The following is a 54,961-nucleotide window of genomic DNA, read 5'->3' as shown; positions in this document are numbered from 1 at the left end:
GTGGAGGCCCGCGTCCATTCGAAACCGCACGATCCCCCCGCCATCGCTCAGCAGCGTGAAGCGATCGCCGGCCACCGTCAGCGACGAAAACCCGCCAAACGCGCCGTCGCGGCTCCATAGCTCGACGCCGCCGAGATAGGTCAGCGCGCCGACTTGCCGCTTGTCGGGTGCATTCGGATCGAGCGGGATCGGGACCGCGCGGATGTTGGGATCATCGCCGAGCAGCGGCAGCCGTTCGGGCCCGCTCCAGCCCATCGCCAGCGCCAGCACGATCATCAGGGCAAGGCGCTTGAGCCGCATCGCGCCTCCCATAGCGATCCCCGCCCGCGACGCGAGCGTCAACGCGCCTAATTCGCTGAACGGCGGATAACGGCCGCATTCAGGCTCGGCTCAACGCGAATCGGGCATAACCCCTTCATCGGCGGACGTTCGGGCAATCCCGCCCCCTCGCCCATCGACCGTTTTTAGAGACGGCAGAAGGAGACGGATCATGTTGAAGAAACTGAGTATCGTCGGCGCCGCGCTCGCGATGACCGCCACCGCGATCATTCCCGCCGCGCCCGCCATGGCGCAGAGCCGCGCCTACGGCCAGGCCTATCGCGACGACTACAATCGCGGCGGCTACGACAACCGCTATTACAACAATCGCACCTATCGCGGTCGCGACCAGCGCTATCGCGCCTACCAGAAGTGCAACGACGGCGATGGCGGCACGATCGTCGGCGCGATCGCCGGCGGGCTGCTCGGCAACCTCGTCGCGGGCCGCGGCGACAAGACGCTTGGCACGATCATCGGCGGCGCCGGCGGCGCGCTCGCGGGCCGCGCGATCGATCGGTCGGACCGGCCGAATTACTGCCGCCGCTGACGGTCGCAGGCTCGGCCACGTCCGAGCCGGTGGGCGCCAGCCCAGCGACCGGCGACGGACGGCGGGTCCGGCCAAGCCCGAACTCGGCCGACGGCGGCGGCTTTGCCGGCGCTAGATAATAAGAGTTTCTCCCGGGTCGCGTATCGGGAGAGATGGTCCCTCGCGTAGCGTTTGAGGGCGGAAGGCCGGTCCCCGCAAGGGGGCCGGCCTTCTTGTGTCGGATCGCCGCGCGGCTACGCCCGCGCGCAAGTGATCCGACCGGACGGCGGACGGCTGGAAGCCGATCCGGCCGACGGCTCTGCCGGCGGCGCTATCGTCATGCCCGGCAGGTACGATTTTTTGGGGGTAGCTGCTGCACCCCGCCTGACCTAGGCCTGCGCGCCATGAACGTCCGGGTAACCCATGGCTATGGCGCGCTCACCGAAAGGGAAAAGCAGACGCTTCGCCTGATCGTGCGCGGGCACGACGCGAAGTCGATCGCGCGCAGCCTCGGCCTTTCGGTCCATACCATCAACGAACGGCTGCGCGACGCCCGGCGCAAGATGGCGGTGTCGAGCAGCCGCGAGGCGGCACGGCTGCTGCTCGATACCGAAGGCGGCGACCTCCATTCGCCGGACCCCAATTCTGTTGGAGACACGAAAATCGGGGAAGCCGCGGCGCGGCGCGACGTGGAACAGGCAGCGGCACCGACAGACGGCGCAGGGCGGACTCGCCGCCTTGCCTGGATCACGACTGGAGTTGCCCTGATGACGATCATGCTTGGATTTCTCGCACTCACGATGCTGCCGCAGCTGGAGGCCACGCCCCCGCAAAGCTCCTCCGCCGCCGACGAAGCGACGGACGCTGCCGTCGTCGAGACGGCACGACAATGGCTCGTCCTGCTCGACCAGGGGCGCTGGGACGACAGCTATGCGCTGACCGGCGAAGCGTTCCGCAAGCTGAATACCCGGCAGATCTGGGCCGCGGCGTCGGAAAAGGTCCGCGCACCGCTCGGCGCGATGGTCTCGCGCGTGCTGATCAGCGAAGAGAACCTGCCGGCCCCGCCGTCGAGCTATGAGGTGGTCAAGTTCCGCACCAGCTTCGCCAACAAGAAGGATGCGGTGGAGACGGTGACGCTCGACCGCGAAGGCAATCAATGGCGCGTTGTGGGCGTCACCGTCGGGTGACCGGACTGCGGGCGGTCTAGGGAGATACCTATCGTGCCTTTGTCTGCCGCATTTCCACCAGCGCTACGGCTGCAACGATCGGGAACCTGTCTTAACGATCAAATGGCCGCCCGCTCCGAAGATCGACACGACAGGCACCATCATGCCGAAGAGCAAATACAAATCGTCGGTTGGGACCAATCGATCCCTACCCGATGAAACCGATCAGCGACCCGATGATCCAGAGCGGCTTGTAGCGGATGCCGGGCGCGCGGATGATGGTAACGATGCCCCAAACATCGATACCGATCGCGAGCAAGGCGAAGCCCAGCACCGTGATCCGGGAAATGTCCATGCCATGCTCCGAGATGAGTTCGACGTTGGCGAACATTTGATACGGCCGGATCGAGCTACGCTCGTCCGCCGGCCGTGCCGGGGCGCTGCTCGCTTTGGCGAGCATCGGCGGCGGCGTAGCGCCGCCTGCGCCCATCAGTACATATGCTGCCCCCCATTGATCGACAGCGTCGACCCGGTCACGAACCCCGCATCCTCCGCCACCAGGAACGCGACGCCCCGCGCAATTTCCGACGCTTGGCCGAGCCGCCCGACCGGGACCCTTGCCACGATCTTCGCCAGCACGTCGGCCGGGACCGCCGCGACCATATCGGTGTCGATATAGCCCGGCGCAATCGCGTTCACGGTGATGCCGAACCGCGCGCCTTCCTGCGCCAGTGCCTTGGTGAAGCCGTGGATGCCCGATTTGGCGGCGGCGTAATTGACCTGGCCGTATTGCCCGGCCTGGCCGTTGACCGACCCGATATTGACGATCCGGCCCCAGCCGCGGTCCTTCATCCCCGCGAACACTGCCTTGGCCATCGTGAAGCACCCGCCGAGGTTGGTGTCGATCACTTCGTTCCAGGCTTGCTTGTCCATCTTGAGCAGGGTGCCGTCGCGGGTGATGCCGGCATTGTTGACCAGCACGTCGACCGGGCCGATTTCGGCCTCGACCTTGCGCACGCCCTCCTGCGCGGCGTCGTAATCGCCGACGTCCCATTTGAACGCGCGGATCCCGGTGCGGTCGGTGAACGCCTTGGCGCGCTCGTCATTGCCGGCGTAATTGGCGGCGACGGTCATCCCCATGTCCTTGAGCGCAAGGCTGATCGCCTCGCCGATGCCGCGGGTGCCGCCGGTCACGATCGCTACGCGAGCCATATCTCTCTCCTGGTTGCGCCCCGATTCGCGGGGTCGTTGCGGCGCAGGCTATTGAGCGTCCGTCCACCCGGCAAGTTCGCGCGACAGGATCGTGCGCAACATCGCGGTGCCGACGCCGCTGTCGTTGAGGCAAGGAAGGTAGCCAAAGTCGGTGCCGCCCGCCGACAGGAAGGTCTCGCGACCGCGGATCGCAAGTTCCTCGAGTGTTTCGAGGCAATCCGCGGAGAAGCCCGGCGCGACGATCGCTACCTTTTTGATCCCTTGCGCCGGAAGCGCCGCGAGCGTCGTGTCGGTGGCGGGATCGAGCCACCTGGCGCGGCCGAAGCGCGACTGAAATGTAACGATCGTATCTTTTCCTAGCGCCGAACCGAGCAGCCGCGCGGTCTTCTGGCAGTGGCAATGATAGGGATCGCCGAGCGTGAGCGTTCGCGCCGGCATGCCGTGAAAGCTCGCGATCAGCGCATCGGGGACGAAATCCAGGCTTGCCAGCGAAGTCCGGACGGAGGCGGCTAGCGCGTCGATATAAGCGGGCTCATCGTGATACGGCGGCAACGTCCGCACCGCCGGCTGCCAGCGCATGTTCGCGAGCGTGGCGAACGCCTTGTCGTTGGCGGTGGCGGTCGTCGCGGCGCAATATTGCGGATAGAGCGGCGCGATCAGGATGCGGTCGCACCCGGCATGCTTCATCGCCGCCAGCCGATCGCCGATCGCGGGATTGCCGTAGCGCATCGCCCAATCGACCCGCACGCCGTCGCCGAACGCGTCCTTCAGCGCCGCCGCCTGCCGGGCGGTGATCGCGGCTAGCGGCGAGCCCTGGTCAGTCCAGACCTGGCCATAGGCATGCGCCGATTTTTTCGGGCGCGTGTTGAGGATGATCCCGCGCAGGATCGGTTGCCAGAGCAGCGACGGAATCTCGATCACGCGCTTGTCGGACAGGAACTCGCCTAGGTAGCGCTTGACCGCACGCGGGGACGCGTCGTCGGGCGTACCGAGATTGACCAGCAGCACACCGATTCTGCGCGGCGGGATCGGGGGATGGTCCGGGGGGAGCGGCATCATGTTTCGCCGTGCTCCTGCGCAGGCACGGGCCCAGGGTTCCGAGCGGAACGCCTGTTGCCCTGGGCTCCTGCCTGCGCAGGAGCACGGCAGTGGAGGCGAGGCGGCATTCTCACGCGTCCCCCACTCTGAGCGGCAGCGTCCGGATCCGGAACCCGGTCGCCGATTGCAGCGCGTTGGCGATCGCGGGCGCGACCGGCGGCACCGCGAGCTCGGACACCCCGCCTGGATCGGCCTCGCTCGGGATCAGCTCGACCGTAATGTCTGGCATATCGGCCAGCCGCGGCAGATCGAGCCCGCCGAACCCCAACGTCTCGACCAGATTACCCTTGAACTTGGTCGACGCACCCAATGCCATTGCCATGCCGAACACCAGCCCGCCCTCGATATTCTGCCGCACCACGTCGGGATTGATCGTCCGCCCGCAATCGACCGCCGCGACGATCCGGTCGACGCCGATCGACTGGTCCTCGTCGATATGCGCCTCCGCGAACACCGCGATGTGGCTGCCGCGAAAGCTGTGGCAAGCGATGCCCTGACCGCTGCCCGGCACGCCGCCTTCCCAGCCGCCGAGGCCGGCGACCGTCGTGAGGCACCGCGCCAGCCGCGCATTGCCGCCGAGCATGCCGATGCGGAACGACATCGCCTCGGTCCCCGCGACATGCGCTAGCTCGTCGATGAAGCACTCGGTAAAGAAGCAAGTGTAGCTGTGCGATCCCGACCGCCAATGCCCGGTCGGGACGCCGACGTCCGCCTCGTGATGGTCCACCGCATAGGACGGGATCTGGTAGAGCGGCGCCGCCCCCGCGACCGCATAGCCGTCGCCGCTGCCCGACAAGGCGAGCGCCGCCGATGCGGCGCGGTCGTCGGCGAGCAAGCGATGCGCGAGCTCGCGGCCCGTCGCGGGCGCGGCGATCTTGGCGAGCCATCCGGTGATCCGCCCCTGATTGTCGAGCCGCCCGGCCATGCGCGCGGCGGCGGGCGCGCGGAACTTGTCCTGCTGGCAATCCTCGCCGCGCGACCACATCACCTGGATCGGGCGCTTGAGCAGTTGCGCCAGCACCGCCGCCTGCACCGCCGCGTCATGCTCGAGGTTGATCCCGAACCCGCCACCGATCGGCATCGGGTGGATCACCACCGAGTCTGCCGGGACGCCGGTCGCCGACGCCACGGCATCGCGCGCAAGGCCGGGCGCTTGCGTCGCCGTCCACACCTCGCAGACGCCGTCGGACCATGCGGCGGTCGCGGCGCGCGTCTCCACCGATGCGTGGAGCGCAACGTCGGCGCGATACTCGGCGGTGACCACGGTGGCGCCCTTGAACGCCGCGCCGACATCGCCCGCCGACGCCATGCGCGCGCCGGGTGCTTTGAGCGCCGAGTCGAGCGCGCGGTCGATCGTCGTGGTCGAGAGGGGCGGCCCCGGCACGCGAAAGCGCGGGCTAAGCGTATCGATCGCGCGGTCGGCCGCCCACCAATTGTTGGCGATGGCGGCGATCCAATGCTCCTGCTGGACGATCTGGGTCACGCCACGGATCCGGTTCGCGGCATTGGTGTCGCAGCCGATCAGCACGCTGTCCGGCGTCGGCCCCTGCCGGATCGCGGCGAATGCCATGTCGGGCAGCCGAACGTCGGCGGCAAAGTTCACCGCTCCGTCGACCTTGGCGGGACTGTCGAGCCGCGGCAGCGACTGGCCCGAGAGCCGCCCGATCTCGCCGCCGCGCCACGGGATCGGGTTGGGTATGCCGCCCCCGATCGCTTCGGCCGCCAGCTCGCCGAAGCGCAGCCGGTCCTTGCCGTGCACGACGAAGCCATCGGCGGTCCCGCATGCTTGCCAATCGGTGCCCCAGCGCCGCGCTGCCGCTTTCTGCAGCAGCACCCGCGCCGCGGCGCCCGCATCGCGCAAATCGCTCTCGAACTGACGCACCGACGTCGACCCGACGGTCAACATCATCGCGCGCTCGGTGACGTGGCGCGCGCGCAACCCCTCGGGGACGCGCTCGAACGCGCCTTCGAACAATTCGGTCGCGCCCATCGGGTTGGCGTAGAGCGGATTGAGCGGCGCGGCCTCCACCGCGACGGTGCGCCAGTCGGCGCCGAGCTCGTCCGCGACGATCTGCGGCAGCGTCGTCCACACGCCCTGCCCATGCTCGGCCTGCGGCACCGCGATCGCGACGTGCCCGTCCTCGCCGATCTTGAGCCAGGCGTTGAAGATATGCTCGCCCTTCGCCGCGGTCAGGTTCGCCGCGTAACGCCGCGGCCACGCCGCCCAGGCGACGATCAGACCGACCCCGACACCGCCGCCAATCAGGAGGTTGCGGCGGGCGAGGAGGGGTTGGGAGGGCTGGTCGGGGGCGGCCATGATCTGGCTCTATCGCGCGTAAACGAGATCGCAAAGCGCCGGGGAACTTTCGGCGCTATCGCGGTGCCACGAACATGGTAGACTGATGTTACGGAGAAGAGATGATGAAGCATCTAGTATTCTGTTTCGACGGCACGTGGAATAAGATCGATGTCAGCTATTCGACCAACGTCGCCCGCATAGCGCAGTCGGTCAGTCACTTCACGCCCGAGCAGATACCGCAACCGATTTATTACGAGGAGGGAGTCGGTACGGCGTGGTACGAGCGCTGGTCGGGCGGGATCTTGGGTTTGGGACTGACCAAGAACATCACCGACGCCTATCACTCGCTGGTGCTCAACTACGAGCCGGGCGACAAGATTTACGTCTTCGGGTTTTCACGGGGGGCGTTCACCGCGCGATCGTTTGTCGGGCTGATCCGCAATTGCGGGATCATGTCGCGGCGGTCGCTGCCGCAGATCGCCGATGCAGTCCATCTCTACCAGTCGCGAGACGAAACGTCGCAGCCGGGATCGGAGAAGACGCGCCAGTTCCGGCTGCAGCATTGCCCCAATCTGTGCCTGCCGCTCGACCGCGAATGGCGTACCGCGGTGGGCGCGGTCGATGGGCTGGATCAGGCGATCGACCTGCGCATCGAATATCTTGGGGTATGGGATACGGTCGGGGCGCTGGGGGTTCCGGGACGGTTGAAAGCGCTCCTGTTTCTCAACCGCAAACTTCAGTTTCACGACACGCAGCTCAGTTCGTTCGTGAAGCGCGCGCGCCATGCGGTCTCCGCCGACGAACAGCGCCGCACCTTCGAGCCGACGTTGTGGAGCAATCTCGACGACCTCAATGCCGGGCTGACCGACGGATCGCGCTATGAACAGATGATCTTTCCCGGCGTGCATAGCGGCGTCGGTGGCGGCGGCCCGATCCGGGGGCTGTCGGACGGCGCACTTGAATGGATTTATCGCGGGGCCGAGAAAGAGGGCCTCGCATTCGATCGCGACCTACAATCGCCGATCTACTTAATGCACGCGGACCCCCGTGCCCAATTGTTTAATCAGATCGGCAAATATGGCTGGACGCTAGGCGACCGCTTGATGGGCACCGGCCTGCGGCCACGCAATTTCGGCGCGCTCGACCGCCGCAACCTGCATGATTCGCTAGTGTTGCGCTATCAGGCCCCCGGCGCCGATCTACCGGAAAAGACCGAATACCGGCCATTGTCGCTCGAAGGAATGTGGAATGTGTTGGATCATGCCCGCCCCGCTGGAAGTGAAGCGCAGATCGTAGAAACCAAGGCGCTGAGCGATCCGCGTACTATCCACGCGCCGCTGTCGGTGCGAAAGTATGTCGTCAAGCCGCGCGACACGCTCGGCACGATTGCCGCAGCCGAGATGGGCGATGCGCGCGACTACGCCATTTTATTCCTGCATAATTTGCACGCCGGGATCCTGTTCGATCCCAACCAAATCTATGTCGGCCAGACGATCGAGATACCCGTCTATCCGCCGCACGCGCCTTCGCTGCCGGCCGACGCTCCATCACCCGAGCCGCTGGCGCCGGCGATCGGAATCGAAGCGAAATAAACCGTCGCGCGACAGGTAAAGCCTAAGCCATCACCCGATACTTGGCCCGCAAGCCCACCTTGTCGATCTTCTCGGTCCCCAGCCGGGGCAGCGGGTCAGCAGCGATCCAAATCCTCGCCGGCACCTTGAACGCGGCCATATGCGCGCGGAGGAAGTCCTGGAGTTCGCCTTCGCTCAACGCCGCGCCGTCGTGGAAATGCACCACCGCGCCCGGCACTTCGCCGAGCCGTTCGTCGGCCAATCCGAACACCGCAGCCTCCGCCACCAGCGGATGCTCGTAGATCGCCGCCTCGACTTCCTGGCAGCTGATATTCTCGCCGCCGCGGATGATGATGTCCTTCTTGCGGTCGACGATGAAGAGGTAGCCGTCCGCATCGAGATAGCCGATGTCGCCGGTCAGGAAATATCCGTCCTTGCTGAACGCCGCCGCGGTCGCTTCGGGCCGGTGCCAATATTCGCGGAAGTTGCAGATCGAGCGGATCGCGATTTCGCCGCGTTCCCCCTGCGCGACCTTGTCGCCGGCATCGTCGAGGATCGCGAGATCGACCAGCGGCGCCGACGCACGGCCCGTCGAATTGGGCTTGGCCAGATAATTGTCGCGCCAGTTGCCGCACCCGACGCCGTTGGTCTCGGTCAGTCCATAGCCGATCAACGGCGCCCCGCCGCCCATTTCCTCGTTGATCCGTCGCACATGATCGACCGGGCGCGGCGCGCCGCCCGCGGCGAAATCGGTGACGCTCGACAGATCGTATTTGGCGCGGTCGGGATGCGTCAGGATCTCGAAGCTCATCAACGGCACGCCGACGAAATAGCTGATCTTCTCCGCCTCGATCAGCCGCATCGCGTCCGCCGCATCCCATTTGGGCATCAGCACCAGCTTGCGCCCCATCGCGAACGACTGGAGCATCACCGGCACTTCGGCGGTAACGTGGAACAGCGGCACGTTGAGCAAGGTCGAGGGCTGGCCCTGCGGCGGCTTGCCGTCCTCGGTCGCGAGCCCGAGCATCACCAACGCTTGCGTGAGATAATTGAGCACGCCCTGGAGCACCGCCCGATGATCGCTGAGCGCGCCCTTCGACTGTCCGGTCGATCCGCTGGTGAACAGGATCGTCGCGAGATCGTCGGGGCCGAGCTCCGGCAGTTCGCCCGCAGCGTCCGACGCGATCGGTGCGAGAGCCTCCCCCAGCGGCTTGATGTCCTCGATCACTACGATCTTCGCAGCCAGGCCGGGTACTTCCGCGAGCCGCTTCCCGCGCGCCGGATCGGCGAACACGACGCTGCACTCGACTTCAGTCAGCGCGACGGCGAACTCCTCCGCCTGCCACCAGCCGTTGAGCAGCACCGCCACGCCGCCCGCCATCAGCACGCCCATGTAGAGCGCGATCCAGGACGGCGAGTTGCGCATCGCGATCCCGATGCGGGCGCCGCGCTGCGTGCCCCCTGCGACCAGCGCCTGGGCCACTCGACGCGCCCCGGCATGGACCTGCGCAAACGTCAGCCGTTCCTCGCCCGCGACGAGGAACGTCGTCTCGGCATGCACATCGCAATAATGTGCAAAATAATGTGCGAGGCTGGGCGGTGCGGCGGCAATCATCGGATAGCTGCGCCCACGCACCTCGACCTGTGCCAGCGCCATCGGGCCGCCAACTCCGGTCAGCTTGCCGATTCCGTCGTCCATTCGCTCGTCGAGCACGCTCGGCATCATTCTCTCCGCTTGGTCTTATCGTTTCGCACCCTTATGGAAGCGCCAAAGCCCGGGGAAAAGCCTTTGATCCTGCACGCCCTCACGTCGATCGATTTCAACGACCTGCACCTCAATCCGGTGCTGTGGCCCATCCACGCGTTCGGGCGCGACCTGTTCGACATCAAATGGTATTCGATCGCCTACATCGCCGGGATCGTCGTCGGGTGGATGTACTTGTTGCGGCTGCTCCGCGCGCCGGGTGCACCGATGGGCAAGCGCCACGTCGAGGACCTGGTATTCTATGCGACGATCGGGATCATCGTCGGCGGGCGCGTCGGCTACGTGCTATTCTACGACCCCAAGCTGTTCCTCTCGCTCGGTTTCTTCACGCTGTGGAAGGGCGGGATGTCGTTCCACGGCGGGGTGATCGGCACCACGCTGGGCATCATCCTGTTCGCGCGGCGCCACAAGCTCGATTGGCTGCGGATTCACGATTACGTCGCGTGCTGCGCGCCGTTCGGGCTGTTCTTCGGGCGGATCGCCAATTTCGTGAACGGCGAATTATGGGGCAAGCCGACCGGCACCGCCTGGGGTATCGTGTTCCACGGCACCGGCAACGATGTCGCGCGCCACCCGAGCCAGCTCTACGAAGCAGGGCTCGAAGGCATCGTGCTGTTCGCGATCCTGTGGTTCGCGTTCTGGCGGACCAAGGCGCGCTACGCACCGGGCAAGCTGGTCGGGCTGTTCATCACCTTCTATGGGCTGTTCCGCTTCATCGTCGAATTCTTTCGCGAACCCGACAGCCAGTTCGTCGGCACGATCTTCGACAATCGCTATCTCCACGTGGGGCAATGGTTGTGCGTGCCGATGATTGCGGGCGGGCTGTATCTGGTGATGACCGCCGACAAGCGCCGCCAGCGCGTAACGCCGATCGCGGGCGACGACGCGGTCGCGTAAGATGACCGACGGCTCGCTGCCCGAGCGGCTGGCGCGCGCGATTACGATGGCGGGGCCGATCCCGCTGTCGCAGTACATCGCCGCCGCCAACGCCGAATATTACGGCACGCGCGATCCGTTAGGGTCGGCGGGCGACTTCACCACCGCGCCCGAGATCAGCCAGATGTTCGGCGAACTGATCGGGTTGTGGGCGGCGGACCTGTGGCAGCGCGCGGGGCAACCCGAGGTCGCGTGGGTCGAGCTTGGCCCCGGCCGCGGCACGCTCACCGCCGATGCGTTGCGTGCAATGTCGAGTGTCGGCCTCCAGCCGCCGGTCCATTTCGTCGAGACCAGCGCCCCGCTTCGCGCGCGACAAAAGGCGGCGGTGCCCGAAGCGGCGTGGCACGATGACATCGCGACGCTCCCCGAGGACCGGCCGCTGATCGTGGTCACCAACGAATTCTTCGACGCGCTGCCGATCCGGCAACTGGTCAAGGCCGGCGACGGCTGGCGTGAGCGGCTGGTGGCGTGCCAGGATCTGTTGTTCCTGCCGATCGCGGGCAAGCTGGTGCCCGACACCGTCATCCCCGAACATTTGCGCGAGGCGCCGCCCGGCGCAGTGATCGAGACGTCACCCGCCAGTGTCGCGATCGCGCGCGGCGTGGCGCAGCGGTTGGCCGCGCAGGGCGGCGCGGCGCTGGTGGTCGATTACGGTTACGAAGGCCCGGCGATCGGCGACACGCTGCAAGCGGTGAGCGCGCATCGCTACGCCAACCCGTATGAGAAGCCGGGCGCCCGCGATCTCACCGCGCATGTCGACTTCGCGACCTTAGGCGCGGCTGCGTCGATGGAGGGCGTGCGCGTCGCGGGATCGGTCGGGCAGGGCGATTTCCTGACCGCGCTCGGCATCGAGCCGCGTGCCGAGGCACTGGCCAAGGCATCGCCGGATCGAGCGGAGGCGCTGGCGGCGGATCGCGCACGGCTGACCGACCCGCAAGAGATGGGCACGCTGTTCAAGGCGATGGCGTGGACCGGGCCCGAGTGGCCCGAGCCGGCGGGGTTCGCATGATCATCATGACCGCGCTCACTCTCTCAAACGCTTCCCCGGCGACGGCCGGGGCCCAGTTGCGGCCGGCTCGATGCTGGGCCCCGGCCTTCGCCGGGGAGGCGTGTATTTCATGATCGCCTACCGCGACGCCACCCCCGCCGACGGCGCCGAGCTCGCGCACGTTGCGCGGCGGTGCTTCACCGAGACATTCGGCACACTCTACCGCCAGTCGGATCTCGCTACCTTCCTCGAAGACGCGTTCGGCGCGAACGGGCTGCCGTCGCACCTCGGCGACCCGGCCTATGCCGTCCGCCTCGCTACCGAAGACGGTGCGATCATCGGCTTCTGCAAGATCGGACCCGTCGCCTTTCCCGGCGACTGGCCCGCGGACTCGATCGAGCTCCATCAGCTCTACATCCTCGGGCCGTGGCAGGGCGAAGGCGTCGCACCGGTGCTGATGGACTGGGCAGTGAACGCAGCGCGGGCACGTCGCGCAAGCGAAGTGGTCCTGTCGGTCTATGTCGACAACATTCGCGCGCAGCGATTCTACCAGCGCTACGGCTTCGCCGAGATCGGTCGCTACACCTTCATGGTCGGCGATCACCCCGACGACGACCGCCTGATGCGGCTGCAATTATGAGCGCGGTCGAGGTCAATCGCGCCCGCGCGCTGAACGATGTGCCGCACGGCTTTCTCGGCCGCCGCGGTGGCGTGTCGACCGGGGTCATGGCGGGACTGGACCTGGGGCGGCGCGGGCGAGTCGAGATCGGCCCCCAACTCGCCGAAAACCGCCGCCGGGCGATCGAAGCCGTGCTGCCCGGCGCGACGCTCGTCACGCTCTATCAAATCCATTCCGCCGATTGCGTCAGCGTCGCCGAGCCTTGGGCCGACGCGCTGCGCCCGCATGCCGACGCGGTGGTGACCGACCAGCCGGGACTCGCGCTTGGCATCCTCACCGCCGATTGCGCGCCGGTGCTGCTCGCCGACCGCGAAGCCGGCGTGGTCGGCGCGGCGCATGCGGGGTGGAAGGGGGCGCTCGGCGGCGTGACCGATGCGACGCTGGTCGCGATGGAGACTTTGGGCGCTCGCCGCGATCGCATCGCCGCCGCGATCGGCCCGTGCATCGCGCGCGCCAGCTACGAGGTCGACGCCGCGTTCGAACGCCGCTTCATCGGCGACGACGCCGCCAACGAGCGCTTCTTCGCGCTCGGCCGCGCCGGCCACGCGCAGTTCGACCTCGAAGCCTATGTCGCGCACCGGCTGGCGAGCGCGGGGGTACGCACGGTCGAGGCGATGGGGCTCGATACCTATGCGCTCGACGATCGTTTCTACAGCTATCGCCGGGCGACCCACCGCGGCGAGCCCGACTACGGGCGGCAGATCAGCATCATCGGGATCAGCGCGACCTGATCTGATCGGGGGCGGTCAGCGTCGCGAGGACCAGCCCGTTACCATCTGGGTCCTTGAGCATGGCGGCGCGACCCCACGGTTGATCGCCCAGCCCCGACAGCTCGATGCCCGCCGCGCTCAGACGCGCATGCTCGGCATCGACATCATCGACATGGATCATCAGCCCCTGCTGCCCGCCCGGGCTCAACGCGTCGAACCACGTCGTCAACGCGATCGTCGCGCCACCGCTAGCGGGCTGGACCTGAACCCAGCGCATCGTCGGCCCCATCGGCTCGTCTTCGAGCAAGGTGAAGCCCAACGTATCGACATAGAAACGGATTGCACGATCCACATCGCTGACCGGCACCGAGACCACTGCAATCGGCATCGCTTTGTTCCTTCCGCTTGATGGTATCAAATGGAACCAACCGGCGTTAGGGAACCTCTTCCCCGCACCAGCTGAGTATCACCGATGGCCGACAAGAACGAGACCGAAGCCGACCTGACCGCGGTCGCGGCGCCTGCGCCCAAGAAAACCGAGCCGACCTCGATCGGCGGGCGCCAGCTTAAGCCCTCGACGCTGATGATGGGGCACGGCTACGATCCGATGCTGTCCGAAGGATCGTTGAAGCCGCCGATCTTCCTGACCTCGACCTTCGTCTTTCCCAACGCGGCGGCGGGCAAGCGCCATTTCGAGGGCGTGACGGGCAAGCGCCCGGGCGGTGCGGAAGGCCTCGTCTATTCGCGCTTCAACGGTCCCAACCAGGAAATCCTCGAGGATCGCCTCGCCATCTGGGAAGAGGCCGAGGACGCGCTCGCTTTCTCGAGCGGCATGTCGGCGATCGCCACTTTGTTCCTGTCGATGGTCAAGCCCGGCGACACGATCGTCCATTCGGGTCCGCTTTATGCCGCGACCGAGACGCTGATCGCGCGAATCCTGGGCCGTTTCGGCGTGCATTGGCTCGATTTTCCGGCAGGCGCGACTCGTGAAGAGATCGACTCGGTGATGTCGAAGGCCGCAACCGGCAACGTCGCGTTGATCTATCTCGAATCGCCGGCCAACCCGACCAACGCGCTGGTCGATGTCGAGGCGGTGCGCGCGAGCCGCGACGCGATCTTCAAGGGCGCCAAGCCGCCGATCGCGATCGACAACACTTTTCTCGGGCCGCTGTGGGCGCAACCGCTCAAGCAGGGCGCCGACATCGTCGTCTACTCGCTGACCAAATATGCCGGTGGCCATAGCGACCTCGTCGCCGGGGGCGTGCTCGGGTCGAAGGAGCACATCAACACGATCCGGCTGATGCGCAACACGATCGGCACGATCTGCGATCCCAACACCGCGTGGATGCTGCTGCGCAGCCTCGAAACGCTCGAGCTGCGGATGAGCCGCGCGGGCGAAAATGCGGTCAAGGTCTGCGAATTCCTGCGCGACCACCCGAAGGTCGAGCGAGTCGGCTATCTCGGCTTCCTCAAGGACGGCAAGGACAAGCGCCAGGCGGACATCTATGAACGGCATTGCACCGGCGCCGGATCGACCTTCTCGCTTTACTTGAAGGGCGGCGAGAAGGAGGCGTTTGCGTTCCTCGACGCGCTCAAGATCGCCAAGCTCGCGGTCAGCCTCGGCGGCACCGAAACGCTCGCCTCGCACCCGGCCGGCATGACCCATCTGTCGGTCGCCGACGCGCGCAAGCAAGCGCTTGGCATCACCGACAATCTGGTGCGGATCTCGATCGGGGTCGAGGATGCCGACGACCTCATCGCCGATTTCGCGGCGGCGCTCGACGCGATTTGACCGCCGCGACGCTCGATGACCTCGCGGCCGGGCTGTGGCTGCCAAGCTATCGGCCGGGCGCGGTCGGCGAGTGGACGATCGCCACCACGATGGTGGCGAGCGCGCCCGGTTATTGGGGCGACCGCTTCGCGCTGTTCGACACCGCGTTGCTTTCGCGCCGATCGCCCGGCGACTCGGCGACGTGGATGTCGATCGTGCCGATGGAAATCGAAAGCCAGCGGATCGGCATCGCGGTCGCCTTTGGCCATACTGTCGTGCTGGGGCTCGGCATGGGATGGTGCGTGGGAAACGTCGCGCTGCGCGACGAAGTCGACCGAGTGACCGTGGTCGAACACGATCCGGCGGTGATCGCGCTGATCGGCGGGCTCGGCATTTTCGAGCAGCTACCCGAGCAAGCCCGGGCAAAGATCACTTTGGTCGAGGACGACGCGCTAACGTGGCGGCCCGACTCCCGGGTCGACAGCGTCCAGGCCGACATCTGGGCGAAGCTGGTCGAGCCGCAGAAATGGGACGACGTCCACAGCATCCAGGGCAATATCGGTGCCGAATCGCTCTATTTCTGGGGGCAGGAACTCGAACTGTGGCGGCTGGTCTGCCGCGAAGCCGGGCACGACCCCGAGCGGCTCGACCGCGCCACGCTCGACCGCATCGTCGCGTCCACGGGGTTGCCGCTGGTCGTGCCCGACGATGCCGATTTCCCCGACAAAATCGTCGCCGCCGCGCGATGCTGGGCACCGCGCGATCGCGACTGGTGGCGCTGACGGTTGATGGGGGGTCGTCGCTCTCGCCCCGAAATCGGAACGGAGGCGGTATGTTGTGCGTTCCCCGCGGGTCTAAACAGTCAGGACCCACCGCCATGCGCCAGTATCTCGTGTTCGCCGCCCTCGGTCTGATCGCCGCCGCGCCCGCCGTCGCCCAAACCACCGGCCCCGGCACCGCGCCGAGCACCGCCGCGGCCAATCGCCGGGCGGCCGACGCGATCGACGCGCGCGACTCGGCGCGCGCAGACGCCAATGCGGCGGTCGCCGCCGACGCGCAGAGCCAATATTCGCGCGATCTCGCCGCTTATGATTCGGCGGTCCGCGCGCGGCACGCGGCGACAATGCGGGACCGGATGCACTACAATCATCAGCGCCGCGCCTATGCCATGGCGATGGAGGCGTGGCGCGCGCAGGTCGCGGCCTGCCGCCGCGGCCATCGTCGCGCATGCAACGCGCCCTCGCCCAATCCCGCAGCGTTCTGGTGAGGAGTTCGTAGCGCGCCCGGCGGTCAGCCGTCGCCGACGCGCTCGATATCGGCGCCGACCGCCTGTAGCTTTTCCTCGAGCCGCTCGTAGCCACGGTCGAGGTGATAGACTCGGCTGACCTGAGTCTCACCCTCGGCGACCAGCCCGGCGATGACCAGGCTCATCGACGCGCGCAGGTCGGTCGCCATCACCGGCGCGCCGACCATGTGATCGACCCCGCGCACCACGGCAGTCCGTCCGCGCACCTGGATGTCGGCGCCCATCCGCGCGAGCTCGGGCACGTGCATGTAGCGGTTTTCGAAGATCGTTTCGGTCAAGACGCTCGCGCCTCCCGCCTTGCACAGCATCGCCATGAACTGCGCCTGCATGTCGGTAGCGAAGCCCGGGAACGGCGCGGTCGATAGCGTCAGCGGCTTGAGCTTGCCGTCCGACGAGACATGGAGCGACTGGCCCTTTTCCTCGACGCTTACGCCGGCATCGACCAAGGCAGCGACGGTCGCGCGCATGTCCTCGGCCTTGATCCCCGCCAGCTCGACCTTGCCTCCGGCGATGCCCACCGCGCAGGCATAACTCCCCGCCTCGATCCGGTCCGGCATCACGCGATAGGTCGCGCCGTGGAGGCGATCGCGCCCTTCGATCTCCAAGGTCTCGGTGCCGACCCCCGAAATCGATGCGTCCATCGCGATCAGCAGGTTGCAAAGGTCGACGATCTCGGGCTCGCGCGCGGCATTCTCGATCACCGTCCCGCCACTGGCCAACACCGCCGCCATCACCGCATTCTCGGTCGCGCCGACCGACACGATCGGGAAGGCGACGCGGCCGCCCGGCAGCCGCCCGCCCGGCGCGGTCGCCTTTACGTACCCCGCCGCGACCTCGATCTGCGCGCCCATCGCCTCGAGCGCCTTCAGGTGCAGATCGATCGGCCGGTTGCCGATCGAGCAGCCGCCGGGCAGCGACACCGTCGCTTCGCCGGCGCGCGCAACCAGCGGCCCGAGCACCAGGATCGACGCTCGCATCTTGCGGACGATGTCGTACGGCGCCTCGGTCGAGGTCAGTCGCCCCGCGCGCATCGTCATCACGCGCCCGAAATCCTCGGGCCGCGACCCCTCGATCTGAGTCGATGCGCCGAGCTGGTTGAGCAGATGCCCGAAGCTGTCGACATCGGCGAGCCGCGGCAGGTTGCGAAGCGTCACCGGCTCTTCGGTCAGCAGCGCGCACGGCATCAATGTCAGCGCGGAATTCTTGGCGCCGGAAATCGGAAGCTTGCCGGCCAGCCGGTTGCCGCCGCGAATGAGGATGCGGTCCATGCGCGAGCTTCTATCGCCCCAGCGGCACCGCGCAAGCAGCGGTATTTGCAAAATGCTCGCAACGGCCCTTGATCGACTTTAATGCACGGGCCCGCACGCACTGCTTTGTGACAGTTAGGGCCGGGGGAGTTTGCGTCGGGTGTCAGGGAGTTGCTTTGCCGAACGTTTGGGTGATCTCGTCACGATCACCCCGGCAGAACATACCGCACTCGCGCGGCTGGAGGAGCGCGAGCGCAAGGTGCGCCGCGGCGCCACGCTGCAGCGCGCGAACGACCGCGTCGGCGAACTGTTTATCCTGCGCAAGGGGACGATGATGTCGTCGGTGCTGCTCGACGACGGCAGCCGGCAGATCCTGCGTTTCCAGTTTCCCGGCGACATGATGGGGCTGACCAGCCTGGTCTATCGTGAGGCGCCCGAGACGATCACCGCGCTCAGCGACAGCGTCGTTTGCCCGTTCGAGCGATCGGCGCTGAGCGAGATCCTCTCCGCGCATCCGCGGCTCGCTGCATTGATGATGGTCTATGGCCAGATCGAACGCGCCGCGCTGACCGACCGGCTCGCGGCGATCGGGCGCACGTCGGCCAAGGCGCGAGTCGCCGCGATCCTGATCGACATGCGCAACCGTTTGAGGATGCTCGACAAGCATATCGGCAACAGCTTCATGCTCGGGCTGACGCAGGAAGAGATCGGCGACGCCACCGGGCTGACCGCGGTCCACGTAAACCGCATGCTGCGCCAGATCGAGGAAGAAGGGCTGATCGCGCGCGAGAACGGCCGAGTAACGTTTCTCGACGAAGGCGGTCTGATGCGCGCCGCGAACTATGCCGACCGGTATGAGGGGCTAGACCTGAGCTGGCTGCCGGCAGCACGCTAAGCCTCATAGCGTCGCCGGCGAATGCCAGGGCCGCAGCGTTTGATCCAGCACTTGCCAAGTAACGTAGCGGCCCCGGCCTTCGCCGGGGCGACGAGATGCTATTTCAATGTCGGGCTGTCGAGATTGACCGAGGCCGCCGGGATCACCTCCAAATTCGGATATTTCTTCCGCAGATCGTCGAGGAACAGCTTGGCGTCGCCGACGACGATGATGCTTGCGCCGGTCGGATCGAGCAGCCGTTGTGCCACTCGCTGCACGGTCGCGGCGTCGACTCCGTCGATCTTGGGCGTGAACGCCTTCAATTCGCTGAGCGGCACGTTCTCGATCACGTAACCGCCGATCATGCTGGCGATCCCGCCAGTCGTCTCGGTCTCGCGACCGAAATCGCCAATCAGCACGGCCTTGCGCGATGCGAGCTCGGCCGCCGGCACCGGCGCCGCGCCCATCCCGCGCATCGTGTCGATGATCAGCCCGACGACTTCGGGCGCCGACGGGTTCTTGGTCTGCGTGTTGGCCGAGACGTAGCCGGGCTGGCGCCGCGCCGCGATGCCGCTGCCGGCGCCATAAGCGAGCCCGCGCTTGATGCGGATCTCCTGATTGAGCCGGGACGAGAAGCCGACGCCCAACGTCGCATTGGCGACGCTTGCGGCATAGAAATCGGGGTCGCTACGCGCGATGCCGGGCCGCGCGACCACTACGCCCGCTTGCCCCGCATTGGGCATGTCAACGACGATGATCCGCGGCGTAGTCGCCGCCGGCGGTAGCGTCGTAGGCGGGACGAGCGGAAGCGGGCCGGCATCGCGCCACGTGCCGAAGCTCCGCTCGGCCAGCGCCTTGGCGGCGGCCGGCGTGATGTCGCCGACCATGATCAAGGTCGAGCTTTCGGGTCGCCAGGTCGCCGCATAGGCGGACTGGACGTCGGAGCGGGTGATCGCCTTGAGCGAGGTCGGGGTTCCCGCCAGGGCATGGCCGTAGGGCCCGTCGCCCATCACCACGCGCGCAGCGGCGAGGCTGGCAATCCGTGCGGGATTCTTGAGCTGGACTTGCACCGAGTCGATCGTCTGCGCGCGGTCGCGTTCCAATTCGTCGGCGGCGAAGACCGGGTTACGGGTGACATCGGCGAGCACCGCCAGTGCGGGGGCAATCTGGTCGGACTTCACCTCGAGTGCGACCTCCGCCGAATCCCAGCCCGCGCCGGACGAAATCGATCCGCCGAGCCGCTCCACTTCGTTCGCGATCTGAGTCGCCGACCGGGTGCGCGTCCCCTTGGTCATCAGGTCCGCGGTCAGATTGTTGAGTCCGGCACGGCCGCTGGGATCCGCCGCGCCGCCGCCATTGGCGACGATCGACGCCGTGACCAGCGGCAGATCGTGCTTTTCGACGACGATGATCGTCATGCCGTTGGCCAACTTCATCGTGATCGGCGTGGGAAGCGCCGCGACCACCGGCTTGCCGGGATCGGGCACCGGCACGCGCTCGGCGTCGCTCGCCGGCGCGATCACCTCGACATCGGCGGGAGCCTTGAGCTCGGCGACGCTGACGGTGCTCGCGACCGCGATCTTGTCGCCCTTCGCCCCCGACTTGGGTGCCATTTCGGCGGGCATGTAACGGATCGCCGCCGAGCGACTGTCGGTCAGGTAGCGCCGCGCGACGCGCTGGATGTCGGCGGGCGTCACGCGCGCGATCGCCGCGAGTTGCTCGTCGGCCGCCGCGGGATCGCCGTCGATGATCACCGACCGTGCGATGGTCGATGCCTTGCCGTCGGCGGTCTCGCGGCTTTCGATCGTCGCGGTCAGGATCTGGTTGCGCGCGCGCGCCAGTTCGGCGGACGTGACCAAGCCGTCGCGGACGCGCGCGACTTCGGCGCGGAGCGCGGCCTCGCCGGCAGCGACTTGTTTGCCCGCCGCCATGGTCGCGACGACGACGAAATTGCCCGCGCCCTGCTTGGTGTCGACAAAGGTGTTCGCCGATTGCGCGAGCTGGTCGCGATAGACCAAGTCTTGGTAGAGACGCGAGCTGTCGCCGCGCGACAGGATCGCGTCGAGCACGGTTAGCGCGGGGATATCCGCGTTGTTGTCGGACGGGATCGGATAGCTGATCAGCACGGCGGGCAGCGGCGTATTGGGTTCGTAGACCGTGTAGCTTGCCGCGTGAGTCCGCTCGGGCTCGGTCGCCGTCACGCGCGGGATCGGACGATCTGGGCGCTTGATCCCGGCGAAGTACTGGTCGACCCACGCGTTCAGCTGCGCCGGATCGAAATTGCCTGCCACCACCAACACGGCATTGTCGGGACGGTAATAGGTCGCATGGAACGCGCGGACATCGTCGATCGTCGCGGCTTCGAGATTCTCAAGGCTGCCGATGCCGGGCCGAGCGTACGGGTGAACGCGGTAGCTGATTTCGGGATAGTAGATCGAATAGAGTTTGCCGTACGGTGTCGCCAGCGTGCGCAGCCGCAGCTCCTCCTTCACGACGTCGCGTTCCGACGCATAGCTGACCGGCTCGACCACCAGGCTCGCCATGCGGTCGGCCTCTGCGAACAATAGCCGCTGGAGGTGGTTGGCCGGGACCACTTCGTAATAATTGGTGTAATCGTCGTTGGTCGATGCGTTGTTGTAGCCGCCGACATCCTCGGTCAGGCGGTCGAAATTCTCCGACTTCAGGTTGCGCGTCGCCTTGAACATCAAATGCTCGAACATGTGCGCGAAGCCCGACTTGCCCTTCGGATCGTCCTTCGACCCGACGTTGTACCAGACCTGCACCGACACATTCGCGGTTTTGGTGTCGCGGATCGCGTAGACGCGCAGGCCGTTGGCGAGCGTGCGCATGGTGTAGGCGAGCGGCTTGACCGTCGCGGCTCGATCAGGCGCTGCCTTTTTGGGTGCGGCGCCGGCGGTCGCGGGAATGAGGGCAACGCCAAGCAACAGGGCGGCACGGGTGAGGCGCATGGAATTCTCCGGGGACGCGAGGGCGGTTGGACGTGTTCTGTCGCGGTAAAACGGTGCGAGTCAATCGGAACGCGGCAATGTAAGCTGGCGACCCCGTTTGCGGCCGTTAGCCCCGTGGCAGCTTGGCGCCCGGTTGCGGAAGTACGACACAGGTTCGAACTTCCTTGAAGCAGCCGATCCGCGGTTTGTCAGATCCAAGGGACGTGTTTCAGGCCCTGATCATCGGGCGGCGCTCGCCACTCCGATCAACTCTGCCGTGAGGGCTTCGGGGCAGTCGAGCATGACATCGTGGCCGCAGCCGATCTCGCTCGTCGTCCAGCCGCGCGCCTTTGCGCGGTCATACGATGCGGCGAACGGTGTGCCCTCCCAATCCGACGCATAGATGAAATGGTTCTGCGAAATTTGGGAAGGCCCGCCATCCAGTTGGACTGGCTGCTGGAAGGTGGCCAGCGGCTGGGGGGTACACTGCCGGTCCACCCAATCGCGATCCAGCGCATTGACATTGAAGACCTCGGCCGGAATCGGCGGTACGCGCCAGCCCTCCCCATGTTCCTTCGCGAGGCTGACTTGTAGCTCCCGGTGCTCGGTGGGGAGAAGGTCATGGAGACATTCGCCATCTTCCAGCAGGAAGGCGTCCAGATAGACCAAAGCAGCGATCCGATCGGGCAGCACGTCAGCGACGCCGCTGATGACGCAACCGCCATAGGAATGGCCGCAGAGGATTACCGAATCTAGCTCCTCCCAACGGATCAGGTTGGCGACATCGTCCACGTGCCGCCGGAGGTCGATGTCGGGCGACAGCGCGTGGCTTCGTTCCCCCACGCCGGAGAGCGTCGGTGTAAACACCTGATGTCCTTGGTCGAGGAGCGCCCGCCTTACCCGTGCCCAGCACCAACTGCCGTGCCAGGCGCCGTGCACCAGGACAAAAGTCGCCATGCTCTATTCCCCCGTTCGTGATGTCGATAACACTGGGTGAGGGGCTGGGCAAATCGAGATGGCACAAGGCGTCCAATGCCGCTCATATCGGGAGAACGTCCGCTTTCGACCCGATCACGGACGCCCACTCAGCCGACCTGCTTCACCCAACAGCGTGTCAGCATCGCCGGGCGGAATCCGAGTTAAAAATAGAGCGACTTGGCCTCTTCCGCCGCCACCGCGCCGAGGAAGATGCCGGTGCAGCCGCCCGCGCGCAATTCTCGATCGAAATGCGCAATCATCGTCGAGGCGATGCCGCGCCGCCGCGCCGATGGCAGGGGTGAACAGATCCTCGATCATCCTCGTCCCGTTGGGCGCGGCGATCATTGCGCCGTAGGCGACCGCCGCGCCGTCAAGCAGCGCGAGGTGGAAGCGGTAGACGGGTGCCTTAGCGCGATAATTCGCGACCATGTCGTCGACGAACACATCGTCGAGATCAAGCCTGCCCGTGCGCTTGCCCTCCGCGACATCGGCGCGGACGAGACCGGTCAGCGCCGCTCATCCGGCGTCGTCGATTATCTCGACCAGATCGACCGGCGCGCCGCCGCTCGGCTTTAGACGGTCGCACGTCATCTGCACGACTACCGCCCGCTCCTCGAACCCGAGATAGGCCAACCGCGCGAGGAAGCGACCCGGCGTGAAAGCGTCGGTATGGACGACGCGCCATTCGCTGTGCGCGAGGTGCTCGTCCATCGCCGCCAGCACCGCGTCGATATCGGCATCCGTCGTCGCCGTGACATCGTCCGCGTGGTTGGCGTCCCACAGATCGGGCTTGGCGGGATCGACGACGATCGCGCAATGCGGTGTTTCAATGACGCGATGCCCGAGCCGCCGCTGCCAGCGATAGGCCTCCGCTATCAGGCGCTGCTCACCCACGCTTCTTGTTGCGATTGGCGTACAGCACCGCCGCCGCCACTGCGGCCGAGCCGACCCCCGCGCCGATCACGGCGATGCCCCAATTGCTCAGCTTGCCGGGCTCGGGTTTGTTCGCCACGGCTTCCTTGCGCTCCTTGGCAGCGCGCGCAGCGGCCATGATCTCATTCTCTTCGGGGCCGAATTCCTTGACCTCGCCGCCCTCTGTCTCATCGGTCACGCGTCACTCTCCTTGGACCCTCACGTAGCGCGACCGGAATCGCGCCGCAAATGCGTTGAGCTCACCCGCCGCGATCGCGGCGCGCAAGTCGGCCATCAACGCTTGGTAGAAATAAAGGTTGTGCTCGGTCATCAACATCGCGCCCAAAATCTCACCCGCACGGACGAGGTGGTGGAGGTATGCGCGCTCCCATGTCGCGCAAACGGGGCAGCCGCAGTCCGGATCGAGCGGGCCGCTGTCCTCGGCGAACCTGGCGTTGCGGATGTTGATCGGCCCGGTCCGCGTGAACGCCTGGCCCGTCCGGCCGGAGCGTGTCGGCAGCACGCAGTCGAACATGTCGACGCCGCGCTCGACCGCGCCGACGATGTCGTCGGGCTTGCCGACTCCCATCAAATAGCGAGGCTTATCCGCTGGTAATTGGGCTGGCGCGAAGTCGAGGCAGCCGAACATCGCCGCTTGCCCCTCGCCCACGGCGAGCCCGCCGATCGCGTAGCCGTCAAAGCCGATCCCGGTGAGCGCCGCCGCGCTTTCGCCGCGCAAAGCTTCGTCGAGCGCGCCCTGCTGGATGCCGAACTGCGCGGCGGTTTCGGCATGCTGCCCGCCGCCGAGGAACCCATCGCGCGAGCGCTTCGCCCAGCGCATCGACCGCGCCATCGCCGACGCCTGGACCTCCCTGGTCGAAGTCGTCGGAACCAGTTCGTCGAACGCCATGACGATGTCCGAACCGAGCAGCCGCTGAATCTCCATCGAGCGTTCGGGACTCATCAAATGCCGCGTGCCGTCGAGATGGCTCTTGAACTCGACTCCCTGCTCGTCGCGCTTGGTCAGCTCGCTCAGGCTCATCACCTGATACCCGCCGCTGTCGGTCAGGATCGGCCGATCCCACCCCATGAAAGCGTGCACCCCCCCTAACCGGGCGACTCGCTCGGCGGTCGGTCGGAGCATCAAGTGATAGGTATTGCCGAGGATGATGTCCGCGCCCGACGCGCGCACGTCCGCCGGCTTCATCGCCTTGACCGTGGCGGCAGTCCCGACCGGCATGAACGCCGGCGTACGGATCGTCCCCCGCCGCATCGCAATCTCGCCTGCGCGTGCTTTGCCGTCGGTGGCGTGGATGGTGAATTCGAAACGCGGGTTCATCGCGCGGCGTGTAGCGGGCGCGCCGATCTCTTGTCGACCTCAGGTCAGGTACGCGACGATCTCTGCCGGCGCCGCGAAGGTCACGTCGGGCTTCATCGCGGTCAGGATGTCGGGGTTGGCATAGCCCCACAGCACGGCGCCGCACCCGAGCCCGACCGCGCGCGCCGCGTCGATGTCGCGAGTCTCGTCGCCGATCGCGAGGATGTCGGCGGGGGCGAGACCGCTCGCCTTCACCGCGCGGCGTAACTTGGCGACCTTGCCGAACAGGCCCGAGCCGCAGAAAAACGCCTCGAACCGCGCCGCATCGGCGCCGAGTACCGCGCGGACATTGTCCTCGCCGTTCGACGAGCACAGCATCATTCGCACGCCCGCGTCGGACAACGTCGCGAGCATAGCGCGCACCCCATCGAAGGTCCGGATGTCGCTCGCATTGTCGCGAAATCGCGCGCGGACGTAGCGGGCAATCAGCGGCAGCTTCCATCCGGCGATGCGAAGATGCGCGATTACCTCGCGCGTCGGGCGGCGGCGCAGCACTTCGACCTCGGCACGGTCGACGCGGCGGAATCGGAAGCGGTCGGACAAATCGTCGATGATCGACAGGAACCACTCGCCGCTGTCGCTCAATGTGCCGTCGAAATCGAAGATCACCAGCTTGTAGCGCGCGGTCACGGCTTGCCCCGGTGCCGCCGCTCGAAATCGGGTGCGATGTTGGCGCGGATCGTGAGCAATTCGGCGCGAGTCAGGACGCCGTCCTTGTCCTTGTCGAGCCGCGCGAACATGTCGTCGAACTTGGCGGTCAGCTCCGCGAGCGTGATGCGATTGTCGCCATCGGCATCGGTGTCGAACGGACTGGGCAAGGCGGTGCGGTCGCCGAGCCACATCTGCGCCCAGTCGGCAAAGGCGATATAGCCCAGCTTGCCGCTATTGCCGGTGTCGATCGCGGCAAAGCTGTGCGCAAGGCAGCGGTGCATCTCATCGCGCGTGACTCGCGCGTCTCCGTTCGAATCGCACGCCGCGATCATCATCGCGGCGGGCTCGACCACCAGGCTCGGCGGGGTCGGGCCGACCGGTGGCGGTCCTTTGCTGCCGAGCGGGATCGGCACGCGGTCTTGCGCGAGCGCGGGCGCCGCCATCGCGAGGGCAAATAGGCCGATGGCAACGCGCATGATCATCCTTTCGCGGGCAGCAACAGCGACGCGTCACCATAGCTGTAGAAGCGATAGCCGGTTTCGATCGCATGCGCGTAGGCTTTTTGCATGACGTCCAGCCCCATCAGCGCCGAGACGAGCATGAACAGCGTCGAGCGCGGCAGGTGGAAGTTGGTCATCAGCCCGTCGATCCCGCGGATGCGCGTCCCCGGTGTGATGAAGATCGCGGTGTCGCCCTCGAACGGGTGAACCACGCCGGCTTGGCCGACGGCGCTTTCGATCAGGCGGAGACTAGTGGTGCCGACCGCGATGACACGGCCGCCGGCAGCGCGCGTGGCGTTGATGCGGTCGGCGGTGACGGCGTCGATCCGGCCCCATTCGGCGTGCATGCGGTGGTCGTCGGTATCCTCGGCCTTCACCGGCAGGAAGGTTCCCGCGCCGACGTGCAGCGTCAGCGTGGTGTGGCCGATCCCCGCGGCATCGAGCGCAGCGATCAGGCCGGGCGTGAAGTGCAGCGCCGCTGTCGGCGCGGCGACGGCGCCGGGCTCGTCGGCGAACATCGTCTGGTAATCGTCAACGTCGCGCGCGTCGGTGGGGCGTTTCGACGCGATGTAAGGTGGAAGCGGCATCCGCCCGCAGCGTTCTAGCAGCAGCTCGACGGGCTCGTCGCCGGCGAAATCGAGCGCGAAACTGCCGTCCTCGGCACGGTCCGACGCGGTCGCAGTTGTCCCGGCGCCGAAGTCGATCGCATCGCCGTCGCGCAGCCGCCGCGCATTGCGCACGAACGCACGCCAGCGGCGCGGCCCCTCGCGCTTGTGGAGCGTCGCGCCGATCTTCGCACCACCGCGCGTGCCCTCGAGTTGCGCGGGAATCACGCGCGTGTCGTTGAACACCAGCAAGTCGCCACGGCGAAGCGCGGTGGGAAGGTCGCTCACCACGCGGTCGTGCATCGCGGCGCCCTCGACCACCAGCATCCGCGCGGCATCGCGCGGGGTTGCGGGGCGCAGCGCGATACGGCTCTGCGGCAGGTCGAAGTCGAACAGGTCGACGTTCATCGTCCGGTTCCGTCGCCCCGGCGAAGGCCGGGGCCGTGAGCGGTGGGCGGCCCCGGCCTCCGCCGGGGCGACGTCACTTCCTCGCCGCCGGCTTAGGCGCTGCGGGCTTCGTCACCGCAGGCTTGGGAGTCACGGCAGGCGCAAGCGACGGCGCGGGAGCGAGCGTCACCGGCGGGGGCGGCGGCGCAGGCGTGTAAGGCGGCGGGTTGTCGGCGGCGATGTAGGCGTGGAGGATCCGCGACGGGTTGGCGGGCGGCTCGCCGCGCTCGACCGAATCGACGAACTCCATCCCGGATATCACCCGCCCGAACACGGTATATTTCTTGTCGAGCGACAGCTTGGGCTGGAAGACGATGAAGAACTGGCTGTTGGCGCTGTTCTCGGCCTTGGCCTTCTCCTCGGCCGACGCATCGGGCGCCGCGCCTTCGCGCGCCGCCGCCACCGCGCCGCGCACGTGCGGCATCCAGTTGAACTCGGCGGGCACGTCGGGAAGGCTCGACCCGCCGGTGCCGTCACCCTTGGGATCGCCGGTTTGCGCCATGAAGCCGTCGATCACGCGGTGGAAGGTCAGGCCGTCGTAGAAACGCTGGCGAGTCAGGATCTTGATCCGCTCGACCATCTTCGGGGCGACGTTAGGATAGAGCCGCACGACCACCCGCCCGCCGGTCGACAGGTCGAGATAGAGCAGGTTCTGCGTGTCGCTGAGCGGCGGCGGGGGGAGTCGCTGTTCGACCGGATTGACCACGACCGGCTTCTTCTTCGCCGCCATCGCCGGACCGCCGGTGACCGCAAGACAGATCGTCGCGATCAGGCCGAGAAACAAACGCATGGGCACTCCGAGAGAAAAGGGGTTGGTCGTCGCGCTTAAAGCAAATCGCCGCGCCCGCCAATGCGATGATGGCATGGCCGAATTACGGCAGGCTGAACGGGAGTCGCGCGCGGCGGCGGCCAAGCCCGAACCGCCGACCCGTTAGTTCCCCTTGCGGCCCAAATCGGTGACGCGCGCGGTCACTTGGTCGCGGACGCTGGGGGGGACGAACTTGGTGATATCGCCGCCGTATAGCGCGATTTCCTTGACCAGTCGGCTGGCGATCGGCTGCAGCGCGACATCCGCCATCAGGAACACCGTCTCGATGCGATTGTTGAGCTGCTGGTTCATCCCCGCCATCTGATATTCGTATTCGAAGTCGGCGACGGCGCGCAGGCCCCGAACGATGACGCTCGCCCGCTCCCGCTCGGCGAAATCCATCAGCAGCGAATCGAAGCTCACCACCTCGATCTCGCCGCCGACCGCCGCCGCCTCGCGCCGGACCATCGCCATCCGCTCCTCCAGGCTGAACATCGGCGACTTGGATGGATTGGTCGTGACGCCGATCACCAGCCGATCGACCAGCTTGGCGCCGCGCCGGATGATGTCGACGTGCCCCAGTGTGACCGGGTCGAAGGTGCCGGGATAGACCCCGGTGCGAATGGTCATGATTCCCTCTCCCCGTCCGTCACCGGTCGCGCTCGAGCACGAAGCGGGCAATGGCGCGGAGCAGGTCGGCTTCGGCGCCGTAGCCGCGCAAATGATCGATCGCCTGGCTGACCAGCATCGCCGCTTGCTCGCGCGCGCGGTCGGCGCCGAGCAGCGAGACGAACGTCTCCTTGCCCGCCCCCGCATCCTTGCGCAGCTTCTTGCCCGCTTTGGCCTCGTCGCCTTCGACATCGAGCAGGTCGTCGGCGATCTGGAACGCGAGACCGACGTCGCGGGCATAGCCGCGCAAGCCGGTGCGGCCGTCGGGCGGCACGCGGCCGAGGATCGCGCCCGCCTCGACCGAACATGCGATCAGCGCGCCGGTCTTCATCGCCTGGAGCCGCGTAACGGTGGCGAGGTCGAAGCGTGCGGTCGCCGCGATCAAATCCATCATCTGTCCGCCCGCCATCCCGGCAGGCCCCGATGCGCGCGCGACTTCGCCGACCAGTTCGGCGCGGACGAACGGGTCGGGGTGCGTCGCCGGATCCGCCAACCATTCGAACGCCAGCGCGTGGAGGCAATCGCCCGCCAGCACCGCGGTCGCTTCGTCGAACGCCTTGTGCACCGTGGGCTTGCCGCGCCGGACATCGTCGTCGTCCATCGACGGCAGATCGTCGTGGATCAGCGAATAGACATGGATCGCCTCGATCGCGGTCCCGGTGCGCAGCGCGCTCGCGCGATCGACGCCGAACAGATTGGCCGAGGCGAAGACCAGCAACGGCCGCAGCCTTTTGCCGCCCCCGATCGCGGCATGCCGCATCGCGCGGTACAGGTCGGCGCGCGGATCGTCGGGGATCGTCAGCAACGTATCGAAGTGGCGGTCGACCTCCGCGCCGACCTCGGCCAGCTCGGTCTGGAGCGTCAGCGAAGCGGCCACCGGCTGCGTGCTCATTCTGTTCGAGTGCTGGCGGCGTCGAACGGCGCGACGCCGGCCGGGCGGCCGTCCGAATCGAGCCGGATCGCCTCGATCCGCGCTTGCGCCGCGTCGAGCCGCGCGGCGCATTGCTGGCGCAGCCGCGTGCCTTCTTCGTACAAGGTGATGGCGTCGCCCAGCTTCGCCTCGCCGCTTTCGAGCTGGCGAACGATCTCTTCGAGCCGCTTCAGCGCGTCCTCGAACGCCAAATTCTCTATCGGCTGGTCGATCGGCGTATCCATGCGCCGATCCTATGCGGCAGCGGACCGGCGGGAGCAACCGCCGATCCGCTGCCTTCGCTCACGTTAGGAAATGGAAGTGATTGTTGATCAGAATGAGCACCATCGCGCCGATGATCGATGCCATCCACCCCGCCGGATGAAAAGGCTTCTGACGCTGCGCGGGGCTGAGCATTTGAATGACGAAGCCGGCCAGGAACGACCCGGCGATGCCAAGCAAGATGCTCCAGTACCAGTGCATCGGCACCGGGCCCGGAAAGAACCATCGAGCTAAGCCGCCGACTACGAATCCCACGACGATCATGCGGATGATACCCATTATTCCCTCTCCCACATTGGTAACCGTCAAAGGATTGCACGCTTGTTCCGGTTGCACAATGATTGTCGGGATATTCGCAGCGAGCGAGGCGTTGAGCGGCCCATGTTCACCAGCATCAACCCGGCGACCGGCAAGCCCGGCCAGAGCCATGCCGAGCTGACCGACGCGCAAGTCGAGGTGCAGCTGGCCAAGGCGCACGACACGTTCGGCATGTGGCGGACCAGCGACCCGCACGACCGCATGGCGCTGCTCCGCCGCATCGCCGAAGTGTTCGAGGACGATCGCGAGGCGCTGGCGCGGATCGCGACCGAGGAAATGGGCAAGACGCTCAAATCGGCGATCGCCGAGGTCGAGAAATGCGCCGCCGGGTTTCGCTATTATTCGCGGCACGGGCTCAAGCTGCTCGAGGACGGGGCGGTCGAAACGCCCGCCGGCCACGTCACCACGCGCTGGCTGCCGATGGGTCCGGTGCTCGCGGTGATGCCGTGGAACTTTCCCTATTGGCAAGTGATCCGCTTCGCCGCGCCGACGATCATGGCGGGCAATGTCGGGCTGTTGAAGCATGCCTCGTCGGTGCAGGGCTGCGCGGCGGCGATCGAGGCTGCGATCCTCAAGGCAGGCGCGCCCGAAGGCCTGTTCCAGAACCTCGCGATCAAGTCGGACAAGATCGCCGATTTGATTGCCGACGACCGCATCGCCGCGGTGACGCTAACCGGCAGCGAGGGCGCGGGCGTCAAGGTAGCGGAAGCCGCGGGCAAGGCGTTGAAGAAAGTCGTGCTCGAGCTCGGCGGGTCGGACCCGTTCGTCGTCATGCCTTCCGCCGATGTGGATCTCGCCGCCAAGACCGCGGTCACCGCGCGCACGCAGAACACGGGCCAGTCGTGCATCTGCGCCAAGCGGATGATCGTCCATGCCGACGTTTACGACGCGTTCCTCGACAAGTTCTCCGCCGGGATGAAAGCGGTCAAGACCGGCGACCCGATGGAGCCCGACAGCGACATGGGGCCGCTATCGTCGGAGGAGCAGCGCGATACCGTGGTCGATCAGGTCGCGCGCTTCCGCGAGGCCGGCGCGACCCTGCTGTTCGGCGCGGAGAAGCCCGATCTGCCCGGCGCCTATCTCACACCCGGCGTCCTGGTCGATGTCGATCCCGACGCCGACGTCGCGCAGGAGGAGATATTCGGCCCGGTCGCAATGGTGTTCAAGGTCGCCGACATCGACGAGGCGATCGCGCTCGCCAACGACGTGCCGTTTGGGCTCGGGTCGAGCGTGTGGACCACCGACAAGACCGAGCAGGAGCGCTTCGCCCGCGACATCGCCGCGGGGATGACCGCGATCAACCGAATGCTCGCCTCGACCCCCGAAGCGCCGTTCGGCGGGGTCAAAAGATCCGGCCATGGCCGCGAGCTGGGGCCGTGGGGGCTGCACGAATTCATGAACCTGAAGGCGGTGATCGGGTAACGCACCTTCACCCACTACGCTCCCCAGCGAAGGCCGGGATCCAGTTATGAGCGGCCCGATGCTGGACCCCGGCGTCCGCCGGGGAGGCGATGTGCCGTTGAGTGGGGAACCTAACGGCACGCAACCGGTTTGCCGCGCCATGACCGACAGCACCCTCCAGAAATACCCCCTCCTCGCCACCCCGCACATCCGGCTGCGCGGCACGGTCGACTATGCCATGTACCAGACGTTCTGCGACCAGCTCGCCGCCGCGCCCGGCGACGGCATGCTGGTCGTCTCGCTGACTACGCTCGGCGGCGATCCGGAGGTGGCGCGGGCGATGGGCGACGACGTCCGCCTGATCCGCGAGTTCCAGCGCCGCGACATCCTGTTCCTGGGCAAGGCCGCGGTCTATTCGGCGGGCGCGACCTTCATGGCCACCTTCCCGGTCGAGCACCGTTTCCTGACGCGCGGGACTCGGCTGATGGTCCACGAACGCCAGATCGATTCGAGCGTCACTCTGTCCGGCCCGCTCAAGATGCAGGTCGCCAGCCTCAAGGCCAAGCTCAACGAAATCGAGCATTCGGTCAACATCGAGGAAGAGGGCTTCCGCGACCTCGTGCGCGGGTCGAATGTGAGCTTCGAAGAGGTCCGCAAGCGCGCGCCGAACAATTGGTACATCGACGCCGACGAAGCCCGCGACCTCGGCCTGGTGCTCGACGTGATCTAGCGCGCGGGGTTGCACTGGCACGGCGAAAGGCATAGCCGGACGCCCAAACCGCGCGAGCACCAAGAGGTTAAGAATGGCCGAGTTCCGCCTGCCCAAGAACAGTCGCATCACCAAGCAGGGCAAGGTCCACAAGGCGGCCGGCGCGAAGCGGGTGAAGACCTTCAAAATCTATCGCTACGACCCCGATACCGGCGACAATCCGCGTTACGACACGTTCGAGATCGACCTCGACAGCTGCGGCCCGATGGTGCTCGACGCGCTGATCAAGATGAAGTCCGAGCAGGATTCGTCGCTCACCTTCCGCCGCTCGTGCCGCGAGGGGATTTGCGGGTCATGCTCGATGAACATGCAGGGCAAGAACGGCCTCGCATGCACGACCGCGATCGAGGATATCAAGGGCGACGTCACCATCACCCCGTTGCCGCACATGGAAGTAATCAAGGACCTCGTCCCCGATTTCACGCACTTCTACGCGCAATATGCCTCGATCAAGCCCTGGCTGCAGACGGTGACGCCGGCGCCCGCGGGCAAGGAGCGGCTGCAATCGCCGGCCGAACGCGAGAAGCTCGACGGGCTGTACGAGTGCATTCTGTGCGCATGCTGCTCGACCTCTTGCCCGAGCTATTGGTGGAATTCGGACAAGTTCCTGGGGCCCGCGATCCTGCTCCAGGCGTATCGCTGGCTCGCCGACAGCCGCGACGAGATGACCGGCGAACGGCTCGACCAGCTCGAGGACCCGTTCCGCCTCTATCGTTGCCACACGATCATGAACTGCGCCAACGCCTGCCCCAAGGGCCTCAATCCGGCCAAGGCGATCGCCGAGATCAAGAAGATGGAAGCCGAGCGGGTTGTCTAAGTCAAACGCTTCCCCGGCGAAGGCCGGGGTACAGTTACGAGCGGTCCGATGCTGGACCCCGGCCTTCGCCGGGGAGGCGTAAAAGTGGAAGAACCTTCCCCCCTCTTTGCCTACGAGGACGACCCTGACCTGCCGGGATGGAAGACCTGGGCGTTCCGCGACCGCACGCGGTTCAATTCGTTTCTCGAACCGCTCCAGGTCAAGCTCGAAGACGGCAAGGCGCGCGTGCGGATGATGCCGCGGCACGACCATTCGAACATGCGCGATAACGTCCATGGCGGAGCGCTGCTCGGCTTCATGGACGTGTCGCTGTTCGCAGCGTCGCGCGCGTTCGGCTGCTTGAGCGCTGGCGGCGCGGTGACGCTCGACCTGTCGGCGCAATTCATCGGCGGCGGGGTGATCGGCGAAGCGATCGAGGCGCATATCGAGCTGTTGCGCGAGACCAGCCGGATGCTGTTCCTGCGCGGGCTGATCGTCCAGGAGGGTCGCCCGACGATCGCGAGTTTCACCGGCACGCTACGCAAGTCGTCCCCGCCCGCTTTTGTGAGCAACCAATGAAATACGCTTCCCCGGCGTGATGCGGGTAATCGAGCGATACAACGCGTTGGTTGCGGCGGGCGAGTTGCGCGCCGATCCCGACCAAGCCGCCGCCGCCGCGTGGCTCGACCGGTTGCAGCACGAACTCGAAGCCGTCCCCAAGCGCGGCTCGCTGCTGTGGCGCGCGCTGGGCAGGCAGCCCGATTCCCCGCGCGGGCTGTACCTGTGGGGCGATGTCGGGCGCGGCAAGTCGATGCTGATGGACCTGTTCTTCGGGTGCCTCGCCATCCGCCGCAAGCGCCGAGTCCATTTCGGCGAGTTCATGCTCGAAGTGCATCAGCGCATCGCCGACGAGCGCAAGAAGGAAGCGGGAGATCCGATTGCGCCGGTCGCCGAAGCACTCGCCGACGAAGCGCGGCTTCTCGCATTTGACGAGATGATGGTGACCAATTCGCCCGACGCAATGATCCTGTCGCGGCTGTTCACCGCGTTGATCGAAGCGGGCGTGACCGTCGTCACGACCTCGAACCGGCCGCCGCGCGACCTTTACAAGAACGGCCTCAACCGCGAGCATTTCGTGCCGTTCATCGAGCTGATCGAGCAACGCCTCGACGTGCTGCCCTTGAACGGTCCGGTCGATTACCGCCGCGACCGGCTCGGGGTGCAGGAGACGTGGCTGGTCCCCAACGGGGCCGAGGCGACCGCGCAGCTATCCGCGGCATTCTTTCGCCTGACCGACTATCCGCCCGAGGATGCCGAGCACGTCCCCGCCGAGAATATCGCGGTGCAGGGTGGCCGAACGCTGCATGTGCCCAAAGCGCTGAAAGGCGTCGCGGTGTTCAGCTTCAAGAAGCTCTGCGCCGAAGCGCGCGGGAGCGCCGATTACCTCGCGATCGCGCGGCGCTATCACACCGTGATCCTGGTCGGCATCCCGAGGCTCGGCCCGGAAAACCGCAATGAAGCGGCGCGGTTCGTGTCGCTGATCGATGCGCTCTACGAACACAAGGTCAAGTTGCTCGCCGCCGCCGATGCCGAACCCGGCCAACTCTACACGAAGGGCGATGGCCGCTTCGAGTTCGAGCGCACCGTCAGCCGGCTCGAGGAAATGCGTTCCGACGCCTATCTGGCACAAGGCCACGGGGCGGACTAGGCTTGCCGCGATGAAGCGATCGCGACTTTACCTCGCCGCAACGGCGCTGACGTTGCTCCCGACGCCAGCGTTCGCCGGCCCGCCCTACGATACCGACGATCCCGAGCCGACCGACTATCGCCATTGGGAAATCTACCTGTTCGGCGCCGGCGCGCGCAGCCTCGGCGCGTTCGACGGGTCGGCCGGGCTCGACCTCAATTACGGCGCGGCGAAGAACCTCCAGCTCACTGCGACGCTGCCGGTCGACTTCACTCGCGGGTCCGGCGCGCGGAGCGGAATCGGCGACGTCGAGCTCGGGATCAAATACCGATTCTATCACGATGAAGCCGCCGGTTTCTCAATCGCCGCGTTCCCGCGCCTCATCCTGCCGAGTTCGGGCAAGCGCTTCGGATCGGGGAAGACCGGAATGCTGCTCCCGGTCTGGGTGCAGAAGGATGTGGGCAAATGGTCGCTTTTTGGGGGTGGTGGCTATGCGATCAACCCGGGGGCAGGGAACCGCGATTATTGGCAAGTTGCGGGCGCGGTGACTCGTGAGGTTTCGTCGCGGCTGAGCCTCGGCGTCGAGGCAACGCATCGCGGGCCCGATGCGTTCGGCGGACGGCCGACTACGACGCTGGGCGTCGGCGGCGTGTGGCGGCTGAAGGGGCCGCTCGCGCTGCTCGCCTCGGCGGGGCCAAGCTTTGCCGGGCGCGGCGGCGACAAATATCATGCCTATGTCGCGCTCGGGCTGAACTTCTAGGAAGGAGCATCGAATGACCGACGACATGCGCGCCGTGTTGAGCAAAGTGCCCGCGGTCACGCTCGGCTTCTGGATCATCAAGATCCTGGCGACCACGCTCGGTGAGACCGGCGGCGACGCGGTGACGATGACGTGGCTCGGCGAGACCACCCCCCAAGCGGGTGCGAGCGGCGTCAGCGGCTACCTAATCGGTACCGCGATTTTCCTCGTGCCGCTGATCGTGCTGGTGGTCGCGCAAGTCATGGCCAAAAGATTCCACCCGTTCCTCTATTGGGCGACGATCATCGCCTCGACCACCGCGGGCACGACGATGGCGGACTTCGCCGACCGCTCGCTCGGGATCGGCTATACCGGGGGCACCGCGCTGCTGCTGGTCTGCGTGCTGGCGTCGCTCGGCGCGTGGAAGGCGACGCTCGGCAGCGTCGACGTCAACCGCATCAACACGCCGCGCGCGGAAAGCTTCTATTGGCTGACGATCACCTTCTCGCAGACGCTCGGCACTGCGCTCGGCGACTGGGCGGCGGACGACGGAGGCTTGGGCTATCTCGGCGGCGCTGCGGTGTTCGGCGGCGCGCTCGCATTGCTCGCGCTGCTTTACTACACCACGCGGATCAGCCGCGTCGCCTTGTTCTGGATGGCCTTCATCCTGACCCGGCCGCTCGGCGCCACCGTCGGCGATTTTCTCGACAAGCCGCTTGGCAAGGGTGGCCTCGACCTCAGCCGCCCGATCGCGTCGCTGGCGCTTGTCGCGGCAATCGTTATTCTGATCCTCGTTCTTCCCCAGCGCGCCGGCGGGCATCCGGGCGCCGAACCAGCAGGAGACGCTACATGATCGTCACCACTACCGAGAACGTCCCCGGCCACAACGTCACCGCCGTGATCGGCCAGGTGTTCGGCGTCGTCGTGCGCAGCCGCGGGCTCGGCGGCAACATCACCGCGTCGCTGCGATCGATCGTCGGCGGCGAGATCCCCGAATATACCAAGCTGGTCGAGGACGCGCGGCGCCACGCGATCGACCGCATGATCCAGAACGCGACGGTGATGGGCGCCAACGCGGTCGTGATGATGCGGTTCGATTCGGGCGAGATCGCGCAGGCGATGAACGAGGTCGTCGCGTACGGCACCGCGGTCGTACTCGATCCGCCGGCATGATGCTGCGCAGCCTCCTGCTCGGCACCAGCGTCGTGTTGCTCGCGCTGGCGATCGCCGCCACTGCCGTAGGGTGGGCCGCGTGGCCGACAATGCTGTTCGCTGGCCTGCTGTTTGTTGGCGTGGCGTTCGAGCGAGTCCATTACAACGGCAGCGCCAGCGTCGCCTCGCCCGACAAGGACTGGCGCGCGACCAACGAGCGGTTCCTCGACGAAGCGACCGGCCGGCCAGTCACGGTGTGGTTCAACTCGACCACTGGCGAGCGCCGCTACGTCGACGAATAAGGATTATTGCACTTGCGAATAACTTGCATTACGTTTAGTTAACGATCGCCCATTAGCGGTTGCCTCTCACCGCCCAAGCGCCTAAGCGCGTCGCGTCCCGCGCGCCGCCGAGCGCGCCTACAAGCGCTTAGGAGTGCTCATGGCCCGCAAGAAAATCGCGCTGATCGGCGCCGGCAACATCGGCGGCACGCTCGCCCATCTCGCCGCGCAAAAGGAATTGGGCGACATCGTCCTGTTCGACGTCGTCGAGGGCGTGCCGCAAGGCAAGGCGCTCGATCTGTCGCAGTGTGGCCCGATCGAAGGCTTCGACGCGAAGATCACCGGCTCGAACGATTATGCCGACATCGCCGCGGCCGACGTGATCATCGTCACCGCCGGCGTCGCGCGCAAGCCGGGCATGAGCCGCGACGATTTGCTCGGCATCAATCTGAAGGTGATGAAGGCGGTCGGGGAGGGCATCAAGGCCAACGCCCCCGACGCGTTCGTGATCTGCATCACCAACCCGCTCGACGCGATGGTGTGGGCGCTGCGCGAATTCTCGGGGCTCCCGCACAACATGGTCGTCGGCATGGCCGGCGTGCTCGACTCGGCGCGGTTCAGCCACTTCATTGCCGACGAATTCGGCGTCTCCGCGCGCGACGTCACGACGTTCGTTTTGGGCGGCCATGGCGACACGATGGTCCCGGTCGTGCAATATTCGACCGTCGCGGGCATCCCCGTTCCCGATCTGATCAAGATGGGCAAGTCGACGGAAGCGCGGATCGACGCGATCGTCAAGCGCACCCGCGGCGGCGGCGGGGAGATCGTCGCGTTGCTCGGCACCGGCTCGGCCTATTACGCCCCGGCAACCAGCGGCATCGCGATGGCGGAGGCGTATCTCTACGACCAGAAGCGGTTGCTGCCCTGCGCGGCGTATGTCGAGGGACAGTACGGCCTCGACGGGCTGTATGTCGGCGTACCGTGCGTGATCGGGGCTGGCGGGGTCGAGCAGATCGTCGAGATTGCGTTGGATGAGGAGGCGAAGGCGAACCTTCGCGTGTCAGTCGACGCGGTCAAGGAACTGCTGGTGGCGTGCAAGGGCATCGACGAGAGTTTGAAGTAAGGACTTTTACCACCCCGGCGAACGCCGGGGTCCAGTTGGGAATGCCCAGCGATGATCGGAACGGCCTATATCTATATCATGGCCAATCGTCGCAACGGGACGATCTATCTGGGTTCGACGGTCGATCTGCCGAAGCGCGCATGGGAACATCGCAACGGTGTCGTCGAAGGGTTCACCAAACGATACGGCTGTCATTTGCTCGTCTGGTACGAAGCGCATGAAAGCTGGGAAGGCGCACGGCAGCGCGAGCTGCAAATGAAAGAGTGGAGGCGGAACTGGAAGGTGCAGGAGATCGAAGGGCTCAACCCGGATTGGGAAGACCTGTACGATCGCATCGCGCTGCCATGACCGCCTTCCCAACTGGACCCCGGCGTTCGCCGGGGCGGTTAGGATAAAGACCGAATGAGCATCCTCGTCGACAAGAACACCAGGGTCATCACCCAAGGAATGACCGGCGAAACCGGCAGTTTCCACACCCAAGCGGCGATCGATTACGGGACGCGGATGGTCGCGGGGGTGACGCCGGGCAAAGGCGGGAGCGAGCATCTCGGGCTGCCGGTCTACGACACCGTCGCCGAAGCCGTGAGCAAGACCGGCGCGACCGCGAGCGTCATCTACGTCCCGCCGCCCTTCGCCGCGGATTCGATCCTCGAGGCGATCGACGCCGAAGTGCCGCTGATCGTCACGATTACCGAAGGCATTCCGGTGCTCGATATGGTCAAGGTCAAGCGCGCGCTGTCGGGCTCGAAGTCGCGACTAATCGGGCCGAATTGCCCCGGCGTGCTGACGCCGGACGAGTGCAAGATCGGCATCATGCCGGGATCGATCTTCAAGAAAGGTTCGGTGGGTGTTGTCTCGCGCTCGGGGACGCTGACTTATGAGGCGGTGTTCCAGACGACCAATGCCGGACTGGGGCAGACCACCGCGGTCGGAATCGGCGGCGATCCGGTTAACGGCACCAACTTCATCGACGTGCTCGAACTGTTCCTCGCCGACGACGCGACCCGGTCGATCATCATGATCGGCGAAATCGGCGGATCGGCCGAGGAAGAGGCCGCGCAGTTCCTCAAGGACGAGGCGAAGCGCGGGCGCAAGAAGCCGATGGCGGGGTTCATCGCCGGCCGGACCGCGCCTCCCGGGCGTCGGATGGGCCATGCCGGCGCGATCGTCTCGGGCGGACAGGGGGGCGCCGAGGACAAGATCGCGGCGATGGAAAGCGCCGGGATCAAGGTGTCGGCGAGCCCGAGCTTGCTGGGTGAGACGTTGCTTGAGGTGTTGAAGGGGTAATCGAAGCCGTCGCCCCGGCGAACGCCGGGGCCGTTGGCGGCTCTTCGCAGCGGCCCCGGCGTTCGCCGGGGAGACGGAGTTGAGAATGGGCTACGAGGGTCTGGATTTCAGCGAGATCGCCGCGGGCGTCAGCCCGGCGTTCGTCGAGGCATTGTACAAGCGCTTCCGCGAGTCCCCCGATTCGGTCGAGCCGTCGTGGCGCGGCTGGTTCGAGGGGTTGGAGAGCGGACCGTCGACCGCGAGCTGGGCGAACCCGGCCTGGCCGCCCGCCACAACCGACGACCTGACGATGGCGCTCGATCCGACGCAAATGGAACCGGCGCCGAAACCTGCCAGAGGCGCGCCCTCCGCCACGAAGCCCGCCGCGGCCCCCTCGCAGGACGCGATCGTCGCCGCGGCCGCCGATTCGATCCGCGCGATGATGCTGATCCGCACGTATCGCGTCAGGGGCCATCTCGCCGCCAGCCTCGATCCGCTCGGCCTGTCGCGGCACGATCTGCCCGAGGATCTCAAGACCGAATATCACGGCTTTTCCGACGCCGACATCGATCGCCCGGTCTATCTCGGCGGCCAGCTCGGTATGCAATGGGCGACGATCCGCGAGCTCGTCGACACGCTGCGCGCCAATTATTGCGGCAATGTCGGGCTCGAATACATGCACATCGCCGATGTCGAGGAGCGCCGTTTCTTGCAGGAGCGGATGGAGGGCAAGGACAAGGCGATCGCCTTCACCCCCGACGGCAAGAAGGCGATCCTGACCAAGGTCATCGAGGGCGAGCAGTGGGAGCGCTTCCTCGGCAAGAAATATGTCGGGACGAAAAGGTTTGGCCTCGACGGTGGCGAGGCGATGATCCCCGCGCTCGAAAGCGTGATCAAATATGGCGGCCAGTTGGGCGTCAACGAGATCGTGTTCGGGATGGCGCATCGCGGGCGGCTCAACGTGCTCGCCAACGTCATGGCCAAGCCGCTGCGCGTGATCTTCCACGAATTCGGCGGCGGCAGCGCGAACCCGGAGGATGTCGGCGGATCAGGCGACGTCAAATACCACCTCGGCACCTCGACCGACCGCGAGTTCGACGGGCGCAAGGTCCACATGTCGCTGGTCGCCAACCCCAGCCACCTCGAAGCCGCCGACCCGGTCGTGCTCGGCAAGACTCGCGCGATCCAGACGCTCGCGGGCGACCTAGAGGATCACACCGCCTCGCTCCCCGTCCTGATCCACGGCGACGCGGCGTTCGCGGGCCAAGGGATCGTGTGGGAGTGCCTCGGCTTCTCGGGCATCCGCGGCTACAATACCGGCGGCTGCATCCACTTCGTCATCAACAACCAGATCGGGTTCACGACGAGCCCGCAATTCGCGCGCTCGTCGCCTTACCCGTCGGACGTCGCCAAGGGCGTCCAGGCGCCGATCTTCCACGTCAACGGCGACGATCCCGAAGCGGTGACCTTCGCGTGCAAGATGGCGATCGAGTTCCGCCAGAAATTCCACCGCGACATCGTCATCGACATGTGGTGCTATCGCCGCTTCGGCCACAACGAAGGCGACGAGCCGAGCTTCACGCAGCCGCTGATGTACAAGGCGATCAAGGGCCACCCGCCGGTCAGCCAGGTCTATGCCCAGCGCCTGATCGCCGAGGGGGTGGTCGACCAGGCTTGGGTCGACACCGTCACGCACCAGTTCGACACCTTGCTCGAAGGCGAGTTCGAGGCCGGCGCGGCGTATAAGCCGAACAAGGCCGACTGGTTTTCGGGGCGCTGGTCGGGCTTGCACGCGCCCGCGGATGCCGAAACATCGCGGCGCAACGTCGAGACGGGAATCGAGAAGAAGCTGTTCGACAGCCTCGGCCGGACGCTCACCAATGTCCCCGACGATCTGACGATTCACAAGGCGCTCGCGCGCGTGCTCGACGCCAAGCGGGCGATGTTTTCGAGCGGCGAGAATTTCGACTGGGCGACGGGCGAAGCGCTCGCGTTCGGGTCGCTGCTGTCCGAAGGCTATGGCGTCCGCCTGTCGGGGCAGGATTCGGGCCGCGGCACGTTCAGCCAGCGCCACGCCGTCTGGGTCGACCAGAATGACGAGCACAAATACGTTCCGCTGTGGAACGTCGAGCATGGCGATTTCGAGGTGCTCGACAGCCCGCTCTCCGAATATGGCGTGCTCGGCTTCGAGTATGGCTATGCGCTCGCCGACCCCAAGACTTTGGTGATCTGGGAAGCGCAGTTCGGCGATTTCATGAACGGCGCGCAGATCATGATCGATCAGTTCATCGCGTCGGGCGAGGCCAAGTGGCTGCGCGCCAATGGCCTGGTGATGATGCTGCCGCACGGTTACGAAGGCCAGGGGCCCGAGCATAGTTCGGCGCGGGTCGAGCGCTTCCTGCAACTCTGCGCTGGCGACAATATCCAAGTCGCCAATTGCACCACGCCGGCCAACATCTTCCACCTGTTGCGGCGGCAGATGCATCGCACGTTCCGCAAGCCGCTGGTGATCTTTACCCCGAAATCGCTGCTGCGCCACAAGCGCGCGGTGTCGAAGGCGGCGGACTTCCAGGGCGACAGCCATTTCCGCCGAATCCTGTCCGACCCCGATGCCCCGGCGGACGAGGCGACCAAGCGGCTGGTGCTGTGCAGCGGCAAGGTCGCCTACGATCTATTCGACGCGCGCGACGCGGCGGGCGACAGCGAAACGCAGATCGTTCGGATCGAGCAGCTCTATCCGTTCCCCGGCGAAGCGCTGGCTGAGCGCATCAAGCGGATGCCGGCGCTGGAGGATATCGTCTGGGCGCAAGAGGAACCGCGCAACAACGGCGCATGGTTCTTCGTCGAGCCGATGATCGAGGAAGCGCTCGCTGACGCGAATGCCCAAGTCGCTCGCGCCCGCTACGCCGGCCGCGCCGCCGCCGCGAGCCCCGCGACTGGCCTCGCCAAGCGGCACCAGACCGAACAAGGCGCGTTGGTGGCCGATGCGCTCGGCCACAGCGTGCGCGAGGAGATCAGACGCACGCGGACGAGCGAGACGATCAAGAAGGCCGGCAAGGCCGGGGCGTAATCACGCCCGTCGCCCCGGCGCAGGCCGGGGCCGCTGGCGAGGGAAGACACTTAGCGATCGCGGCCTTCGCCGGGATGACGAGGTAAAAGATGGCGACTGAAGTTGTGGTGCCCACCTTGGGCGAATCGATCGTCGAGGCGACCGTCGGCGAATGGCTCAAGCAGCCCGGCGACCCGGTCAAGGCGGACGAGCCGATCGTCTCCCTCGAAACCGACAAGGTCGCGGTCGAGGTGCCCTCGCCGGTCGCGGGCGTCATGGGGCAGCAAGCGGTCAAGGTCGGCGACAACGTCGCGGTCGGCGCGCTGCTCGCGACGGTCGAAGCGGGCGGCGCCGCGACAAGTGCCGCCCCCGCCTCTGCCCCTGCCGCCGCAGCACCTGCCCCGGCGCCCGCACCAGCCGACACTGCCGGGCAACAGGCCCCCGCCTCCGGCGACGCTCCCGCCGCTCTGTCGCCTTCGGTGCGCCGCGCGGTGCTCGAAACGGGGGTTGATCCCGCGACGGTCAAGGGCACTGGCAAGGACGGGCGGCTGACCAAGGACGATGTGATCGCGGCGGCGAGCACGCCGGCGGCAAAGCCGCCGTCGGACGGGGGAGCTCCCCCCGCCGGCCGTGCGGACGCTGCGCCCGCCGCCCAGCCTTCGGCTAGGCGCGAGGAACGCGTCCGCATGACTCGCCTCCGCCAGACCGTCGCCAAGCGCCTCAAGGACGCGCAGAACACCGCCGCGATGCTCACCACGTTCAACGACGTGGACATGTCGGCGGTGATCGAGGCGCGGACCAAGTACAAGGATTTGTTCGAAAAGAAGCACGGTGTCCGGCTCGGCTTCATGGGTTTCTTCGTGAAGGCCGCGTGCATGGCGCTCAAGGACGTGCCGAGCGTCAACGGCCAGATCGACGGCGAGGAAATCGTCTATCACGATTACGCCGACATCTCGGTCGCGGTGTCGGCGCCGCAGGGACTGGTCGTGCCGGTGATCCGCGACGCCGACCAACTCTCGGTCGCGGGCATCGAAAAGACGATCGGCGACTTCGGCAAGCGCGCCAAGGACGGTAGCCTCAAGATGGAGGAGATGCGCGGGGGTACCTTCACCATCTCGAACGGCGGCGTGTTCGGTAGCCTGATGTCGACCCCGATCATCAACCCGCCGCAGTCGGCCGTGCTGGGCTTGCACCGCATCGAGGATCGCCCGGTGGTGCGCGACGGCCAGGTCGTCGTCCGCCCGATGATGTACCTCGCGCTCAGCTACGACCACCGCCTGATCGACGGCCGCGAGGCGGTGACGTTCCTCGTCGCGCTCAAGAACGCGATCGAGGATCCGACGCGGATTTTGATCGATTTGTAGTGCCCGACGCCGCCCCGGCGAACGCCGGGGTCCAGTGGGAAAAAGATTGTAACGGAGCGAGCCGCTCATCACATCTGGCTCGAACCTGGACCCCGGCTTTCGCCGGGGAAGCGAGAAAAAAGATGGCAGACGCCAATTACGATTTCGACGTCCTGGTGATCGGTGCCGGCCCCGGCGGGTATGTCGCGGCGATCCGCGCGGCGCAGCTTGGGCTCAAGACAGGGTGCGTCGAGAGCCGCGAGACGCTCGGCGGCACCTGCCTCAACGTCGGGTGCATCCCGTCCAAGGCGATGCTGCATGCGAGCGAATTCTACGACCACGCCGCCAACGGCATGATGGCCAAGATGGGGATCAAGGTCACCCCCGAGCTCGACCTCGACACGATGCACGGCCAGCGCAAGGACGCGGTCAAGCAGCTGACCGGCGGGATCGAGTTCCTGTTCAAGAAGAACAAGGTCGAATGGCTCAAGGGCCATGCCGCTTTTGAGAGCGCCGACACCGTCAAGGTCGGCGACCGCAGCGTTCGCGCGAAGAACATCGTCATCGCCACCGGCTCCAGCGTCACCCCGCTGCCCGGTGTGACGATCGACCAGAAGGTGGTGGTCGACTCCACCGGCGCGCTCGAACTGCCCAAGGTGCCCGGCCACATGGTAGTGATCGGCGGCGGCGTGATCGGGCTCGAGCTCGGCAGCGTCTGGCGGCGGCTCGGCGCCAAGGTCACCGTGGTCGAATTCCTCGACCAGATCCTGCCCGGCTTCGATGGCGAGGTCCGCAAGGAATCGAACAAGATCCTCAAGAAGCAGGGGCTCGAGTTCAAGCTCGGCACCAAGGTCACCAGCGTCGCGGCCAAGGACGGCGGGGCGACGCTGACCATTGAGCCCGCGAAGGGCGGCGAGGCATCGACGATCGAGGCCGATGTCGTGCTCGTCTCGATCGGCCGTCGGCCGAATACGGACGGCCTCGCGCTCGACAAAGCCGGCCTCGCCACCAACCAGCGCGGCCAGATCGAGATCGACCATGATTTCCGCACGAGCGTCCCCGGCATCTGGGCGATCGGCGATGTCGTTCCCGGGCCGATGCTGGCGCATAAGGCCGAAGACGAGGGCATTGCGGTCGCCGAGAATATCGCCGGCCAGCACGGCATCGTGAACCACGATGTGATCCCGTCGGTCGTTTATACTTGGCCCGAAATCGCCGGAGTTGGTCTGACCGAGGAAGCGGCGCGTGAGCGCGGCGAGGTCAAGGTCGGCAAGTTCCCGATGATGGCCAACAGCCGCGCCAAGACCAATCATGAGCCCGACGGCTTCGTAAAGGTGATCGCCGACGCCAAGACCGACCGCGTGCTCGGCATATGGTGCATCGCCAGCGTCGCCGGCACGATGATCGCGCAAGCCGCGCAAGCGATGGAGTTCGGTGCGACATCCGAGGACATCGCCTACACCTGCCACGCGCACCCGACGCATTCGGAAGCGATCAAGGAAGCGGCGATGGCGGTGCAGGGCAAGCCGATCCATATTTAGCGGCAGCTAAATATGGAGATTAGAGGCTTGCCCGGACGGCGGTCGCGTAGCGAACCCGGCCGACGACGCGGCTTTGCCGCGGCGCTTCAAGGAGCGTCTGTCGGAACCAGCCAGGTCACTATCGCCAGCAAAGCCGCCGCCCCGGCCGCGATCCACAGCGCGTCCATCCCGATCCGCAGATACGCCCCCGCGCCCATCACCGCCCCCGCGACGAACCCGACCCATAGCGCGAAATATGGCAGCCAATCCCAGCGATCGCGCTCGCCGATCAGCGCGGCGGCGAGCCGTTGGCCGAGCTTGACCAGCGAGCCCGTCATATACGTCACCCCGATCGTGACCTCGCCGCCTTCCGCGAAGACGCCGTTCATCGCGCCCATCGCGGCGGCCGCGAGTAGCAGGTCGAGCCGGGCGGGTGCGACTCCGCCGAGCAAGGCCGCCAACGCCAGCAGCACCGCGACCAGCCCGAGCACCGCGGTGCCGCGCCGTTTGCTCGCGATCCGCGCGATCACCGACGCCGCGATCACCCCCGCGACGAACGCCAGCACCAGCGCCGCGGCGATCGCCGCATATCCCGCCTCGCCGCCGCTCAACGCCACGCCCAGCCGAGTCGAATTGCCGCTCATGAACGACGCGAAAAAGCCGAGCAGCGAAAAGGCGATCGCGTCGACGAACCCCGCGAGCGCCGCCAGCGCCACTGCGACTGCGATCAGATTGCCCGAATAACGTTGCACGTTCCTGTCCCTAGGGTTCGGATTCAACGGCGGCAAGGATCGCGGCGTGCGGCTTATCCGTCCTTGAGCGCCTTCCATCTCGCGCGGCCCTCGTCCGACCACACGCCCTCGCTCGACGGATAGAATTTGGCGAAGGGCGGCACGCCTTCGGGCAGCGTCACCCACGGCAATTTGGTCGAAGTGAAGATATGGACGTCGGGCGGGCACGCGGCGGGGTCGTCCATGGTGCCGACGCGGACGAACGCCGACTTGCGGCCCGATCCGGCATAATGGCTCCACAGTGCGACACGGCACACGGGGCAGCGCGCGATCTCCTGCCCCTTGCCGCTCGCCGAGGGGATTATCACGTAATCGACCGCGCCCTTGGTGAGCGTCAGGCGGTCGGCCTCGATCACCGCGTTGATGACGAACGCGCTCCCGGTCTCGCGCTGGCACCAGCTGCAGTGGCAGCAATGCACCACCATCGGCGCGCTCGTCAGCGCGTAGTGCGTGGCGCCGCAGCTGCAGCCACCCTCGATCGGCGCGCTCATTTCGCCAGCACGATCAGCGCGACGCCGGGCGTGCCGCGTCGTCCGTCGCGTGCCGACCCGGTCGCGATGCGGTATTCGGCGACACCCGACCCGAGCAGGGCCGCCTTGATCGCGGCGGCGCGGCGCAGCCCCAGCGTTCCGCTGGCGGCGAGCTTGATCTGCGTGTTGCGGTGCGACGCCATCACCGCGGCGAGGCCGGCGATCATGGCCTTGCCGTCGGCGTCGAGCAGCGCGCCGCCGGGCGAGAACCCCTTGTCGAACGCGAACGCCTGCCCCGCCGGCGAGTCCGACGCGAGGTAGCGGCCGACCGACGCCGGCGTGAGGGCGTTTGGCGCCGCCGGACGTGGCGGTGCCCCGAGCGCACCGGGCGCGGCTGCCGCCGCCGGGACCATCGACGCGCTCGGCGGCTTGGCCGATTCCGAAGCGCCGGGCCGAGGCGCCGCGCCGCCGCGCAAGATCATCGTGGTCGTGCCATAGATCAGGCCGACCGCGACCAGCGCGACCGCCAGCCACAGCAACGGCACGCGGCTCCGGCGCGCCTCGCCGGCCGAGGAGTCCACCGCGCGCGCTTCGGCGGCGGGGCGATCGAGCGTCACGCGATCGCTGACGTCGGCAACGCGCGCCAACGGAATCGCGAACTCGTCCGCCTCGCTCGCGCCGACGTGATTGACCAGGATCCGCGTCGGCGACACGCGGTCCACCGTGCCAACCAGCGCGCCGTCCGACCCGAAGATCGGCATGTCCGGAATGATCGATCGCCGCTCGCTCATCGCCCTGCCCTCCGATGCCTTGCGCCAGACAGTAACGGCAGCCGGAACGATACGCTACCGTCACGGTTCGAAGCGTTGAACCGGCGCGGCCGGCACCCCATCTGGCGGGTCCGGCGCGGCTATTGCCAGCGGAACATCACTGGAACATAATCGACCCATGGCATTGACCAACATCTCCGTACGCGGCGCGCGCGAGCACAACCTCAAGGGCGTCGACATCGACATCCCGCGCGATACGCTGACGGTGATCACCGGGCTGTCGGGCAGTGGCAAGTCGAGCCTCGCGTTCGACACGATCTATGCCGAGGGGCAGCGGCGCTACGTGGAATCGCTGTCGGCCTATGCGCGCCAGTTCCTCGAGCTGATGCAGAAGCCCGACGTCGATCATATCGACGGGCTCAGCCCGGCCATCTCGATCGAGCAGAAGACCACCAGCCGCAACCCGCGCTCCACGGTCGCCACCGTCACCGAAATCTACGATTACATGCGGCTGTTATGGGCGCGCGTCGGCATTCCCTATTCGCCCGCCACCGGATTACCGATCGCGGCGCAGACCGTCAGCCAGATGGTCGACCGGGTGATGGCGTTGCCCGAGGGGACTCGGCTGTACCTGCTCGCCCCGGTCGTGCGCGGGCGCAAGGGCGAGTATCGCAAGGAGCTCGCCGAGTGGCAGAAGGCCGGGTTCACGCGCGTCCGCATCGACGGCGAGCTGTATGAGATCGACGAGGCCCCGGCGCTCGACAAGAAGTACAAGCACGACATCGAGGTGGTGGTCGACCGGCTGGTGGTCGGGCCTGAGCTTTCGACGCGGCTCGCGGACAGTTTCGAGACCGCGCTCAAGCTGGCCGAGGGGCTGGCCTATGTCGATCTGGTGGATACGACGGTGGCGGAGGCGACTGCTCCCCTCTCGCCTGCGGGAGGGGCTGGGGGAGGGCGTGTCCGGGAAGCTTCTCAGACGTTTATCGCGGAAGGCGACATGCCCTCCCCTAGCCCCTCCCGCGAGCGGGAGGGGAATACCGACGGCGGCGCGATGAAGGGCGCCGGCATCCCGCCCAACCGCATCGTCTTCTCCGAAAAGTTCGCCTGCCCCGTATCGGGCTTCACCATCGCCGAGATCGAGCCGCGGCTGTTCAGCTTCAACGCGCCGCAGGGCGCATGTCCGGCGTGCGACGGGCTCGGCGAGAAGATGATCTTCGACGAGGATCTCGTCGTCCCCAACCACGACCTCACGATCAAGAAGGGCGCGGTGGTGCCGTGGGCGAAATCCAACCCGCCCAGCCCGTATTACATGCAAGTCCTCGGCAGCCTCGCGCGCGAATTCGGGTTCGACCTCGAAACGCCGTGGAAGGATCTGCCCGAGGAGATCCACCGGGTCATCCTCCACGGCAGCAACGGCCGCCCCGTCACTTTGACCTTCGTCGACGGCCGCAAGAGCTACGACGTGCGCAAGCCGTTCGAGGGCGTGATCGGCAACCTCAACCGCCGGCTCCTGCAAACCGAGAGCGCGTGGATGCGCGAGGAGCTCTCCAAATACCAAAGCTCGCAACCGTGCGAGACCTGCCACGGCGCCCGCCTCAAGCCCGAAGCGCTCGCGGTCAAGATCGCGATGAAGGACATCAGCTACGCGACGCATCTGTCGGTGGTCGACGCACTGGCGTGGTTCCAGGACCTGCCCCGCCACCTCAACCGCCAGCAAAAGGAAATCGCCGAGCGGATCCTCAAGGAGATCCTCGAACGGCTCGGTTTCCTCAACAATGTCGGGCTCGATTACCTCAACCTCGACCGCACCAGCGGCACGCTGTCGGGCGGCGAGAGCCAGCGAATCCGCTTGGCCTCACAGATCGGCTCCGGCCTGTCGGGCGTGCTCTACGTCCTCGATGAGCCCAGCATCGGGCTGCACCAGCGCGACAACGACATGCTGCTCGCGACGCTCCGGCGGCTGCGCGATCTCGGCAACACCGTGCTGGTGGTCGAACATGACGAGGACGCGATCCGCACCGCCGACTACATCATCGACATGGGCCCCGGCGCCGGCGTGCATGGCGGGGAGATCGTCGCCAAGGGCACGCTGCCCGAATTGCTCGCGCACACCGACAGCATCACCGCGGATTACTTGAACGGCACCCGCGCCGTCCCCGTCCCCCTGATCCGCCGCGGCGGCACCGGCAAGAAGCTCACCGTGTCGGGCGCCACCGCCAACAATCTGCGCGACGTCACCGCCAGCATCCCGCTCGGTACTTTCACCTGCATCACCGGGGTTTCGGGATCGGGCAAGTCGAGCTTCACCATCGACACGCTTTACGCCGCCGCCGCGCGCACCTTGAATGGCGCGCGCATCCTGGCCGGCCGGCATGAGAAGATCACCGGGCTACAGCATCTCGACAAGGTCATCGACATCGACCAGTCGCCGATCGGCCGCACGCCGCGGTCGAACCCCGCCACCTATACCGGCGCCTTCACCCAGATTCGCGACTGGTTCGCCGGCCTCCCCGAAAGCCAGGCGCGCGGCTACAAGCCCGGGCGCTTCAGCTTCAACGTCAAGGGCGGCCGCTGCGAAGCGTGCCAGGGCGACGGCGTGCTCAAGATCGAAATGCACTTCCTCCCCGACGTCTACGTCACCTGCGACGTGTGCCACGGCGCGCGCTACAATCGCGAAACGCTGCAGGTGAAGTTCAAGGGCCACTCGATCGCCGACATTCTCGACATGACGGTCGAGGACGCCGCCGAATTCTTCAAGGCCGTCCCCGGCATCCGCGACAAGATGGCGATGCTGGTCGAGGTCGGGCTCGGTTATATCAAGGTCGGGCAACAGGCGACGACCCTGTCGGGCGGCGAGGCGCAGCGCGTCAAGCTCGCCAAGGAATTGTCGCGCCGCGCCACCGGCCAGACGCTCTACATCCTCGACGAGCCCACCACCGGGCTGCATTTCGACGACGTGAGGAAGTTGCTGGAGGTGCTCCACGCGCTGGTCGAGCAGGGCAATACGGTGGTGGTGATCGAGCATAACTTGGACGTCATCAAGACCGCCGACTGGGTGATCGACCTGGGGCCAGAGGGCGGGGTTAAAGGCGGCGAGATCGTCGCGACTGGTACCCCGGAAGACGTCGCGCGTGAAAAGCGATCGTTCACCGGCCAGTATCTCAAGCCGCTTTTGAGACCGGCCGTCGAGGCGGCCGAATGAGGACGACGCGGTGGTCCCAGGACACCAAACCACGCCGCATATAGACAACGGTGTCCGCCGCGCCTTTCGCAAACGCCAACTGATGTGGCAGTGTCCGGCGGAAGGCCGCGAATGGGGATTTAGTTTGGCATCGTTGGGATAATACCCCTAGGAATTTGGGTCCAATGAAGTTTGATCCAAACCATCCCGCGATCAAGAAGGCACAACAGTGCGTGAGTGACTCGCGCGCAAATGTCAGCGATCAGACAAAATTTGGAGCAATACGGACTTTTGGCGAGAAGCTCTCGGATGCCATTGGGGAGTATCAAGGAAGGCCCAGGAAGCGTAATTTCGGAAATCTCGAAAAGCAGCAGGATTATTTAATTGCGCTTCGAGAAGCTGGGATACTCAGCATATCGGAATATGATGACTTTGATACCGTTAGAGAGATCGGTAACAAAGGAGCTCATGGAGATGAAATATTTTCTAGAAGCCGGCAACGCGCGTTGGACGCATTCAATCGTTTATTAAATGCCTTTCAATCCTCCAGTTCATCACAATCTAAACCGCCTCTACATGCTGACCCAAAGCATTCAGGAAAATCTTCGCAATCATCTTTCACCTCTCCGCCCAAGCCGGCACCTTCGGTCATTCATTTTCCGTCTCCGCCGCCCAAGCCGACACCACCGGCTGAGGTTCCATTTCGATCGTCCCGCCCCCGACCCGACCCAGACTTCCACCCTTGGCAATGGGTCGGAGGCATCGTTGGCCTCTTGGTGATTGTCTCGATTGTCCGGTCATGCGTGGCCGGGCTGACGTCTACGTTCTCGCCAACTCCACAACCGCCCCAAGCCGTCGTGTCATCGTTCGCCGACGCCCCGACGACGGCAGCCCCGACATATTATGAAACCAGCTTCAATTGCGATCGAGCGAGGGGGTGGGCGGAGCAGCAGATATGCTCGACGTCATCGCTCGCCGACTCCGACCGTCGTCAGGCCGCCCTCTATTCGTCGGCGATGGCTCGTGCCGGCGGAGCGGATCGAGCGGACCTTCGGCAAAGTCAGCGAAACTGGCTAGCGGTACGAAACGGTTGCGGGGACGTCTCTTGCATCGAGCAAGCCTACACCGACAGAATAGGGATATTGGAAAGCTGGGCACCGACCCCCGTTCCGGCAGATGGCGGTAGCCAGGATGCGCAGCCGCAACCTCCACACGGCGAGGTTCGAGCCGATCCGCCGACGGGCGCGATCACCTGCATACTTCCATACGGCCAGGAGATGCAGGCCACAAAAACCGAGTGTGAAAGACTAGGTGGATCGGTATATAACTGACGCCTACTCGATACAGCCCGTGGACTCCAATCTTATATTTGGCCCTCTACCGATAGAGAGCTTTACTGGTAGCGCCCGGCTAACATCCACAATGCTGTAGCCGACCGCCCGGTTTATATCCGCCTTACTGCCGGTGGGATTAACAACGAATCTCAGTAATATCACTTCTCTACCTTGATAATTCCCCATTCCGCCGTACAGGAAAGCCGCACTGGCTCGCCCTTGGGAGTCCTTCAGTAAGGAGACTATTTGACCAACGTCTTTTGGTCCAGGAACGTATTCCGGTACGAATAGGTCCATGTTATTCTTTAGGGGTATACCTTCGCTGGCCATTTGACCAGCCCATCGATCAGAGCTTATCTGAGATCCATCACGAGAATCAAACATATTGAAGCTGTATTTATAACCTGTAGCAGATATAATTGCTGTCGACCTTCCTCCTATCTTGTTGTCGAGTGTGACAAGGAAACGATTTCTCACGGACTGGATGGCGATGCTCTGAGGCGAGTTTTGTGCACCATATCCAGCGCTATAAGTGCAGGATTTAATTGGCCGATAGCGAGGCACTCCGGGAAGCCGGTCCTGACGAATTGCGATATTTGGGGGCTGCGGGCCTTTATCCAATAAGGCGAGTATCGGCATTTGCTGCTCTAACTCAGCGCACCCGGACAGCAATAGGCTTATGCCTACCACAAGTGACCCGAAAGTGACCGTCTGCCCCATTCGCATACCGCCCTCCCCCCTAACGATAAGTAGTAGTCACAGAATCACGCCGGACGTGCAACTATTTCAGAGTTTGGCGCATCTCTCCGTGGTTGTCATCTAACAGCTTACTAAACGCAGATATTGCGCGGCGGCAAGGCCGTGTCGTCGGTTGCTTGGCGCCGCGTCAGCCGACCCGGCCAAACCGCTCGCAATTACGATTACGGTGACAGTTTACTAAATGCACCAAATCCGAAGGCTACCGCACCTCCACGAACCGTTCCCCGCCTTCCAGCAGTGCCGCAATCCTCGTCCATCGCTCTTCCAACCACGCCGTCAGCACGACGTTCGCCGCGTTCCCGCACCGCAGCCACAACAACGCAAACCGATCTGGCAGCCGCAGCACGACGAAATCCTCGTCCTTGCTCGCCAGCACTCGCCCTCGGCTTCGGCGCGATTGGCGATGGCGGCGTCGCTCGCGGCGAGGAGCCCGACCTGGCTGACATGCACCGCCTCATGCTCGCGCTCGCGCAGCCATCGGCAAGCGCCGGCGGAAGCTGCGCGTCGATCAGGAACTTCATTCGGCGGCGAGGACCACCGGGTGGTCGGCCAGGCCCGCCGCATAGGCCAGCACCGCGCGGACATCATCCTCGCTGATATAGGGGAAGTCCGCCGCAATCTGCGCCGCCGTCGCGCCGCCCGCCAGCATCTCCAGCACGTCGGTCACGCGCATGCGGGTGCCGGCCAGCGTGGGGCGCCCACCGCAGACGGCGGGGTCGACCGCGATGCGAGGGAAGCCGGTCAGGATCATCGGGAGAGAATGTCGTAGATTTGCGATTATCGCAACTTTGCGGACATCGAGATGCGATTACGGCAAATCACTCGCTCCGCTTCGTGATCCGCAAACGCCTCACGGCGACATGCTTCGCCAAGGCCTGCCGCACCCGGTCGAACAGCAATTCCGGGATCGCATCATATACCGGCGAGTCGCGCCCCGGCGCGATACGAACGTCCGGACCCGGCCACGTAAACCGGTTGAGCTCGTCGGTGACGATCCAGCTTCGTTCCTGATCGAGCCCGAGCACGCGCTTTACCTTTCCCGGTATCTCGATCGCGTCGTCGGGCCGACCGGGAGCGCTGTGCGTCACCGGCGCGACGATGATCTCGGTTCGGCCTTCGCGCACGATATGCGCGACGACCACCACCGCCGGCCGATCCTTCAGCCCTTCCTCTTGCCCCTTCGCCGCCTCGCGCGCCCACAGATACGCGTAGCGGATGACGTCAGCCGGTTTCGGTATCGTCCATGAGGTAATTGAGCGCCTTTGATCGTTCGGAGACTTCGGCGTTGAGGATCGCGTCGAGCGTTTCGTCATCCAGGTCTTCCGTCCTGATCACCTGACGGTCGCGCCGCATCAGCCGCTCATATTCCTTGAGCGAGAGCATCACGACGCGAGTCGTGCCGTGCCGCGTGATCCCGATCGGGCGCTGCATCGCTTCGTCGGTGTAGAAGCCGAAGCGGTTGGCGACGTCCTTGGCGGACACGGCGAGGAGGGATTCTGGCATGGGAGGTGACCGTTCAGCTATCGCTATCTTAGCTATAAGCGCGGTTATAGGTATTCTCGTGGGAATGTCGACTGGTTTTCCGATATCCCGCCGCGGCAACGCCGCGTCGTCAGACGGCGCTCCAGGCGCCGCGGGCCGACCCCGGCTTAAGCTCGGATTTAGCTATGCTGAATCCATCGCCGCCGGGACCGCGTTTTCGGGTCGCTCGCGGCGGAACAGTTAGGCCTGCCGTCCTATTACCGCACCGAAAAGTCGAAGAACCGCGCGACGCTGGCACCTCCCGACCCGATCATGATGAAGCTGTATTCGCCCGCGGGTAAGGGGCTAGACGGCCGCACGGAAAACACGCCCGGGCGATCCTCGTCGAACGTGAAATCGACGCGGTCCTTGCTGACCACCCCGGATTGGAAGCCTGTGATGTTTCCACGGCCTATGCGGGCTTCTCGACTTCCATCCTTCCTTTGCAGCCGGATCAGCGAGAACTGACTGGGAGAATCCGGCGTGCCGGTTGGCTCGTCGAAGCTGCTGGCGGAGGCTCGGGGCGGAAGATAGAAAAAGAAGGTCGGGGATGGTTCGCTCGTCTGAACTCGGGCGCTCTCCCCCTGGAGCACGACCTTGGTGCTGATCTTGGCGATGCCGTAGCTCAACGCGCTTCCCAGAAACCCTCCGGTTTTGGTCTGTCCGGAGACATTCGCTTCGATGCGCACCAGCTCGCCCGCGCGCATTAGATAGATGCCTGGCGGCCTCGCCGCCGGGGGCCTCACGCCCGCTGCAGTCGAGCGCGCCGGTGCCCTTGCGTCCGGCGCGGCACTGCTCCCGCCTCTCTTCCGGCCATCGGCAGCGAGCATCGCGGCGATGACCGAGCTTGGCACGCCACGCTTCTTCAACATGATCAACTGCGCCGTGGAGAGATCGAAGTTGGTGTCGGAGGACTGAATCTTCGCGATGATCGCGTCTGGATCGAGCCCGGCCGTCGCCAGCGCGATTATCGAACTATTGGTAAGCGTGTCGGCCAGGGCAGGCGAAGAAATCGCAAGTGCCAGTACCGCAAGCGCAGACAACACCCTCATGACGTCTCTCCCCCCGACTCGACTCCCGGGCAGACACTAGGCTTGCTCGTCTGGGGATCAAGCGGCACGTTCATTCACGGCGGTC

59 protein-coding genes (1 of these 59 cut by a window edge) are annotated in these 54,961 nt (G+C 66.0%); 29 read left to right on the top strand and 30 right to left on the bottom strand.

The genetic code is table 11. The annotated features are described in order from the left end of the window. Positions 1 to 300 carry the beginning of an esterase-like activity of phytase family protein gene (locus VH326_RS07470; protein ID WP_329631177.1) on the bottom strand. The gene continues 675 nt to the left of window position 1, outside the view, so 300 of the gene's 975 nt are visible here — the first part of the coding sequence; the start codon lies at positions 298 to 300; its stop codon lies beyond the left edge, outside the window. 190 nt (positions 301 to 490) lie between these two features. Between VH326_RS07470 and VH326_RS07465 the strand changes: the two genes are divergently transcribed. After that, positions 491 to 865, top strand: a complete 375-nt coding sequence (locus tag VH326_RS07465) for a glycine zipper 2TM domain-containing protein (protein ID WP_329631176.1) — start codon at positions 491 to 493, stop codon at positions 863 to 865. A gap of 383 nt (positions 866 to 1,248) precedes the next feature. Next, positions 1,249 to 2,031, top strand: coding sequence for a helix-turn-helix domain-containing protein (locus VH326_RS07460; protein ID WP_329631175.1), 783 nt, complete (start codon positions 1,249 to 1,251; stop codon positions 2,029 to 2,031). A 187-nt stretch (positions 2,032 to 2,218) separates the two neighbouring features. Here the strand turns inward: VH326_RS07460 and VH326_RS07455 are convergent, their stop codons facing one another. The 4 genes from VH326_RS07455 to VH326_RS07440 form a co-directional block, all read right to left on the bottom strand. Further along, complete coding sequence (locus tag VH326_RS07455) at positions 2,219 to 2,470, bottom strand: hypothetical protein (RefSeq protein ID WP_329631174.1); 252 nt, start codon at positions 2,468 to 2,470, stop codon at positions 2,219 to 2,221. 29 nt (positions 2,471 to 2,499) lie between these two features. Further along, positions 2,500 to 3,222, bottom strand: coding sequence for an acetoacetyl-CoA reductase (gene phbB, locus VH326_RS07450; protein WP_329631173.1), 723 nt, complete (start codon positions 3,220 to 3,222; stop codon positions 2,500 to 2,502). A gap of 48 nt (positions 3,223 to 3,270) precedes the next feature. After that, complete coding sequence (gene hemH, locus VH326_RS07445) at positions 3,271 to 4,278, bottom strand: ferrochelatase (RefSeq protein ID WP_329631364.1); 1,008 nt, start codon at positions 4,276 to 4,278, stop codon at positions 3,271 to 3,273. Between the two features lie 112 nt (positions 4,279 to 4,390). Continuing rightward, on the bottom strand, positions 4,391 to 6,637 hold the full coding sequence (locus VH326_RS07440) for a xanthine dehydrogenase family protein molybdopterin-binding subunit (RefSeq protein ID WP_329631172.1): 2,247 nt from the start codon (positions 6,635 to 6,637) through the stop codon (positions 4,391 to 4,393). A gap of 104 nt (positions 6,638 to 6,741) precedes the next feature. Here VH326_RS07440 and VH326_RS07435 point away from each other — a divergent pair, with 104 nt between their 5' ends. Beyond that, on the top strand, positions 6,742 to 8,211 hold the full coding sequence (locus VH326_RS07435) for a phospholipase effector Tle1 domain-containing protein (protein WP_329631171.1): 1,470 nt from the start codon (positions 6,742 to 6,744) through the stop codon (positions 8,209 to 8,211). A gap of 22 nt (positions 8,212 to 8,233) precedes the next feature. Here VH326_RS07435 and VH326_RS07430 read toward each other — a convergent pair whose 3' ends face one another. Beyond that, complete coding sequence (locus VH326_RS07430) at positions 8,234 to 9,913, bottom strand: class I adenylate-forming enzyme family protein (protein ID WP_329631170.1); 1,680 nt, start codon at positions 9,911 to 9,913, stop codon at positions 8,234 to 8,236. A 36-nt stretch (positions 9,914 to 9,949) separates the two neighbouring features. On the opposite strand from VH326_RS07430, the gene lgt reads away from it, so the two are divergent. From lgt to pgeF, 4 genes are all read left to right on the top strand, one after another. Continuing rightward, positions 9,950 to 10,852 carry a prolipoprotein diacylglyceryl transferase gene (gene lgt, locus VH326_RS07425; RefSeq protein ID WP_414714259.1) on the top strand — a complete coding sequence of 301 codons (903 nt, stop codon included), beginning with the start codon at positions 9,950 to 9,952 and terminating at the stop codon, positions 10,850 to 10,852. 1 nt (position 10,853) lies between these two features. Further along, positions 10,854 to 11,900, top strand: a complete 1,047-nt coding sequence (locus VH326_RS07420) for a class I SAM-dependent methyltransferase (RefSeq protein ID WP_329631169.1) — start codon at positions 10,854 to 10,856, stop codon at positions 11,898 to 11,900. A gap of 109 nt (positions 11,901 to 12,009) precedes the next feature. Then, the gene (locus VH326_RS07415; RefSeq protein WP_329631168.1) at positions 12,010 to 12,519 is read left to right on the top strand and encodes a GNAT family N-acetyltransferase; all 510 of its coding nucleotides are present in this window, start codon (positions 12,010 to 12,012) and stop codon (positions 12,517 to 12,519) included. After that, the gene (gene pgeF / locus VH326_RS07410) at positions 12,516 to 13,289 is read left to right on the top strand and encodes a peptidoglycan editing factor PgeF (RefSeq protein WP_329631167.1); all 774 of its coding nucleotides are present in this window, start codon (positions 12,516 to 12,518) and stop codon (positions 13,287 to 13,289) included. Before VH326_RS07415 ends, pgeF begins: the two co-directional genes overlap by 4 nt. Here the strand turns inward: pgeF and VH326_RS07405 are convergent. Beyond that, positions 13,276 to 13,656, bottom strand: coding sequence for a VOC family protein (locus VH326_RS07405; protein ID WP_329631166.1), 381 nt, complete (start codon positions 13,654 to 13,656; stop codon positions 13,276 to 13,278). The two genes, pgeF and VH326_RS07405, sit on opposite strands and share 14 nt — an antisense overlap. 84 nt (positions 13,657 to 13,740) lie before the next feature. On the opposite strand from VH326_RS07405, the gene VH326_RS07400 reads away from it, so the two are divergent. The 3 genes from VH326_RS07400 to VH326_RS07390 all read left to right on the top strand — a co-directional run bounded on the left by VH326_RS07400 (position 13,741) and on the right by VH326_RS07390 (position 16,306). After that, complete coding sequence (locus VH326_RS07400; protein WP_329631165.1) at positions 13,741 to 15,060, top strand: cystathionine gamma-synthase family protein; 1,320 nt, start codon at positions 13,741 to 13,743, stop codon at positions 15,058 to 15,060. Then, positions 15,057 to 15,821, top strand: a complete 765-nt coding sequence (locus VH326_RS07395) for a hypothetical protein (RefSeq protein WP_329631164.1) — start codon at positions 15,057 to 15,059, stop codon at positions 15,819 to 15,821. Before VH326_RS07400 ends, VH326_RS07395 begins: the two co-directional genes overlap by 4 nt. A gap of 95 nt (positions 15,822 to 15,916) precedes the next feature. Next, positions 15,917 to 16,306, top strand: coding sequence for a hypothetical protein (locus tag VH326_RS07390; RefSeq protein ID WP_329631163.1), 390 nt, complete (start codon positions 15,917 to 15,919; stop codon positions 16,304 to 16,306). A 23-nt stretch (positions 16,307 to 16,329) separates the two neighbouring features. On the opposite strand, the gene murA is transcribed toward VH326_RS07390, so the two are convergent. After that, the gene (gene murA / locus VH326_RS07385) at positions 16,330 to 17,613 is read right to left on the bottom strand and encodes a UDP-N-acetylglucosamine 1-carboxyvinyltransferase (protein WP_329631162.1); all 1,284 of its coding nucleotides are present in this window, start codon (positions 17,611 to 17,613) and stop codon (positions 16,330 to 16,332) included. Positions 17,614 to 17,779: 166 nt separating this feature from the next. Here murA and VH326_RS07380 point away from each other — a divergent pair, with 166 nt between their 5' ends. Next, a complete protein-coding gene (locus tag VH326_RS07380; RefSeq protein WP_329631161.1) occupies positions 17,780 to 18,487 on the top strand; it encodes a Crp/Fnr family transcriptional regulator in 708 nt (235 codons plus the stop codon). A 98-nt stretch (positions 18,488 to 18,585) separates the two neighbouring features. Here VH326_RS07380 and VH326_RS07375 read toward each other — a convergent pair whose 3' ends face one another. From VH326_RS07375 to VH326_RS07365, 3 genes are all read right to left on the bottom strand, one after another. Then, positions 18,586 to 21,435, bottom strand: a complete 2,850-nt coding sequence (locus VH326_RS07375) for a pitrilysin family protein (protein WP_329631160.1) — start codon at positions 21,433 to 21,435, stop codon at positions 18,586 to 18,588. Between the two features lie 219 nt (positions 21,436 to 21,654). Further along, positions 21,655 to 22,371 (bottom strand): alpha/beta hydrolase, encoded by a 717-nt coding sequence (locus tag VH326_RS07370; RefSeq protein WP_329631159.1) that lies wholly within the window; start codon positions 22,369 to 22,371, stop codon positions 21,655 to 21,657. 182 nt (positions 22,372 to 22,553) lie between these two features. Beyond that, positions 22,554 to 22,652, bottom strand: coding sequence for a hypothetical protein (locus VH326_RS07365; RefSeq protein ID WP_329631158.1), 99 nt, complete (start codon positions 22,650 to 22,652; stop codon positions 22,554 to 22,556). Positions 22,653 to 22,662: 10 nt separating this feature from the next. Here VH326_RS07365 and VH326_RS07360 point away from each other — a divergent pair, with 10 nt between their 5' ends. Further along, the gene (locus VH326_RS07360; protein ID WP_329631157.1) at positions 22,663 to 22,968 is read left to right on the top strand and encodes a hypothetical protein; all 306 of its coding nucleotides are present in this window, start codon (positions 22,663 to 22,665) and stop codon (positions 22,966 to 22,968) included. On the opposite strand, the gene VH326_RS07355 is transcribed toward VH326_RS07360, so the two are convergent. The 11 genes from VH326_RS07355 to VH326_RS07305 form a co-directional block, all read right to left on the bottom strand. Then, complete coding sequence (locus tag VH326_RS07355) at positions 22,909 to 23,286, bottom strand: hypothetical protein (protein ID WP_329631156.1); 378 nt, start codon at positions 23,284 to 23,286, stop codon at positions 22,909 to 22,911. The two genes, VH326_RS07360 and VH326_RS07355, sit on opposite strands and share 60 nt — an antisense overlap. Next, the gene (locus VH326_RS07350; RefSeq protein WP_329631155.1) at positions 23,279 to 23,503 is read right to left on the bottom strand and encodes a hypothetical protein; all 225 of its coding nucleotides are present in this window, start codon (positions 23,501 to 23,503) and stop codon (positions 23,279 to 23,281) included. The genes VH326_RS07355 and VH326_RS07350 overlap by 8 nt, the downstream gene beginning before the upstream one ends. Before the next feature lie 3 nt (positions 23,504 to 23,506). After that, the gene (gene tgt, locus VH326_RS07345) at positions 23,507 to 24,643 is read right to left on the bottom strand and encodes a tRNA guanosine(34) transglycosylase Tgt (RefSeq protein WP_329631154.1); all 1,137 of its coding nucleotides are present in this window, start codon (positions 24,641 to 24,643) and stop codon (positions 23,507 to 23,509) included. A 39-nt stretch (positions 24,644 to 24,682) separates the two neighbouring features. Continuing rightward, a complete protein-coding gene (locus VH326_RS07340; protein WP_329631153.1) occupies positions 24,683 to 25,312 on the bottom strand; it encodes an HAD hydrolase-like protein in 630 nt (209 codons plus the stop codon). Continuing rightward, complete coding sequence (locus VH326_RS07335) at positions 25,309 to 25,809, bottom strand: EF-hand domain-containing protein (RefSeq protein ID WP_329631152.1); 501 nt, start codon at positions 25,807 to 25,809, stop codon at positions 25,309 to 25,311. Before VH326_RS07335 ends, VH326_RS07340 begins: the two co-directional genes overlap by 4 nt. A 2-nt stretch (positions 25,810 to 25,811) precedes the next feature. Beyond that, the gene (queA, locus tag VH326_RS07330; protein WP_329631151.1) at positions 25,812 to 26,846 is read right to left on the bottom strand and encodes a tRNA preQ1(34) S-adenosylmethionine ribosyltransferase-isomerase QueA; all 1,035 of its coding nucleotides are present in this window, start codon (positions 26,844 to 26,846) and stop codon (positions 25,812 to 25,814) included. A 73-nt stretch (positions 26,847 to 26,919) separates the two neighbouring features. Then, complete coding sequence (locus tag VH326_RS07325) at positions 26,920 to 27,675, bottom strand: peptidylprolyl isomerase (RefSeq protein ID WP_414714258.1); 756 nt, start codon at positions 27,673 to 27,675, stop codon at positions 26,920 to 26,922. Positions 27,676 to 27,816: 141 nt separating this feature from the next. Continuing rightward, entirely contained in the window at positions 27,817 to 28,323 is a 507-nt protein-coding gene (coaD, locus tag VH326_RS07320; RefSeq protein WP_329631150.1) for a pantetheine-phosphate adenylyltransferase, read from the bottom strand. Between the two features lie 19 nt (positions 28,324 to 28,342). Further along, positions 28,343 to 29,254 (bottom strand): farnesyl diphosphate synthase, encoded by a 912-nt coding sequence (locus tag VH326_RS07315; protein WP_329631149.1) that lies wholly within the window; start codon positions 29,252 to 29,254, stop codon positions 28,343 to 28,345. After that, positions 29,251 to 29,517 (bottom strand): exodeoxyribonuclease VII small subunit, encoded by a 267-nt coding sequence (locus tag VH326_RS07310; protein ID WP_329631148.1) that lies wholly within the window; start codon positions 29,515 to 29,517, stop codon positions 29,251 to 29,253. Before VH326_RS07310 ends, VH326_RS07315 begins: the two co-directional genes overlap by 4 nt. 58 nt (positions 29,518 to 29,575) lie before the next feature. Then, on the bottom strand, positions 29,576 to 29,833 hold the full coding sequence (locus VH326_RS07305; RefSeq protein WP_329631147.1) for a GlsB/YeaQ/YmgE family stress response membrane protein: 258 nt from the start codon (positions 29,831 to 29,833) through the stop codon (positions 29,576 to 29,578). Positions 29,834 to 29,935: 102 nt separating this feature from the next. Between VH326_RS07305 and VH326_RS07300 the strand changes: the two genes are divergently transcribed. The 15 genes from VH326_RS07300 to lpdA all read left to right on the top strand — a co-directional run bounded on the left by VH326_RS07300 (position 29,936) and on the right by lpdA (position 45,019). Beyond that, positions 29,936 to 31,294 carry an NAD-dependent succinate-semialdehyde dehydrogenase gene (locus VH326_RS07300; RefSeq protein WP_329631146.1) on the top strand — a complete coding sequence of 453 codons (1,359 nt, stop codon included), beginning with the start codon at positions 29,936 to 29,938 and terminating at the stop codon, positions 31,292 to 31,294. Positions 31,295 to 31,433: 139 nt separating this feature from the next. After that, on the top strand, positions 31,434 to 32,003 hold the full coding sequence (locus VH326_RS07295; RefSeq protein WP_329631145.1) for an ATP-dependent Clp protease proteolytic subunit: 570 nt from the start codon (positions 31,434 to 31,436) through the stop codon (positions 32,001 to 32,003). 73 nt (positions 32,004 to 32,076) lie between these two features. Beyond that, positions 32,077 to 32,859: a succinate dehydrogenase iron-sulfur subunit gene (locus tag VH326_RS07290; RefSeq protein WP_329631144.1), complete on the top strand. Its 783-nt coding sequence runs from the start codon at positions 32,077 to 32,079 to the stop codon at positions 32,857 to 32,859. An 84-nt stretch (positions 32,860 to 32,943) separates the two neighbouring features. Next, on the top strand, positions 32,944 to 33,417 hold the full coding sequence (locus VH326_RS07285) for a PaaI family thioesterase (RefSeq protein ID WP_329631143.1): 474 nt from the start codon (positions 32,944 to 32,946) through the stop codon (positions 33,415 to 33,417). A gap of 19 nt (positions 33,418 to 33,436) precedes the next feature. Then, positions 33,437 to 34,546, top strand: coding sequence for a cell division protein ZapE (gene zapE, locus VH326_RS07280; RefSeq protein ID WP_414714257.1), 1,110 nt, complete (start codon positions 33,437 to 33,439; stop codon positions 34,544 to 34,546). 10 nt (positions 34,547 to 34,556) lie between these two features. Further along, complete coding sequence (locus VH326_RS07275) at positions 34,557 to 35,285, top strand: transporter (RefSeq protein ID WP_329631141.1); 729 nt, start codon at positions 34,557 to 34,559, stop codon at positions 35,283 to 35,285. Between the two features lie 13 nt (positions 35,286 to 35,298). After that, positions 35,299 to 36,117 (top strand): hypothetical protein, encoded by an 819-nt coding sequence (locus VH326_RS07270; RefSeq protein WP_329631140.1) that lies wholly within the window; start codon positions 35,299 to 35,301, stop codon positions 36,115 to 36,117. After that, complete coding sequence (locus tag VH326_RS07265) at positions 36,114 to 36,437, top strand: heavy metal-binding domain-containing protein (RefSeq protein WP_329631139.1); 324 nt, start codon at positions 36,114 to 36,116, stop codon at positions 36,435 to 36,437. Before VH326_RS07270 ends, VH326_RS07265 begins: the two co-directional genes overlap by 4 nt. Continuing rightward, positions 36,437 to 36,718, top strand: a complete 282-nt coding sequence (locus VH326_RS07260; RefSeq protein WP_329631138.1) for a hypothetical protein — start codon at positions 36,437 to 36,439, stop codon at positions 36,716 to 36,718. The genes VH326_RS07265 and VH326_RS07260 overlap by 1 nt, the downstream gene beginning before the upstream one ends. A 139-nt stretch (positions 36,719 to 36,857) precedes the next feature. Next, complete coding sequence (gene mdh, locus VH326_RS07255; protein WP_329631137.1) at positions 36,858 to 37,820, top strand: malate dehydrogenase; 963 nt, start codon at positions 36,858 to 36,860, stop codon at positions 37,818 to 37,820. 51 nt (positions 37,821 to 37,871) lie between these two features. Beyond that, a complete protein-coding gene (locus tag VH326_RS07250; RefSeq protein ID WP_329631136.1) occupies positions 37,872 to 38,168 on the top strand; it encodes a GIY-YIG nuclease family protein in 297 nt (98 codons plus the stop codon). 54 nt (positions 38,169 to 38,222) lie between these two features. Further along, complete coding sequence (gene sucD, locus VH326_RS07245) at positions 38,223 to 39,107, top strand: succinate--CoA ligase subunit alpha (RefSeq protein ID WP_329631135.1); 885 nt, start codon at positions 38,223 to 38,225, stop codon at positions 39,105 to 39,107. A gap of 85 nt (positions 39,108 to 39,192) precedes the next feature. Next, positions 39,193 to 42,156, top strand: coding sequence for a 2-oxoglutarate dehydrogenase E1 component (locus VH326_RS07240; RefSeq protein ID WP_329631134.1), 2,964 nt, complete (start codon positions 39,193 to 39,195; stop codon positions 42,154 to 42,156). An 89-nt stretch (positions 42,157 to 42,245) separates the two neighbouring features. After that, a complete protein-coding gene (gene odhB, locus VH326_RS07235) occupies positions 42,246 to 43,499 on the top strand; it encodes a 2-oxoglutarate dehydrogenase complex dihydrolipoyllysine-residue succinyltransferase (RefSeq protein ID WP_329631133.1) in 1,254 nt (417 codons plus the stop codon). A 122-nt stretch (positions 43,500 to 43,621) separates the two neighbouring features. Continuing rightward, positions 43,622 to 45,019, top strand: a complete 1,398-nt coding sequence (gene lpdA / locus VH326_RS07230; protein ID WP_329631132.1) for a dihydrolipoyl dehydrogenase — start codon at positions 43,622 to 43,624, stop codon at positions 45,017 to 45,019. Positions 45,020 to 45,105: 86 nt separating this feature from the next. Here lpdA and VH326_RS07225 read toward each other — a convergent pair whose 3' ends face one another. The 3 genes from VH326_RS07225 to VH326_RS07215 are packed head-to-tail and all read right to left on the bottom strand — an operon-like array spanning position 45,106 to position 47,050. After that, on the bottom strand, positions 45,106 to 45,750 hold the full coding sequence (locus tag VH326_RS07225; protein ID WP_329631131.1) for a YoaK family protein: 645 nt from the start codon (positions 45,748 to 45,750) through the stop codon (positions 45,106 to 45,108). A 53-nt stretch (positions 45,751 to 45,803) separates the two neighbouring features. Further along, positions 45,804 to 46,280 carry a GFA family protein gene (locus VH326_RS07220; RefSeq protein WP_329631130.1) on the bottom strand — a complete coding sequence of 159 codons (477 nt, stop codon included), beginning with the start codon at positions 46,278 to 46,280 and terminating at the stop codon, positions 45,804 to 45,806. After that, positions 46,277 to 47,050 carry a DUF2171 domain-containing protein gene (locus VH326_RS07215; protein ID WP_329631129.1) on the bottom strand — a complete coding sequence of 258 codons (774 nt, stop codon included), beginning with the start codon at positions 47,048 to 47,050 and terminating at the stop codon, positions 46,277 to 46,279. Before VH326_RS07215 ends, VH326_RS07220 begins: the two co-directional genes overlap by 4 nt. A gap of 157 nt (positions 47,051 to 47,207) precedes the next feature. Here VH326_RS07215 and uvrA point away from each other — a divergent pair, with 157 nt between their 5' ends. Beyond that, positions 47,208 to 50,231 carry an excinuclease ABC subunit UvrA gene (gene uvrA, locus VH326_RS07210; RefSeq protein WP_329631128.1) on the top strand — a complete coding sequence of 1,008 codons (3,024 nt, stop codon included), beginning with the start codon at positions 47,208 to 47,210 and terminating at the stop codon, positions 50,229 to 50,231. A 164-nt stretch (positions 50,232 to 50,395) separates the two neighbouring features. After that, positions 50,396 to 51,541 carry a lysozyme inhibitor LprI family protein gene (locus VH326_RS07205; protein WP_329631127.1) on the top strand — a complete coding sequence of 382 codons (1,146 nt, stop codon included), beginning with the start codon at positions 50,396 to 50,398 and terminating at the stop codon, positions 51,539 to 51,541. A gap of 961 nt (positions 51,542 to 52,502) precedes the next feature. Here VH326_RS07205 and VH326_RS07200 read toward each other — a convergent pair. The 5 genes from VH326_RS07200 to VH326_RS07180 form a co-directional block, all read right to left on the bottom strand. Continuing rightward, entirely contained in the window at positions 52,503 to 52,679 is a 177-nt protein-coding gene (locus VH326_RS07200) for a hypothetical protein (protein ID WP_329631126.1), read from the bottom strand. Between the two features lie 141 nt (positions 52,680 to 52,820). Beyond that, positions 52,821 to 53,054, bottom strand: a complete 234-nt coding sequence (locus VH326_RS07195) for a DUF433 domain-containing protein (RefSeq protein ID WP_329631125.1) — start codon at positions 53,052 to 53,054, stop codon at positions 52,821 to 52,823. Between the two features lie 67 nt (positions 53,055 to 53,121). Beyond that, positions 53,122 to 53,448: a hypothetical protein gene (locus VH326_RS07190; protein ID WP_329631124.1), complete on the bottom strand. Its 327-nt coding sequence runs from the start codon at positions 53,446 to 53,448 to the stop codon at positions 53,122 to 53,124. Between the two features lie 76 nt (positions 53,449 to 53,524). Beyond that, the gene (locus tag VH326_RS07185; protein ID WP_329631123.1) at positions 53,525 to 53,806 is read right to left on the bottom strand and encodes a type II toxin-antitoxin system prevent-host-death family antitoxin; all 282 of its coding nucleotides are present in this window, start codon (positions 53,804 to 53,806) and stop codon (positions 53,525 to 53,527) included. 236 nt (positions 53,807 to 54,042) lie between these two features. Further along, complete coding sequence (locus tag VH326_RS07180) at positions 54,043 to 54,876, bottom strand: hypothetical protein (RefSeq protein WP_329631122.1); 834 nt, start codon at positions 54,874 to 54,876, stop codon at positions 54,043 to 54,045. Positions 54,877 to 54,961: the final 85 nt, after the last annotated feature.

The organism is Sphingomonas sp., from assembly GCF_036269755.1.
GTDB lineage: Bacteria > Pseudomonadota > Alphaproteobacteria > Sphingomonadales > Sphingomonadaceae > Sphingomonas.
The sequence above is the reverse complement of the archived record's forward strand: the minus strand, read 5'-3'. Positions and strand labels throughout refer to the sequence as shown.

Excerpts from the sequence above, each read along its gene's own strand:
- VH326_RS07465 (WP_329631176.1), top strand. The coding sequence starts at position 491 with ATGTTGAAGAAACTGAGTATCGTCGGCGCCGCGCTCGCGATGACCGCC.
- VH326_RS07460 (WP_329631175.1), top strand. The coding sequence starts at position 1,249 with ATGAACGTCCGGGTAACCCATGGCTATGGCGCGCTCACCGAAAGGGAA.
- VH326_RS07455 (WP_329631174.1), bottom strand. The coding sequence starts at position 2,470 with ATGCTCGCCAAAGCGAGCAGCGCCCCGGCACGGCCGGCGGACGAGCGT.
- phbB (WP_329631173.1), bottom strand. The coding sequence starts at position 3,222 with ATGGCTCGCGTAGCGATCGTGACCGGCGGCACCCGCGGCATCGGCGAG.
- hemH (WP_329631364.1), bottom strand. The coding sequence starts at position 4,278 with ATGCCGCTCCCCCCGGACCATCCCCCGATCCCGCCGCGCAGAATCGGT.
- VH326_RS07440 (WP_329631172.1), bottom strand. The coding sequence starts at position 6,637 with ATGGCCGCCCCCGACCAGCCCTCCCAACCCCTCCTCGCCCGCCGCAAC.
- VH326_RS07435 (WP_329631171.1), top strand. The coding sequence starts at position 6,742 with ATGAAGCATCTAGTATTCTGTTTCGACGGCACGTGGAATAAGATCGAT.
- VH326_RS07430 (WP_329631170.1), bottom strand. The coding sequence starts at position 9,913 with ATGCCGAGCGTGCTCGACGAGCGAATGGACGACGGAATCGGCAAGCTG.
- lgt (WP_414714259.1), top strand. The coding sequence starts at position 9,950 with ATGGAAGCGCCAAAGCCCGGGGAAAAGCCTTTGATCCTGCACGCCCTC.
- VH326_RS07420 (WP_329631169.1), top strand. The coding sequence starts at position 10,854 with ATGACCGACGGCTCGCTGCCCGAGCGGCTGGCGCGCGCGATTACGATG.
- VH326_RS07415 (WP_329631168.1), top strand. The coding sequence starts at position 12,010 with ATGATCGCCTACCGCGACGCCACCCCCGCCGACGGCGCCGAGCTCGCG.
- pgeF (WP_329631167.1), top strand. The coding sequence starts at position 12,516 with ATGAGCGCGGTCGAGGTCAATCGCGCCCGCGCGCTGAACGATGTGCCG.
- VH326_RS07405 (WP_329631166.1), bottom strand. The coding sequence starts at position 13,656 with ATGCCGATTGCAGTGGTCTCGGTGCCGGTCAGCGATGTGGATCGTGCA.
- VH326_RS07400 (WP_329631165.1), top strand. The coding sequence starts at position 13,741 with ATGGCCGACAAGAACGAGACCGAAGCCGACCTGACCGCGGTCGCGGCG.
- VH326_RS07390 (WP_329631163.1), top strand. The coding sequence starts at position 15,917 with ATGCGCCAGTATCTCGTGTTCGCCGCCCTCGGTCTGATCGCCGCCGCG.
- murA (WP_329631162.1), bottom strand. The coding sequence starts at position 17,613 with ATGGACCGCATCCTCATTCGCGGCGGCAACCGGCTGGCCGGCAAGCTT.
- VH326_RS07375 (WP_329631160.1), bottom strand. The coding sequence starts at position 21,435 with ATGCGCCTCACCCGTGCCGCCCTGTTGCTTGGCGTTGCCCTCATTCCC.
- VH326_RS07370 (WP_329631159.1), bottom strand. The coding sequence starts at position 22,371 with ATGGCGACTTTTGTCCTGGTGCACGGCGCCTGGCACGGCAGTTGGTGC.
- VH326_RS07365 (WP_329631158.1), bottom strand. The coding sequence starts at position 22,652 with ATGATTGCGCATTTCGATCGAGAATTGCGCGCGGGCGGCTGCACCGGC.
- VH326_RS07360 (WP_329631157.1), top strand. The coding sequence starts at position 22,663 with ATGCCGCGCCGCCGCGCCGATGGCAGGGGTGAACAGATCCTCGATCAT.
- tgt (WP_329631154.1), bottom strand. The coding sequence starts at position 24,643 with ATGAACCCGCGTTTCGAATTCACCATCCACGCCACCGACGGCAAAGCA.
- VH326_RS07335 (WP_329631152.1), bottom strand. The coding sequence starts at position 25,809 with ATGCGCGTTGCCATCGGCCTATTTGCCCTCGCGATGGCGGCGCCCGCG.
- queA (WP_329631151.1), bottom strand. The coding sequence starts at position 26,846 with ATGAACGTCGACCTGTTCGACTTCGACCTGCCGCAGAGCCGTATCGCG.
- VH326_RS07325 (WP_414714258.1), bottom strand. The coding sequence starts at position 27,675 with ATGCGTTTGTTTCTCGGCCTGATCGCGACGATCTGTCTTGCGGTCACC.
- coaD (WP_329631150.1), bottom strand. The coding sequence starts at position 28,323 with ATGACCATTCGCACCGGGGTCTATCCCGGCACCTTCGACCCGGTCACA.
- VH326_RS07315 (WP_329631149.1), bottom strand. The coding sequence starts at position 29,254 with ATGAGCACGCAGCCGGTGGCCGCTTCGCTGACGCTCCAGACCGAGCTG.
- VH326_RS07310 (WP_329631148.1), bottom strand. The coding sequence starts at position 29,517 with ATGGATACGCCGATCGACCAGCCGATAGAGAATTTGGCGTTCGAGGAC.
- VH326_RS07305 (WP_329631147.1), bottom strand. The coding sequence starts at position 29,833 with ATGGGTATCATCCGCATGATCGTCGTGGGATTCGTAGTCGGCGGCTTA.
- VH326_RS07300 (WP_329631146.1), top strand. The coding sequence starts at position 29,936 with ATGTTCACCAGCATCAACCCGGCGACCGGCAAGCCCGGCCAGAGCCAT.
- VH326_RS07295 (WP_329631145.1), top strand. The coding sequence starts at position 31,434 with ATGACCGACAGCACCCTCCAGAAATACCCCCTCCTCGCCACCCCGCAC.
- VH326_RS07290 (WP_329631144.1), top strand. The coding sequence starts at position 32,077 with ATGGCCGAGTTCCGCCTGCCCAAGAACAGTCGCATCACCAAGCAGGGC.
- zapE (WP_414714257.1), top strand. The coding sequence starts at position 33,437 with ATGCGGGTAATCGAGCGATACAACGCGTTGGTTGCGGCGGGCGAGTTG.
- VH326_RS07275 (WP_329631141.1), top strand. The coding sequence starts at position 34,557 with ATGAAGCGATCGCGACTTTACCTCGCCGCAACGGCGCTGACGTTGCTC.
- VH326_RS07270 (WP_329631140.1), top strand. The coding sequence starts at position 35,299 with ATGACCGACGACATGCGCGCCGTGTTGAGCAAAGTGCCCGCGGTCACG.
- VH326_RS07265 (WP_329631139.1), top strand. The coding sequence starts at position 36,114 with ATGATCGTCACCACTACCGAGAACGTCCCCGGCCACAACGTCACCGCC.
- VH326_RS07260 (WP_329631138.1), top strand. The coding sequence starts at position 36,437 with ATGCTGCGCAGCCTCCTGCTCGGCACCAGCGTCGTGTTGCTCGCGCTG.
- mdh (WP_329631137.1), top strand. The coding sequence starts at position 36,858 with ATGGCCCGCAAGAAAATCGCGCTGATCGGCGCCGGCAACATCGGCGGC.
- VH326_RS07250 (WP_329631136.1), top strand. The coding sequence starts at position 37,872 with ATGATCGGAACGGCCTATATCTATATCATGGCCAATCGTCGCAACGGG.
- sucD (WP_329631135.1), top strand. The coding sequence starts at position 38,223 with ATGAGCATCCTCGTCGACAAGAACACCAGGGTCATCACCCAAGGAATG.
- VH326_RS07240 (WP_329631134.1), top strand. The coding sequence starts at position 39,193 with ATGGGCTACGAGGGTCTGGATTTCAGCGAGATCGCCGCGGGCGTCAGC.
- odhB (WP_329631133.1), top strand. The coding sequence starts at position 42,246 with ATGGCGACTGAAGTTGTGGTGCCCACCTTGGGCGAATCGATCGTCGAG.
- lpdA (WP_329631132.1), top strand. The coding sequence starts at position 43,622 with ATGGCAGACGCCAATTACGATTTCGACGTCCTGGTGATCGGTGCCGGC.
- VH326_RS07220 (WP_329631130.1), bottom strand. The coding sequence starts at position 46,280 with ATGAGCGCGCCGATCGAGGGTGGCTGCAGCTGCGGCGCCACGCACTAC.
- VH326_RS07215 (WP_329631129.1), bottom strand. The coding sequence starts at position 47,050 with ATGAGCGAGCGGCGATCGATCATTCCGGACATGCCGATCTTCGGGTCG.
- uvrA (WP_329631128.1), top strand. The coding sequence starts at position 47,208 with ATGGCATTGACCAACATCTCCGTACGCGGCGCGCGCGAGCACAACCTC.
- VH326_RS07205 (WP_329631127.1), top strand. The coding sequence starts at position 50,396 with ATGAAGTTTGATCCAAACCATCCCGCGATCAAGAAGGCACAACAGTGC.
- VH326_RS07195 (WP_329631125.1), bottom strand. The coding sequence starts at position 53,054 with ATGATCCTGACCGGCTTCCCTCGCATCGCGGTCGACCCCGCCGTCTGC.
- VH326_RS07185 (WP_329631123.1), bottom strand. The coding sequence starts at position 53,806 with ATGCCAGAATCCCTCCTCGCCGTGTCCGCCAAGGACGTCGCCAACCGC.
- VH326_RS07180 (WP_329631122.1), bottom strand. The coding sequence starts at position 54,876 with ATGAGGGTGTTGTCTGCGCTTGCGGTACTGGCACTTGCGATTTCTTCG.